This window comes from Campylobacter concisus (assembly GCF_002165775.1).
In the GTDB taxonomy this organism is placed as follows: domain Bacteria; phylum Campylobacterota; class Campylobacteria; order Campylobacterales; family Campylobacteraceae; genus Campylobacter_A; species Campylobacter_A concisus_E.
Genome location: NZ_NDYP01000003.1, coordinates 1 through 57,671 on the forward strand (window position 1 = coordinate 1; position 57,671 = coordinate 57,671).

Below are 57,671 nucleotides of genomic sequence, written 5' to 3' on the forward strand. Positions count from 1 at the left end.
AACTGCTGAGTATCTGATCGAGAAAAGTCGTCAGATCCAAGTAAGAGATGGGGAATTTGTCCATGCTGGCGAGAAACTAACTGATGGACTAATCTCAAGTCACGATATTTTAAGAATTCTTGGCGAAAAAGCGCTTCACTACTATTTGATTAGCGAGATTCAACAAGTTTATCGTCGCCAAGGTGTTGCGATCGCAGATAAACATATCGAGATCATCGTCTCTCAAATGCTTCGCCAAGTCAAAATCGTTGATAGTGGAAATACAAATTTCATAGTTGGCGATATGGTCTCAAGAAATAAATTTAAAGAAGAGAACGAGCGCATTATGAACATGGGTGGTGAGCCAGCTATTGCTGAGCCGATCCTTCTTGGTGTTACAAGAGCGGCTATCGGAAGTGATAGTGTGATCTCTGCTGCATCGTTCCAAGAGACAACTAAAGTCTTAACAGAAGCATCTATCGCTGCTAAATTTGACTATCTTGAAGATCTAAAAGAGAACGTTATCCTAGGACGTATGATTCCGGTTGGAACTGGTTTTTATAAAGATAAAAAAGTAAAAATCAAAGAAAACTAATACTTCAAGCCCCTATTTTTGGGGCTTAACCTCCTTAAAAAATTAAATCAATTAAAAATTTACAAGCTATTAACTATCACCTAATAAAATCCTTATCTTTGAAATCACATCATGGAGAATTTATGAAAAACGTTGATCTTGGACTTTTATTTATACGTTTAGGACTTGGTATCTGCCTTTTTATGCATGGTTTTGGTAAAATTTTACATGGACTTAGTGGGGTAAAAGGTATATTGGTCAATGCTGGTTTGCCTGAATTTTTAGCATATTTTTCTTATCTTGGAGAGGTCTTAGCGCCAATTATGTTAATTATTGGTTTTTATTCAAGGGTAGGTGCTATCCTAGTTTTAGGTACTAGTATTACTATTTTATACTCGTACTATGGATTTGCAAATTTATTTGCATTAAACGAGGTTAATGGATTTAAATCAGAGCTTATTTACCTTTATATTGCTATTTCACTTTGTATTCTTTTGATAGGTAGTGGCAAATATGCTGTCAAACAAGACTAATACAAAATAAAGACAGCAGAGTTTTTATAAAATCAAGAATTAGATGAACAAGTCTAACTTATTAACCGTTATTTAAGTTTATTTTAAATAAAATTAGGTCTTTTTAATAAATTTAGTTGAAAGGAATTATTGTGCCAACCATAAATCAATTGGTCAGAAAAGAACGCAAGAAAGTGACTGTTAAGTCAAAATCTCCAGCGTTAAAAGAGTGCCCTCAAAGAAGAGGAGTTTGCACTAGGGTTTATACTACAACTCCTAAAAAACCAAACTCGGCTTTGAGGAAAGTTGCCAAAGTTAGGCTAACAAGCGGTTTTGAAGTCATCAGCTATATCGGTGGTGAAGGTCACAACCTACAAGAACACAGTATCGTTTTAGTTCGCGGCGGTAGGGTTAAAGACTTACCAGGTGTTAAATATCACATCGTTCGTGGTGCACTTGATACTGCTGGTGTTGCAAAAAGAACAGTTTCTCGTTCTAAATATGGTGCAAAACGCCCTAAAGCTGGCGCTGCAGCTGCAACAAAAAAGTAAAAATTTAGGTTCGCAGACGTTGCTATAATTTGCAAACGTTTGAGTAAAATTTCATAAAAATTTGAAGGAAAGATCAAAATGAGAAGAAGAAAAGCCCCTGTAAGGGAAGTCTTACCTGATCCGATTTACGGAAATAAAATAATCACTAAATTTATTAATTCTCTTATGTATGATGGCAAAAAAAGCGTCGCTACTGAGATAATGTATGGTGCTATTAAAGCCATAGAAAAGAAAAATGCTGAGGTTAAAGGCATCGACGTTTTTAATGATGCTATTGAAAATGTAAAACCTATTTTAGAAGTTAAATCACGCCGTGTTGGTGGTGCTACTTATCAAGTACCAGTTGAGGTTCGCCCAGCTCGCCAACAAGCCCTTGCTATCCGCTGGCTTATAACTTACGCTAGAAAAAGAAGCGAAAGAACTATGATAGATAAACTAGCGAATGAGCTCTTAGATGCGGCAAACTCAAAAGGTGCATCTTTCAAGAAGAAGGAAGATACTTACAAGATGGCAGAGGCTAATAAAGCATTTGCTCACTACCGCTGGTAAGAAAGAATTAGTATGGCAGAGAGAAAAACGCCTTTACATAAGGTAAGAAATATCGGTATTGCGGCTCACATTGATGCTGGAAAGACAACTACTAGTGAGAGAATTTTATTCTTTACTGGCATGAGCCATAAAATAGGTGAGGTTCATGATGGTGCTGCTACCATGGACTGGATGGAACAAGAAAAAGAGCGTGGTATTACTATTACTTCAGCTGCAACTACGGCATTTTGGAAGGGTTATCAAATAAACCTAATCGACACTCCGGGACACGTTGACTTTACTATCGAAGTTGAGCGTTCTATGCGTGTTCTTGACGGTGCTGTTTCAGTATTTTGTTCTGTTGGAGGTGTTCAACCACAATCAGAAACTGTTTGGAGACAAGCAAATAAATATCACGTACCAAGAATTGTTTTTGTTAATAAAATGGACAGAATTGGTGCAAATTTCTTTAGAGTTGAAGAGCAAATCAGGGAAAGACTAAAAGCAAACCCAATTCCTATTCAAATTCCTATAGGTGCCGAGGATAACTTTAGAGGTGTGGTTGACCTTGTAAGAATGAAAGCTTATGTTTGGAATGACGAGAAAAAGCCAACTGACTATGTAGAAGAAGAAATTCCAGCTGAAGTTAAAGATAAAGCTGAAGAATACCGCGCAAAACTAATCGAAGCTGTTTCTGAAACAGACGATAGCTTGATGGAGAAATTCTTTGCAGGCGAAGAACTAACTGAAGAAGAGATCAAAAAAGGTATAAAAGCAGGCTGCTTAAGAATGACTATCACACCTATGCTTTGCGGAACTGCGTTTAAGAACAAAGGTATCCAACCTCTACTTGATGCTGTTGTTGATTATTTACCAGCTCCAGATGAGATCGCAGCGATAAATGGTGTTTATGAAGATGGCACTGAAGTGACTGTTGAAAGTACAGATAATGGCGAATTTGCTGCTCTTGCGTTTAAGATCATGACTGACCCATTTGTTGGACAGCTAACATTTATCCGTGTTTATAGAGGAAGCCTTGAAAGCGGTAGTTATGCTTACAACACAGTTCAAGACTGCAAAGAGAGAATCGGCCGCTTACTAAAAATGCACTCAAATAAACGTGAAGAGATTACAGAACTTTTCGCTGGTGAAATCGGTGCTGTTGTTGGTCTAAAAAATACCCTAACCGGCGATACTCTTGCAAGTGAAAAAGATAAAGTTATCCTTGAGAGAATGGACTTCCCAGAGCCAGTTATTAGTGTTGCGGTTGAGCCAAAAACAAAAGCAGATCAAGAAAAAATGGCGATCGCTCTTCAAAAACTAGCTCAAGAAGATCCAAGCTTTAGAGTTAGCACTGATGAAGAGAGCGGACAAACTATCATTAGTGGTATGGGTGAGCTTCACCTAGAGATCATTGTTGATCGTATGCTTCGTGAATTTAAAGTAGATGCTGAAGTTGGTCAGCCACAAGTTGCATACCGCGAGACTATCCGTAAGTCAGTTGAACAAGAGTATAAGTATGCTAAACAATCAGGTGGTCGTGGTCAATATGGTCACGTATTCTTACGTATCGAGCCACTTCCAGCTGCTAGTGGATTTGAATTTGTTAACGACATCAAAGGTGGTGTTGTTCCAAAAGAGTACATCCCAGCTGTTGAAAAAGGTTGTAAAGAGGCACTTCAAAGCGGTGTTCTTGCTGGATATCCAGTTGAAGATGTTAAAGTTACACTTTTTGATGGTAGTTACCACGAAGTTGACTCATCTGAAATGGCGTTTAAACTTGCTGCTTCAATGGGCTTTAAAGAGGGCGCTAGAAAAGCAGGCGCGGTTATCCTTGAGCCAATGATGAAAGTTGAAGTTGAGACTCCAGAAGAGTATATGGGTGATGTTATCGGTGACCTTAATAAACGCCGTGGGCAAGTAAATTCAATGGATGATAGAAATGGTGTAAAAATCATTGCAGCTTATTGTCCACTTGCTCAAATGTTTGGCTACTCAACAGATCTTCGCTCAATGACTCAAGGTCGTGCGACTTACTCTATGGAATTTGATCACTACGAAGAAGTTCCTAAAAACGTAAGTGAAGAGATCATTAAAAAGAGAAATGGCTAATTAGCCAAAATAGGGCAGAGCGATCTGCCCTTTAAAATTTAACCACTTGAGTAAAAATTTAAACTAACTTGCAAATTTGTCCTCATAGCTCAGCTGGATAGAGCGCAGAATTCCTAATTCTGAGGCCACAGGTTCGAACCCTGTTGGGGACACCATCATACAATCGCCTTTGTAAAATACAAAGTGCTCAAACAAGTGTTTTTTAAATATACTAAAACATATAATAAGATATAGCAATTTATAAAAATGCTCTTATGCTGATCAGTATAATATAGTAAAAGAAAAAATGTAAAGAATGGACTTTATAAAAAAGATTACAAGTGATATGCAAATAAGATCACTAATATCAAAGAGAAATTTTATAAAAACATAATGGTAAATGACTATATTTCCATCAATCTAGTCGGTTTATCTATATATGCATTCGTAGTGGGTTTAGCTTTTTTATCAACACGTTATATTATTAATTTTTATCTAAACTAATAAATTTTATCAACAAAAATTTTTATATATTTAATAATCCGTGCTAACATTTCAAAAATTTATTTAAGGAGAGTAGATGAAAAAAATTTTACTTTTAGGAGCTGTTTGTTGTATGTTGTCAGCTGATGTTAAAACCGTTAATATAAGCCCAGACGAGATCAAAAAATATGATCAGATTATCGATATAAGAACTCCATCTGAGTGGCAAGAGACTGGCGTTATCGCAGGTGCAAAGACTATAACTTTTAATCCAAACGATAAGAGTGCATTTTTAGAGGAGCTTTCAAAAGAAGTTGATGTCAAAAAACCTATTGCTCTTGTTTGCAGAAGCGGCAGAAGAAGCACAGCAGCTGCAGCAGCGATAGATAGCTCAGATCTTAAGATAATAAATTTAGATGGAGGTATGAGTAGCTTGATTGAGCAAGGCTACAAAACTACGCCTTATAAAAAATAGATAAATTTTTATAATTCTACATTTGACTACAAGATAATTTTATTTTGTAGTCAAATTTTATATCAAATAATAAATTTTATTATTTGATTAACTACCGATTAACTCTAGCTATATATAATTTCATTATATTTATAATAAAGAAGGAGACAAAATGTCAAAAGTTATTTTACAATTAAATGTTATTCAGGCTGATGCAAATGCACTTTATATTAAATTTCACGATCTTCACTGGAATGTAAAAGGTATTCAATTTTTTAGCGTTCATGAATACACAGAAAAGGCTTACGAAGATATGAGTGAGATATTTGACGATACAGCTGAGAGAGCTCTTATGCTTGGTGGCAGACCTATTGTCAAGGCTGAGGAGCTAGCAAAAGTTACTCATATCAAACACGAGCCAAAAGAAATTTACACTCCAACTGAGGTTTTAGAGATTGTCTTGGCTGATTATAAACACCTTTTGGGCGAGTTTAAAAAGCTTGACGAACTTGCAGAAGGCGATACAACAACTCAAATGTATGCACAAGATCAAATCGCAAAATTTGAAAAAGCGATCTGGATGCTAAACGCAACACTTAGCAAATAACTACTAGCGGGAGTTTTCCCGCTCTATCTAAATAAATTCTACTTTTTGGCGATATTGATTCTATAAATTCTAAGGAGCCAAAATGAAAATTTCTCAAATTGCAAACTCATACGATAATTTAGGTCTAAAAGGAAATGTAAAATCAGAAATTTCGCTTCATAAAGATGAAAAGAATATCTCTAAAAAAGAGTCTGAAATTACAAATTTAACAGCCAAAGACATTTCAAATAGCTACTTTTTGCAGTATCAAAAAGATATCGTTAAAAGTAGTAGTTCAAATTTACTAGCCCAAAGCGGCTTAAGCTTTAATGCGCCTAAAAATTTATCAGAAATTTTATCAGGACTTGATCTTGCAAATATCGGCTATAACGGTAAATCTTTAAACGAGCTAAGTAGTGACGAGGCAAATGATCTTATCAGCGAGAATGGATTTTTTGGTATCGCAAATACGGTTGATAGGATAGCTAGCTTTGTGCTAAATGGTGCAGGTGATGACGTGGAAAAACTAAAAGCTGGTAGAGAGGGCGCGGCAAAGGGTTTTGAGGATGCGAAGAAAATTTGGGGAGGTGAGCTTCCTGAAATTTCACAAAAGACTATCGAAAAGACCCTTGAGACACTTGATAAAAAGATCGCCGAGCTTGGCGGTAACGTTTTAAATGTTTCAGCTTAACCATCTTAGGCAGGCTCGCCTAAGATAAATTTGTATGATCGTGTATATAAATTTAGATACGAGCCTTTAATTTCCCGCAAAATTTATTTAATCTTAAAAGTTATACTTCGCCGTTTTACACTAAGGAGAAGAGATGAAAGCTAAAATTTTACTTCCACTGGCAACTGCCATCATGTTTTTGGGTTGCTCATTTTTTGAGGATAACCCACCAGTGCGAAAACAGCCAAGACAGGTCATGCAAAATACACCAGTAAAAAGCTCGATCAAAGGTTTTATAAAAGAGGTTACTTATAAAGATTCAAAATACTGCTATGAAATAGTGGCGAGCGATACAAAAAATCACAAACTCAATAAAGCAAATTTTTGTGCAAATAGATACTATTATGATAAAGGCGACTTGGTCTATGCGACCTTTTATGCAGATAAACTTATAGATATGCTTATTATAAAAGAGGGTGGCTCTAGTGGCTTATATAATGGTATAAAAAAGCCACAAAATGAAGTGATTATTAAAAGAAAAAATGTAAAAACAAATATCGAAGTGCCAAAAGAGGAAAAAATTTCTTTTTAATTACCGTTGATTTACTGCTTGCTTATATAATTTCAACAGCAATCAAAACTAGAACTCCTTTTAAGGGGCAAAGCAACAGCCCCTTTTTCTTTTTACTTCTTTAAAATTTTGTCCTTGTTTTATTTAAAATTATCAACTTTTATCTATTTTTGATTAATTACGGTAAACGATCGGTAACTGAAATTAAAAATTTTAAGCTTCATGTTAAATTTTATTGATTATAATCGTCAGCACAAAACCTTAAAAGGAGAAAAAATGAAACTAACGAAAATTAGTTTAGCCGCTTTGGTTGCTTTAGGTGCATTTTCAAGCGTAGCAAGTGCTACTCCACTTGAAGAAGCTATAAAAAATGTAGATCTTTCAGGATTTGCAAGATATAGATATACTCATACTCATGAGTATGACAAAAGACAAGAAAATGTCATAAAAGCCAATGATGCAAAACATAACTTTAAAATGATTACAAATTTTAAAGCTGCCATCGATGATAACTTCTTTGGTGTTATCGGCCTAAGATATAATGCAAACGATGGTTCAGGTGATAATGTAGACGCAGGAACAGACAAGACAGATACAAAGACACCTTTTAATGTTCACCAATTCTATCTTGGTTATAAAGCTGGAAATACTACTATAACAGCTGGCAAACAAGAGATTGGCTCATACTTTACAGATGATGCTATCGGTACTGGTGTAAGAGTAGTAAATGAAGATATTGAAGGTCTTACCCTAACAGCTTTAGCTTTTGATGCACTAGAGGGTGGAGATGAAAGCGATGGCGATCTATATAAAACAAACGTAACCAATAACCTAGATGGTTACGATGTTGGAAATCTATATGCAGCTGGTATCGCTGGTTCATATGATCCTATCAATTTCCAACTATGGTATGCTAGTCTAACAAATCTAGCTGACCTACTTGCAGCTGATGTTTCAGCAAATTTTGCTATTAATGATGATATTAGCTTAGGCGGTAGAATCAACTATGTAAATAGTACAGCTGATAAAGAAGCAAAAAATTATTTATCTTCATTAAATGGTTATAAATACAATGATGGTAACTTCTATGCTGGTGAACTTTCAGCTTCACTATTTGGTCTTGATTTATCTGCTGGCTATATAGGTTGGAAAGTTCAAGATAAGGGCGCAACATCATTTAGTTTTGAAGATCAAGGTTCTTTGATAGATGCTGGTGAAGATGTATTTGATTGGACGCTTACAGAAGGTAAAGGTAACTTCTTCTATGCAACAAGTGCATATGCATTTGATAAATTTACAGTTGGCTTGGATTATGTAAAAGGCAATATAAAAACTGCAGGAGCAAATAATCAAGATGTAAAAGAGAAAATAGAAGAATTTGTTCCAAGATTTGCTTATCAATACAGCAAAAAGTTGAAATTTAGCTCATTCTACTCTTTCCAAACACATAAATTTGCTAATGATGTTAAAGCAAAAGAAGATAAATTTAGATTTGAGGCTAAATACTCATTCTAATCGTAGCTCATTAATCAACTTATGATATAATCCCGGGTCGGAGTAATCTGATCCGGGATTTTTAAATTTAGAGCAAAATTTCAAGGAAAATTATGAAAAGTATTAAAATTTCTTTTTTGGCGTGTTTTTTGGTGGCAAATGCCTTTGCAGCTTCACAAGTCTACTATATAGAAGCTCGTGGTGAGTTTGGTAAAGAACTTGCAGAAATGGCAAAAAAGCAGGCTAATGATAGAAATGAAAAAGTAAATGTCTATGTCGATGAAGATCCAAGACGCTATAAAGATAATAGAATTTTAAAATTGGGCGTTGATAGAAAGGGCAGATATAGTGTTTCTTTGGGTAAGGAGCTTTATGAAAAGCAATGTGCTAGCTGTCATGGCGAGAATGCTGATAAAAGACCATTTGGTTCAACGCCTCTAAAAAATATGGATGCTAAGGATATTGAAGATAGCATCATCTCTTATAGAAGTGACTCAAGTTTTGGTGGAAGCGGTAAAAATGTAATGCAAAATCAAGCTAAAATTCTTTCAAATAATGACCTTGGTGCGATTCTTGCCTATCTAAAGGGCAAAGATGCATTTGCTGAACAAGACGTAAATGAAAACAAACCAGTCTCTACTCAAACAAAGCAAGGCAGTTATTTAAGATAAGTTTTACTTTGATAGCTTTGTCATAATATAAATAAAAGGAAGCAGATGTTAAATCCAAGATCATTATTTTTAAGTATGGGTCCAGCTATCATTTTGATGATAATCTTTGCCATAGCTAGCGGAGCCGCTACGATAATAGAAAGTAAAACCAGCACAGAAGCTGCATGGTACTATGTTTATGGTGCCAGCTGGTTTGCTCTCATTCAACTACTTCTTGGCATAAATTTGGCCTATAATATCTTTAGATATAACTTAATAGATCCTAAAAAGCTCCCTTCGCTTATCTTTCACCTTGGTTTTATCGTTATCTTAATCGGTGCTGGCATAACAAGATACCTTGGCTTTGAGGCTGATATGCATATAAGAGAAAAAACTCAGTCAAATATCGTTACGACAAAAATATCCTATTTAAATTTAACTGCATTAAACGATAATGGAGAAGAGATAAACGCTGCTTTGCCACTAGGAATTTCTGATGCAAAAAAAGGTTTTGATCTAAAGCTAAAAATAGCAGATAATGAAGCTAATTTAAAATTTAAAGAATTTGTGCCAAATGCAAGTTATAAGTTTGTGGATGATAAAAACGGGCAACCAGTAGTGGAATTTGTGGTTTCAAACGAGAGTGAAAGTGAAGAAATCTTCTTGTTAGAAGAAGAGGAAGCAAGAGTTGCAGATATTAGTTTTATCTTTAATGCTAAACCAGATGAGAGTAAAAAATATGTGCTTTTTAAATTAGTGGACGGAAATTTCACAGTTACTTCAAATACTGATCTTTCAAAATTTACAATGAGTGATAGCTCAAAAACTGAGTTAAAAGCTGGTAGTGTAAATGATTTTGGCATGGGCAGTCTTTATACTATTTCAAATATAAATTTTGCTCCAAGATTAGTTTCGACTCATGCTTTAAGAAAGCTAGTTAGCACAAAAGATAGCGAATTTAACGCCTTGATAGCTGAATTAAATTATAAAGGCGAGAGTAAAGAGATGCATATTTTTTATAACCTAACAGAGCCTTCACGCTTAGCTGTGGCTGGACAAAAATTTAACGCTTCATGGGGTGCGCAGCAAGTTAAACTTCCGTTTAGCTTATACTTAAAAGACTTTGAGCTTAAAAGATATCCTGGCTCAAATTCTCCTATGAGCTATTCAAGTGAAGTTATCGTAAAAGATGATACAAACATGTCAGGGCTTGACTATAAAATTTATATGAATCACGTGCTTGACTATGATGGTTATAGATTTTTCCAAAGTTCATACGATACAGATGAAAAAGGAACCATTCTCTCTGTAAATAAAGATCCAGGCAAGATACCAACTTATATCGGCTACTTTTTGCTTGGGCTTGGCTTTGTGTTAAATGTTGTAAATCCTGGTAGCCGCTTTAGAAAGCTAGCTAAGTTAATAGACAATGAATCAACAAAAGGTGGTAAAAAGGTTGTTGCTATCATTGCCATTATGCTTTTAAGTTTAAGTTTTAGCTCATTAAAGGCTGAAGACTTTTTGCCTAATATCAGCAAAGAGCACACACAAAAGCTTTCTAGACTTATTGTGCAAAGCTCAGATGGTAGAATGAAGCCATTTGACACTCTTAGTAAAGAAATTTTAAATAAAATACATAGAAGCGAGAACATAAATAGCCTAAACTCTAATCAAGCTATGCTTTCAATAATGGTAACGCCTGATTTTTGGCGAAATGAAAAAATTATCTCACTTGGACAAAGCAAGGAGCTAAAAAAAGAGCTTGGCATAGATGAAAATGCAAAGTATGCAAGTTTTAATGATTTTTTTAGAGCTACAAAAGATGGCGGAAGTGAATATAAACTCACAAAATTTGCTGAAATTGCTAATCGTAAGCATCCTGGATCACGCAATACATTTGATAAAGATGTGATAAAGATCGACGAGAGATTGAATGTTTTTTATATGATATTTATTGGTGAAATTTTTAAAATTTTTCCAAAGCAAGATGACCCATCAAACTCTTGGTATTCACCTGCTAGTGCAATGATGTATTTTCCGCCTAAGGAGGCCGATCTAGTCATTAATATGATGAGAGAGTATTTTGCAGCAGTTGATGCAGCAACAAAAGATAATGATTGGAGTAAGGCTGATGCCACACTTGATAAAATTTCAGCCTATCAGCAAAAGTACGGCTCTGCTGTAATGCCAAGTGAAGAAAAGATAAATATAGAAATTTTGTTTAATAAAATTCAAATTTTTGAACGATTGACGCCGGTTTATCTTTTGGCTGGCCTTGCACTTTTATTTTTTGTTTTTATCAAAATGCTAGCTCCAAAGGTCCAGATAAATGGTATTGTAAAGATTGTGTATATTATAAATTTACTAGCTTTTTTTGCTCACACTGTCGGACTTGGACTTCGTTGGTACATTGCTGAGCATGCGCCTTGGAGTAACGCTTATGAATCGATGGTCTATATCGCTTGGGCTTTAGGATTTTCTGGTATCGTCTTTGCAAAACGTAGCCCTATCGCCCTTGCTCTTACGTCTATATTGGCTGGCGTTACATTGTTTGTTGCGCACCTTAGCTGGATGGATCCGCAGATCACTACACTTGTGCCTGTACTTCAAAGCTACTGGCTAACAATACATGTCTCTGTCATTACTGCAAGTTATGGATTTTTAGGGCTTTGCGCGTTACTTGGTGGCTTTACACTATTGCTTATCATTTTGCAAAATAAGAAAAAGCCAAATCCAGAAATTTCTCGTAATATTCTTGAAGCTACTCGTATAAATGAGATGGCTATGATACTAGGACTTAGCTTGCTTACTCTTGGAAATTTCCTAGGCGGTGTCTGGGCGAACGAGAGTTGGGGTAGATATTGGGGCTGGGACAGCAAGGAGACTTGGGCATTAGTTTCGATACTTGTTTATGCCGCAGTTCTTCATATAAGATTTATTCCAAAGCTAAATAACCAGTATGCATTTGCAGTGGCTTCATTCTTTGCTTATTGGTCGATTATTATGACTTATTTTGGCGTAAATTTTTATTTAGCTGGTATGCACTCGTATGCAGCTGGCGATCCATTGCCAGTGCCTGATTTTGTCTGGATTAGTATCGTGATAATGGTGCTTATGAGTATTTTGGCATTTACAAAGCGATCACTTTGCTCAAGGCTTTAGATGCTAATAAAAGGTCTAATAGTTTTCTTTATTGTATTGCTATTAATTGCAATTTGTGCGTTAATCTATTTACTTTTAAGAAATAGAGATTATAGCGCCGAAATAAAGGAGCTTGCATTAGAAAAAGAAGAGATAACAATCGAAAAACTTGAAAAGCTTGCTGGTGATAATAGTTTAAGTAAAAACGAGCTTTTCGAACTTATTCAAATCTTTGTAGGAAATTTTAGTATACCAGCTAAAAATAACCAAGTCATGCCAAAAGAGGCAAATAACTATATAAATTTTATAATTTTAATCTGCTCTCATAAAAATTCTGATGCAAAGCTCATCAGTTTTTTAGACAAAGAAGCTAAAAAGAAAAATCCAAGCTATATTGTCGAGATAGAAGAGAGTGAGAAAATCGGCATAGAAAATCGCAAAAATCGTAGATAAATTTATTTAAAAAAGTGTAGTTAAATATCTTAAAATTAAATTTGGTATAAAAATGAGTTCTTATGATTTTGATTCTATGTACGTGATATTTCTTATTTTATTTTTAATCGTATTGCCTATATTTTTGATAATTCCTGCAGGTAGATATAATATAAAGGTTTATACGAGTAAATTTGATCTAATTGGACTTCATCTAATTTTTCCAATCATTATATTGCCTACTTTGGTAGGTACTTTTATTTTAGTTTGTAGCTTTTTAAATATTTCAGATTATACTGGTTTAAGCTTTGTGTTCTATGCTTTTTTGATTCTAATGATATCCTATATAATTTATGGCTTTTATGTTTGCATCAAATATAACTACGGCTTTTTTCATTGTATCGTAGCGCTTTTTTTAAGATTTAATTATGTTACCCCGCTTATTTATCTGCTCTTTTTAGGCGGAAAAAACTACAAAGATGACAAAGAGATAACTTCTAAAAATATTAAGGGCTTAAATCTTTTTGATCAGTTTAGATTTTCTATTTATAATTTAATTGCTATTAGAAACTAAAAGTATTTTAAGAGCATTAAAGGTTTTGCAATTAGAGAAAATGCCAAAAAGCAAGAGAAATTTTTATATTTAGCTTTTGCTTAGTTTTTATATCTTTCTTATCTTTAAAATTTTAGTCCAAAGCAGGCTTTTGTTTTGTCTTATCGTTTTTAAGCTTATCTTTTTTGGCTTCAAACTCAGCTATTATATTTGCATCAGGAAATAAATATCCATCCTCAACCATCAGATCAACTGCCTTTTTAAACATAGGCAAGGCACTTTGAGCGCCGAAGTAGTAGTAAGGTCTTTTAGGATCCCTTGCTAAAACGCCTATTGTGTAGCTATTACCTCTTGTGTCGTTCACAAAGCCAAAAAATGAGCCATTGTAGGTGTTGCTGTATCCACCACTACCTGAAGCAATGTGTGCAGTTCCAGTCTTGCCACCTATCTCAAGTCCTGGCGTAAAGGCTTTTAGTCCAGTACCTTTCTCAACCGTTTTTATTAAAATTCTCTTCATTATCTTTGCGGTCTCTTGTGATATAACTTGAGCTGGCTCGGACTTTGGCAAATCGTATCTTTTTCCATTTCTCTCTAAGTAGGCAACCATGTGAGGAGTAACTTCAATGCCTTTATTATTAAATGTATTATAGGCTTTTAAAAGCTGCATAAATGTAGCTTGCAAGCCGTATCCGTAGCTCACAGTCGCCTTATATGTTGATGAGTTTAGCTTTGTAACTGTTGGCATCATACCTACTTGCTCGTAAGGTAGATCTATGCCTGTTTTTCTTGAAAAACCAAAATTTAAAAGTCCTTGATAAATTTGTGGCCCATTTAAACGCTCAACAAGCTGGATCATACCGATGTTTGAGCTATGTACGATTATATCCTCAGCACTCATAAAAGGCTCCGGATGGGTATCTTTAATTATCCTTTTGCCAAGTTGGTATCGGCCATTATAGGTATTTACAAGCTCGAATGGATTTACTTTCTTCTCTTGAAGTAAGATAGAAAATATAAATGGTTTAAAAACTGAGCCAACTTCATAAGCATATTCGCTAACGGTCGAATTTAGAGCGCTATAATCTTGCTTTCTTATGTTTGAAGGATCATATCTTGAGCTAGAGGCTAGAGCTAAAATTTCTCCATTTTTGCTATTCATTATACAGATGACTAGCTCTTTTGCATCTAGAAATTCACGCTTTTCATCTAAAATTTGCTCTAGTTTGGTTTGAAATTTTAATGGTATAGAAAGCACCGCATTGTAGCCATCTACTCTTGTTGCCAAATTTGAGTCACTTGTTAAAATAATATTATTTCCAATATCGCGAGGCCCTAAAATTTTTGCATTTTGTATAGGGGCTAAATAATCTTCATAATATCTCTCAAGACCTTTTACGCCTTTGCTTTTTGTAAGCGCGTCACTTTCAGTTTTGCTCACGTAGCCAATAGCTGGTGTGAGGGCATCTTTTGACATAAATTTACGATTTTGACCGCTCTCCATTACTCTCATGCCCTGAAATGAAGCAAGGCCTGTTTTTGGGTCAAGGTATGAAACCAAAATGCTCTTGCGATTTAGCTTTCTTGAGAGCTCTTGAAGGTAGGTAGCACCCTTTGCATCAATACTATATGAGAGTGTAACGATGCCTTTTGTGTCATTTATAATCTTTCTTACTTTGTTTGGATCATCGCCGCTGTAAAGCGAATATAGCTTGATAAACATCTCTTTTTTATTAGGATCAATATTTCTAGTATCAAGCATTACTTTGTAGAGCTTTTGGCTTGAAGAGATACTAAAGCCATCTTTTGTGATTATATTGCCACGAATTGCTGTGTTTATATCGCTTGTTTGAAGTCTAGGAAGCTTTCGCTCGATACTTGCTCTATAAAATATGACAAGCACAAATATTGAAATTCCAAAAGTAATTAATAAAAAAAGTATGGTTATTTTTGATTTTCTGGAATTCATTAATGACTTAAATTTGTGTTCTAGAAATTTCTTTATAAGCACTTAGCGCTTTGTTGCGAATTTCTAGCATAAGCTTCATGCTAGTCTCTGCTTTACCTATCGCAATAGCAGCTTGGTGAAGATCTTTTACCTCGCCAGTCGCAAGATCAGCTATGGCTTTATCAGCGTTTATTTGAACCTTGTTTAGCTCTTTTAAAGAGTCGTTTAAAGCATTTTCGAAGCCACCTTGTTCGCCTGCTTTTACTATTTTATTTGAATTTTCATTTTTATTTATTTTGTCTAAATTTATACTATTTATCATTATGCTTGTCCTGAAATAAGTGATATCGCACTTTGTGCTATTGTTTTTGCGTTTTGAAAGGCTGCCACGTTTGCTTGATATGCTCTTGTTGCTTCAAGTAAGTCAGACATCTCAATGACCGGATTTATATTTGGAAATGCGACGTAGCCATTTGCATTTGCGTCTGGATGACTTGGGTCATATTTTAGCTGAAAGTCCTTATCGTTGCGCACCACTTTATCTACGATCACACTAGTTAGGGCAGGGTGAGCGTTTCTTGGTGAGCTTGGGTCGTCGAGCGGATTTTCATACTCGAGTAGACTTTGTGAGCTTTTAAGTTGATCGTTTAAAATTTTATCAAAGTTCATCTCTTTAAAGATGACCTCTTGCCTTCTGTAAGGGCCACCTTCGGCCGTTCTTGTGGTTTGAGCGTTTGCTATGTTTGAGCTGATGACATTCATCCTAAAGCGTTGCGCGCTTAGTCCGTATCCGCTAATATCAAAATCATTTAAGTATGACATCATCTCTCCTAGTTTTTAGCACTTGCGTCTATTACGCTTTTAAAGATATTGCTTTGAGCCTTGTAGGCGTTATCAAGAGCGTTTATCATAACTGTATTTTTGCCCATTTCTGTTGTCTCAACATCAAGATCAACCGTGTTTGCGTCATTTCTAGCCATGTGACCATCACGCAAGAAAATTTGAGCTGTGTCACTTTTTGGAAAATCAACCACAGCCATATGCGCTTCGTTTGTCTTAGCAAGCTGTAGCTTTTTTTGGCTTGAAGTGTTATAAATTTCATTTGCTTTTTCTTTTAAGACATCTTCAAATCTTATATCTCTAGCTTTATAAAATGGTGTATCAACGTTTGCAAGATTGCCAGAGATTAGTTTTTGGCGTAGTTCTCTGCCTGCAAGAGCCGATTCAACAAGTGGGCTAGATTTTGATTTATCTAAAACAAACATTTAAAATCCTTATGAAATTTCACACTTTTATAAGCAAACTATGTTCCAAATATAGAGCAAATTTATTTTGTCTCATAAATTTTTGCCAGATCTTCTTTCATTTTTGTGACTTTTATACCACCAAGATAGTATTTTACCCCGTATTGTCCGCTATCTACGTCTGTTAAAATTTGATATTCGCCATTTTTTATCACTACTTTAAAAGGTAGTGCGATCTCGTGTTTATATTCGATGTCTCTTACGATCTGCTCGGCAAGTCTATCATTTATCTTTTGATCGTTTGTTATGAAATAGTAGGCGTTAAATTTTTGCATAAATTCGTGTAAAACATACTCATTTGTGACATTTTCAAAGTGAGTTAGTCCAACTAGCGTAAATTTATCTTTGTTTTCAAGCTGATATTTTGTAAGTTCAGCTGCCTCTTTTTGGCAAGGCGGGCAAAATGTGCCAAAAATGTCGATCATTAAAACCTTATTTTCATCATTTTTGATAGCAAAGCCGTGATCTTTTCTAACTAAAGTAAGCTCCTTGCCGCTTACGTCTATAAGCTTAACCTCTTCATTTGGGCTAAATTCTTTAAAATTTGTACTGCTGCTCTCGTCCTCATCGCAACCAAAAAAAGTAAATAAAGCGATTATTAAAACAATTAATTTCTTCATCTTATTCCTTAAATATATCTTTTTATGGCAGCTCTTGCCTCTTTGTCTGCCTCGCGTCTTTTTAAAGTCTCGCGCTTGTCGTGTAAATTTTTACCTTTTGCAAGAGCTAGTCTTGCTTTTACGATGTTTTTATCGCTTAGATAAAGTGCCAAAACAACTAGTGCTAGTCCATCTTGCGAGACTTGACCGAAAATTTTATCAATCTGCTTTCTATGCATCAAAAGTTTTCTGGCTGCTCGCTCATTTGGACGAAATATGCTATGTGTAGTCTCGAGATAGCTGATATGGGCGTTTAGTAAGAAAAGCTCGCCCTTTATGACGCGCACAAAGCTATCTTTTAAATTTGCTCTACCAGCCCTTAGAGCCTTGACTTCACTACCTTTTAGAACGATGCCAGCCTCGAAGGTTTCAAGTATGCTAAAGTCATGCAAAGCTTTTTTGTTTTTTGCTAGATCTTTTATCAAAATTTTACCTTTTATTTTACGCTAAATACGCTACTGCCGCTACCACTTAGAAATTTATCTTTAAACTCATTCATCTGTGGATAGAGCTTAAAGCATGGGGCAAAAAGATCGTTTAACTCCCCATTTTTATAAATTTCAAGTAGCTTTTTGCTCTTTAAATTTTGCATCTTTTTTGCAGCATTAACGTCTATGTATTGTAAGAAATTGCTTCTAAATTCTTGATAAACCGCCGGTGTAGAGCAAAAAACATTTGGCGTGAAAATATTTAAACCAGGTACTTCATCATCAAATTCTTCTATGATCTCACCTATGCCGCTTACATTTGCTGCTTTGTAGCCACTTACGAAAAAAGCCACATCTGCACCGATTTTAGACGCTATTTGTATCAAATTTTCACGTTTTATATTTAAATTTAGCTCATCATTTACCATTATCAAAAAGGTGGCAGCGTTTGAACTACCTCCACCAAGGCCCGCACCAATTGGAATATTTTTATCAACAATGATTTTGTGTGAGCTAAAAAACTCATCAAGCTCGTTTGAAAAGCCAGCTTTTTTTAGCTCGTCTATTGCTCTTTTAATAATGTTATCTTTTATTTCGTGGTTGTTGCATTCTATGGCAAATGAATCTGACTTTTCAAAATAAATTTCGTCAAAAAGCTGCTCACAGAGGATAAAGCGCGATAAAATTTCGTGGTAGCTGCCTCTAGTGCCAACTATCTTTAAAAATATATTTATCTTTGCAAAGCTTTTCATTTCTCAATTTTTTTAGCTAGCTCATGAATATCGGCTTCACTTGCAGTTTTTGTGGCATGGATATTTTCGTTTTTGATATCGTTTGCTAGTTCGCTTCTTAGTATCATTGTATTTCGTGGCGCTTCGATACCGAGTTTAACAGTATTTTTTGAAATATTTACTATGACAACTTTTATGTCATTTCCTATTAAAATTTCTTCATTTTCTTTTCTTGCTAGGATTAACATTTTTCAACCTTATTTAGAGTGTAATTTATAGTATCATCCGTGATTTGGATTACGCTCATAAATTTATCATAATTTAGCAAATAAATTCCTTGCTTTTGTGTTTCAAAATCGTTAATTTTTAATTTCTTACCATCAAGAATATCGTTTATATCCCCAAGGTATGTATTTTCCTGAATGTTTAAAAAATCACAAATATTCAAAATTTTTTCATTTTCGTAGTAAAATTTGCCTTCACTTATCCTTTTTAATGAGCTTAAAGTTACATTATAACCAAGCTTTTTTTCAAAAATTTCTGCATACGAACGGATATAACTTCCTTCGCTTACGCTTAGACGGATAGTTAAAAATGGATGTGAGTAGTTTAAAATTTGACTCTCATAAATTTCCATAGTCTCTGGCTTTAGTTCAAATTCTTCGCCGTTTCTAGCTAGCTTGTAGGCTCTTGTGCCATTTACATGCTTGGCGCTAAATTTTGGTGGGATGTAGCTTATCTTACCAGTTAGCTCACCTCTTATGACTTCAAGTTTTTCTAAATTTATCTCTTTTACATTTGAAATTTCAGTGATATTTTCATTATCCATGCTAGGACTGCTAGCTCCAAGCCAGATCGTCGCCTCATAGACCTTTGGGCTTTTGTCTAAAAATCTAAAAAATTTCGTATACGAGCCAAAAGCGACTATCAGACAGCCACTCGCAAATGGATCAAGCGTGCCTGAAAATCCAGCCTTTTTAACGCCATATTTTCTCTTTAGTCGTCCTAAAAAGTGGTTTGAGCTCATGCCAGCAGGCTTGTTTGCCACGAAAATGGCGTTCATACGGCCTTTTCCACGAAGCTTGACATGATCTCTCTTACATTGCCACCAAAATTTATAGTAAGTTTAAACTCTTTTTTGATCTTGCTAACCGCACTCACCCTGCCGATACCAAAAATTTTATGTTTAACAAGGTCGCCTTTTTTAAATTCATTACTCTGTTCGATAACTAGCGAGCCATGCGTGATACCGCTCTCGCTTAAAAATCTACTCTTATTTAGCCTCGTGCGCTGACCTTTGTAAAAGCGCGAATTTGCAAAGCTTAGGCTAAGTGTCCTTTTGGCTCTTGTTATCGCCACGTAAGCTAGCCTGCGCTCCTCTTCGATGTCGCTACCATCGCCGATGAGCGGGAAAAATCCCTCTTCAAGGCCGATCACAAAAAGGTGCTCAAACTCAAGCCCCTTGCTAGCATGCACGCTCATGATGCTAATAGCCTCGTCGCTAATGCCGTCTTGCTCGCTTGTTAGCGTGATCTCGTTTAAAAACTCCTCCAGATCAAAGCTTGGATTTTGCTTGATCTGATCTTTTAAAACAGCGTAAAACTCGTCAATGTTTGCTGCTCTTTCAGCGCCATCTGGCAGGCTCTCGTAGTATTTTTTCACGCCAAATTTAGCTTCAAATTTATCTATGAGGTCAAAAACCGAGCTGCTTTCTTGAAGCTCTTTTAGGTTGTTTGCAAACTCAAGAAGGGCTGATTTTACCTTTTTGCTAAAAGCATCGTCGTTATCAGAGATGTTTGAGATCGCTTCAAAAATGGAAATTTTGTCTTCAAATGCCATTTTTTCGAGCTTGTCAAGACTTACTTTGCCTAGGCCTCGCTTTGGGCGGTTGATGATGCGTCTTATTGAAAAATCATCATTTGGATTATTTATCAGCCTTAGGTAGCTTATGATATCTTTGATCTCGGCTCTTTCGTAAAATTTAACTCCGCCTACCATTTTATAGGCGATCTGCTCTTTGTTTAGCCCATCTTCAAGCGAGCGAGAGAGAGCGTTTATGCGGTATAAGATAGCGATATCTTTTGCCTGAACGCCTTTACTCAAAAGCTCTTTTATATTTTTTGCGATCTTGCCAGCCTCGACGCTCTCATCAAAGCTCTCTATCAAATTTACAGCCTCGCCTTCGCCCTTTGTGCCCACAAGCTTCTTGCCAAGGCGGTTGCGGTTATGATCTATTAGCTCGTTTGCAGCCTTTAGTATCGCCTCGCTCGAGCGGTAGTTTTTCTCAAGTCTAATGATCTTTACATCTTTAAATTGATCTTTAAAATTTAAGATATTGTCTATCTTAGCACCACGCCAGCCGTAGATACTTTGGTCATCGTCGCCAACGACACAGATATTTTCGTGGCACAAGCAGAGCTTCTTTAGGAGTTTGTACTGAAGATCGTTTGTGTCTTGATACTCATCGACCATTATGTATTTGTAGCGATTTGAAATTTCTTTCGCAAGATCTTCGTTTTCATCTAAAATTTTATATGTAAGCCCTAACAGATCGTCAAAATCAACAAGATTATTTGTTTTGAGATAATCTTCATATTTTTCATAAATTTGAGCAGCTTGTTTGTAAAAATTATCCTTGCTCTTATCAAATGAAGAGAAATTTGCGTTTTTATAGACCTCTTCGACGCTTAAAAGTGAGTTTTTGTAGTTTGAAATTTCGTTTGAAAGTATCGCGGTCGCGACTGGACTTTCAAAGCTTTTGATGATGCGTTTTTTATCGTCTGTGTCGATTATGACGAAGTTATTTTTTCTGCCAAGCTTTTCGATGTAGAGCTTTAAAAATAAAAGCCCAAATTTATGAAATGTACAAAGTAGTGGCGAATAGTTTTTACCACTTTGGCTTAGCATCGCCATGGCTCTGCTTCGCATTTCGTTGGCAGCTTTATTTGTAAAAGTAAGAGTTAGTGTATTTGCAGCGTCTATGCCGACTTCGCCGATGAGGTAGGCGAGTCTAGTAGTGATCGTCTTTGTCTTACCGCTTCCAGCTCCTGCAAGTATGAGCATCGGACCATCTATATGAGTGGCTGCTTCGCATTGGGCTTCGTTTAAATTTGATAGTATTTTTTCCATTTTTTGCTTTTTAATTTTTCTTTTGATTTTAGCTAAAAATGCTTAAAATTACTATTTTTTCTTAAATATATCTTTATTTTTAGGATTTTGCAAAAAGACTGAAACCGATTTTTTTGTGTGGTCCGCTTGCTTCTCTTTGGGCTTATGAATGGAAAAATTTACAAGAATCGGGCTATTTTCAACCAAAATTTGAACCACTGCACCAAGTGGGAAAGAGACCACTGAGGCAAAATTTTCACTACCAAAGCCAGCCTCAAAACTAAGCTCATCTTGCGTTAACTTTGCACTCTCAAGCGTATAGCCACCAAGTGAAAACATAATGACTGGCATATTAAAGCTTCTACTTATCTCATCTGGCAAGCTTGGCTCAAAGCTAACTAGCGGTAAATTTGCCATAACTGAGAAATTTGCCCCTTTTTCAAGCAAAAAATCAATGCACTCATAGACGTGCATTTTCATCAAAAGCGCAAATTTCTCATCGTCTAAAATTTCATCTAACATTTTATTCCTTTTGAAATTTCTAAAAACTCATCTACTAACTTTTTAACTTCATTTATACCGATCTGCCAGAAATTTTTATCATCGATATCAAAGCCAAATTTGCCTACAAGCTCCCTTGGGCTAAGGCTGCCACCAAGACTTAAAAACTCGGTGTAAATTTCTACAAAATTTTCGCATTTGCCACTTTTGTAAAGCCCAAAAAGTGCAAGTACTAGAAGCTGTGCATAAGAGTAGGCATAGCAGTAAAATGGTGTGTGGATGAAGTGTGGGATGTAGCTCCACCAAATTTTGTAGTAGTCATTTAGCGTGACACTTTTACCAAACATCTTTTTGCTCTCTTGAAGCCAAATTTTATTTAGCTCATCTAAACTAATCTCGCCCTCATGTGCGTGCACAGCTCGCTCAAAAGTGGTGAAATTTATCTGGCGGTAAAGTGTGGCAAATATGTCTTCTATCTTGCCAGCAAGCAGTGAAATTTTCTCTTTTTTGCTAAGGTCATCTTTTATGTGATCAAAAACCAACATCTCGCAAAAGACCGAAGCCGTCTCAGCCGTCGTTAGTGGCGTGTCCGAGTTTAGGTAGCTTACATTATATGAAAGCTTTTGATGCACGGCGTGGCCAAGCTCGTGAGCTAGCGTAAAAAGGTCTCTTCGTTGATTTGTGTGATTTAGCAAAACATAAGGATGTGTGTCGCTTGATCCTGAGTGAGAAAACGCCCCACCTCGCTTGTTTGGTGCTGGATAAACGTCGATCCAACCGTCACTAAAGGCACTTTTAGCGATTTCGCCAAACTTGCTTGAGAAATTTGAAAATGCTTTTAAAACTATCTTTTTGCACTCATCAAATTTATACTCGCCCTCACTGCTAAGGGGCGCATATCTATCATAATCATAAAGTCTTTTAAGGCCTAAAATTTCTCTTTTGCGCTCGTAAAATTTAGAGACTAGATCAAAATTTTTCTCAGTTACGGCGATGAGTGAGTCAACGCTTTTTTTGGTAATTTGATTTTCAAGGTGTCTTGGCTCTTCTGGAAGATTGAAATTTCGCAGCTCGCAGCTCGTTTTTAGATCAGTTTTTATCATATTATATATATAGCCAAGAAGGTGCTGGTGTTTACTAAGCTCATTTGAAAGGCTTTTGGCGGCTAGTTTTCGTACGCTTTGGTCGCTCTCATGAAGCTTGGCTAAAATCTCTTCTTCATTTAAAAGTTCGCCTTTAAATTTAAACCTCATCTTGCTCATGCTCTCATCAAAAAGCCTTGAAAATCCATCAGCTCCGGTGCTTGCAGTGCGAAGCAAGACTCTCTCTTCTGCAACGCTTAGCTGGTGCGGTTTAGCTTTGGCTAGGTTGCTTAAATAGTAGCTGTATTTTTTAGAGCTTTTTATGATCTCTTCTTGTTTTTTAGGACTAAGCTCATTAAATTTGATCTCAAAAAATATCAAATTTTCATTTGCTTTTGTTGCTATCTCATCGATCTTTGCGTAAAATGCACCCTTGCTTGTATCTTTAGCAAAATTTAAAAAAGCGTAAGTCATTACTTTTGAAATTTTAGCGATCAAGTTTTCATATTCAGAAAATGCCTTTAAAAACTCATCTGTTTTTAAATTTTCATAACTTTCAAGGTATTTATCTTTAAATTTCTCGCACTCTTTTTGTAAATTTAGTGCGTTTTGCTCGCACTCTTTTTCGTTTGCAAAAAGTGCTTTTAGATCCCAAATTTGCATATTTATCCTTTAAATTTTTGGGACATTTTACAAAAAAATGGATAAAAGTAAAATTTCAGCCAAAATTTAGCTGAAATTTTATGAAGGTTAGTTTGAAGTCTCTGAGGCTACGGCTGTAAAAAGCACATCTGATGAGCTATTTAACGCAGTTTCAACTGAGTCTTGGATGACGCCTATTGTAAAGCCAACTGTGACAAACTGCATGGCGATGTCGTTGCCGATACCAAAAAGACCGCACGCTAATGGCACTAAAAGAAGTGAGCCCCCAGCCACGCCAGATGCACCACAAGCGCCAAGAGCTGAGATAAAGCAAAGAAGTAGCGCATCGCCAAATGTAACTGTGATAGATGGGATAGAATTTACCGCAGTAAGTGCTAGGATGCTGATGGTAACTGCTGCACCGCCCATGTTTATGGTGGCACCTAGTGGGATCGAGATCGAGTAAAGCTCCTCTTTTAGACCAAGCTTTTTGCAAAGCGCCATATTTACAGGGATATTTGCAGCTGAGCTTCTTGTAAAAAATGCCGAAATAGCACTCTCTTTTAGGCAGATCATGACAAGCGGATAAGGATTTTTCCTGGTTAATACAAAAACCATCGCTGGATAGATGATAAATGCGACAACAAGCATTGCCCCAACAAGAACTAAGATCAGTTTTAGATATCCTGCAAGTACTTCAAATCCAGTTTCATGAATGCTGATAGTAACCATACCAAAGATACCAAATGGAGCTAGTCTAATGATAAATTTAACGATATGAGTCACACCATCGCTTATGTCTTTAAATACTTTTTTGGTCTCGGCTGTGGAGTTTCTAAGTGCGATACCACTACCAACTGCCCAAGTGATAATACCTATATAGTTACCATTGGCTAAAGCATTTATTGGGTTTTCAACCATTTTATAAATGAGATCTTTTAAAACATTGGTAATCCCTTGAGGCGCTGACATATCAGCACTTGCAAGACCTTTTAAAGAAAGCTCCACTGGAAATAAGAAACTAGCAACAACTGCAACAACGGCTGCTAAAAATGTACCAATTAGATAGAGTGTGATGATCTTTTGCATACCTTTTGTATGACCAAAATCTCTTAAAATGATGGATGTTGCCACTAAAACAAAGACAAGAATTGGTGCGATAGCTTTTAAAGCGCCTTTGAATAAATCGCCTAAAACTGAAGCTGAAGCTGCGATAGAATCGGCTGAACTAGCTTTTTCTTTGGCTTCGTTTAGCTGCTTGGCTTCATCTTGACTAAGGTGAGTTTTTATAACTTCATCTACGCTCAAACCACTTTCGTTTTGAATAGTTTGAATTTTAGCTGAGATCTTGTTATAAGGAGTAGCTTCGTAGTGTGTGTAAAAGCCAACTAGGGCACCTAGAATGATACCAACTAAAATTTGAACTATCAAATTTCCATCGGCGTATCTTCTTGCTATGTTTTTAAGCATATTCATTTGACACCTTAATAAATTAGTTTTTTGTTGATTTTAGCTAAACAATTTTTAAATATAAAGAATTTGATAAAGATTAATTAGCTTTTTAAATAGATTTGTTACAATTGCACAAAATTTTAGTTAATAAAAGGATAAAAATGTATCTATTTACTTCTGAAGTTGTAAGTCCAGGTCACCCAGATAAATGCGCTGATATTATCGCTGATAGCATTGTTGATACCATCTTAACGCAAGATCCAAATGGACGCGTCGCAAGCGAAGTTTTTGTAGCTGGAAAAAATATAGTAATAGGCGGAGAGATAAACTCAAAGGTGAAACTCTCTTATAAAGACTACGAAAAGATTGTAAAAGACGCTCTTGCGCATATTGGATATGATGGAAAGAGCAATTTCACAAAAGAGCAGTGCTTGCACCCAGATGATATTGAGGTTAAAGTTTGCATAAATCAACAAAGTCCAGATATAAATCAAGGTGTTGATCAAAGTGATGGCGAGATCGGAGCAGGTGATCAAGGCATCATGTTTGGCTTTGCAAGCTGCGAAGCAAAAGAATTTATGCCAGCAGCTATAACTTACGCAAGAATGCTTTGCGATAAAGTATATAAATTTGCCAAGGCAAATCCTGATAAGCTTGGTGTTGATATAAAAACACAAGTTACGATTGATTACGGTAGCAAAGATAACTTCGAAAACTGCAAACCTCAAAGCATCCACACTATCGTCGTCTCTGCACCTTGCACGGAGAGCATGAAGATAGAAGAGCTTCGCGCATTAATTCAAAATTTAATAGATGAAACTGGCCTTCCAAAAGAGCTATATAATAAAGAAAAAACGATCATCTATATAAACCCAACAGGCAGATATGTAAATCACAGCTCACTTCACGATAGTGGCCTAACAGGCAGAAAACTAATCGTTGATAGCTTTGGCGGATATAGCCCGATAGGTGGCGGTGCTCAGTCAAGCAAGGACTACACAAAAGTTGATCGTAGCGGTCTTTATGCAGCTCGCTGGATAGCTAAAAATATCGTAGCAGCTGGCCTTGCTAAAAAATGTATCGTTCAGATAAGCTACGCTATCGGCGTTGCAAAGCCAACTTCAGTTAGTGTTGATACTATGGGAACTCATGCAAACGGCGTAAATGATGATATGCTTTCAAATTTTGTAAGCGAGCATTTCTCTCTAACACCTCGCTGGATAACAAATAAATTTGGTCTTGATAAGCCAAGCAAAGATACATTTTTATACGCAAAAGTAGCTGCAAAAGGCCAAGTGGGAAATGCAAAATACCCTTGGGAAAAGCTCGATGCGGTCGATACTTTTAAGGCTTTACTAAAAAAATAATCAAAAAAGTGGCTTTATTTTAAAGCCACTTTAAATTTATAAATTTAAAACTCATCCCAAAACGCTTTTTTGGCTTTATGATCTCACTTTTTGAGCCATTTACGCTGTGATAGACCACTTTATTATATTTTGTAGCGAGATGTTTTATGAGCACTCTTTGAAGCAGTGGCTCGCTACTTGGCACAAACCAGCCGTTATTTGTAATAGCCACAACCACATCAAATTCGCCCTTGTAAAGCTCCTCTCTTGTAGCTTCGTAGCAGATGGCGTTTCTGATTTTAACTCCGTCTATCTCATAGTCACTAAAATTTTCAGCCTTTTTAAAGTCGCTAGCTCCGTCGAAAAATAGCTTATTTACCGCATCTTGCATAAATTTTGGCAAAGGAATTTCTTCTCCAAAAGGGACTAAAAATTTCTTATCCATTCGCCTAAGATTACCATCTTGAAACAAAAATGCAGAGTTATAAATTTGCTTATTTTCATAGGCAAGCGCGCCAGCTACGATGGTTATCCTTTTTGAAAGCTCTTTTAGCTCATCAACAAGTAGTGGCTCGTTTGTCATAAACAGTGGAAATGCACTCTCTGGAAGCACGATGAGACGTTTTTGCTCAGCAATGGCGCTATTGATGAGGTCTAAATTTTCATTTGTAAATTTCATACGCAAGCTTTTATTCCAGCGCACTCTTTGAGCGACATTGGTATTTACTAGCTCCACGTCAAATGGCAAAGTTTTTGCCTCGCTACTTTTAAACTGCAAAGCGGCGATGAGGCAGATAAAAGCTAGGCTAAATTTTAAAAATTTATTATTTAGACTTAAAGAGATGGCTGCTAAAAATATAAATATAAGCCCCCTAGTGCTTGGCTCAAAAGCTCCTAAAACAAGGGTGGCTTCAAGGTTAAACCAGTTAAAGCCAAATGGGTGAACGTAGCTTATTAAAAATAGCAAAATGGCTCTTAGTGCCACAAAGCTTGGGAAAGAGGCCATCCAAAACATAAGCCCATAAACAAGGGCTACAAAGAGGATAACAAATGGGATAAGCCAGACAAGCTCGTAGTAGATGAAGCTAAAGCCGATCCAGTAAAACCACAAAATTCCAGTGAAAAATCCAGCTGCGAAAAAGCCAGCCCTGTTTAAATTTATAATGATGTAAATTCCAGCTAGCGTGAGAAAAGGAGAGATGAAATTTAAAATTTGATTTTCAGCCATAGCTAAAAAAATGAAATTAGAGAGCAAAAAAGCACCGACAAAGGCTTTTATTATAATTTTAGTGCTAAAATGTCCGTTTAAAAATCTTACAAATAAGGAAATCCATGCAAAACGCAGAATTTTTAACATCACTACTACCCCTTGTTGTGCTTTTCGCCATATTTTACTTTTTGGTTATCAGACCTCAACAAAAACAACAAAAAGCCCATGCAGCAATGCTTGCAGCTCTTGATAAAGGCGATAAGATAGTAACTAATGGCGGACTTATATGCGAAGTGATTAAAGCCGAAAATGATTTTATCAAAGTTAAACTTAACGATGATGTAATTGTTCGTGTAGCACGTGAGTTTGTAGCTAAAAAGATCGAAGATAAATAATGCGTAACGCAAGAGTTACATATAGGCTGATTATATTAATATTAGCCTTGATTTTTAGTTTTGGCTTTTCGGTGCCATCTTTTTTTCAGACTCAAAGCGGAGCTAAAATTTCGCTGGGACTTGATCTTCAAGGTGGCCTTCATATGCTTCTTGGTGTTGAGACTAACGAAGCCATCCACTCTAAGATCAAATCAATCGCTGGAAGTATAAATTATTATGCTAAAAAAGAAGATGTACTTATTGATAAATTTAAGATAAAAGAAGATAGTGTTGATTTTGCACTACTTGATAGTGACGAGGCTTCAAAGGTTGATAAGGCACTTGCTGAGATAAAAGGGCTTGATATCAAAAAAGATGGACTAAACTATCACATTACTCTAACAGAGCAAGAGAGACTTGATACGATCGAGTATGCGATCTCGCAAGCTGTTGAGACTATTAGAAACAGACTCGATCAGTTTGGTCTAGCTGAGCCAACTGTTGCCAGACAGGGCAAAGATAATATCCTAGTTGAGCTTCCTGGCATAAAGACTGAAGAGGATGAACAAAGAGCAAGAGATCTCATCGCAAAGGCTGCTCACTTGCAGCTTATGGCAGTTGATGATAAAAGACAAGATCAGTCTAATACAATGAGCGAGGCTGAAGCTGAGAGCTACGGCGATGTGATCTTTAAAGATGCTAAAAATGACCGTGTAAAATATGTCGTTAAAAATATCCCAGTGCTTGATGGCTCGATGCTAACTGACGCAAAGGTTGCATTTTCTCAGCAAAATAACCTACCGATCATAAATTTCACTCTAAATTCAGAGGGTGCTAGAATTTTTGGCGATTTTACTGGTGCAAATGTTGGCAAAAGGCTTGCTATTGTGCTTGATGGCAAGGTTTATTCAGCTCCTGTTATAAATGAAAGAATAGGTGGCGGCAGCGGCCAGATTAGTGGTGGCTTTACTCTTGATGAAGCTCACGACGTAGCGATCGCGCTTAGAAGCGGTGCACTTTTAGCCCCTGTTAAGATGCTGGAAAAAAGAAGCGTTGGCCCATCTTTGGGACAAGAGAGTATCAACCAAAGCATGGTAGCTCTTGCTGCCGGATCTATCTTGGTCGTGCTATTTATGCTAGCTTATTATGGAATTTCTGGAATTTTTGCAAATATTGCACTAGTTGCAGACGTCGTTATATTAGTAGCTGTCATGGCGCTTTTTGGAGCGACACTTACTCTTCCTGGTATGGCTGGTATCGTGTTAACGATTGGTATGGCTGTTGATGCAAACGTCATCATAAATGAGCGTATACGTGAGCTTTTACGCGAGGGAGTGGCGATAAGGACAGCTGTGCAAAAGGGCTATGAGCATGCAATGAGCGCGATCATCGACTCAAACTTAACTACTATCATCACAGTTGCAGTACTCTATGCTTATGGTACTGGACCAGTTAAAGGCTTTGCAGTAACAATGGCAATAGGTATAATGGCTTCGATGCTAACAGCTATACTTGGTACTCATGGCATGTTTGATGCTGCTATGGACAAGATAGAAAAAAGCGGAAATACCAGACTTTGGTTTGGTTATAAAAGGAGCTAGGGATGCAAATTTTTACTAAAGCAAAAGTTTATGATTTTATGCGGTTTAGATTTGCTTCATTGGCACTTTCTATATTTTTATTTGTTGGTTCGATCTTTTTGCTTGCAACAAAGGGTTTAAACTATGGCATCGATTTTTCTGGTGGTACGCTTATACAGCTAAAATACGATACCAAAGCGCCACTTGATAAAATTCGCGATGCTTTTGGCACAAATGAAGTTCTTAAAAACGCCTCTGTTACTGAGTTTGGAAGCGAAGATGAAGCTGTTATTAGATTTTCAGGATCAAGCTCAAATTTAACTGGTGACATCGGCACTGAGATAAAACAAATTTTAAAAGATACTGGAAATTTTGAAGTAAGACGTGTTGATATCGTTGGTCCAAAGGTTGGTGACGAGCTTAGGCAAAAGGGTTTGATGGCTCTTGGAATTTCACTAATTGGCGTGCTTCTTTATATCACATTTAGATTTGAATGGCGATTTGCGCTAGCTGCGATCGCAACTGAAATTCACGATATAGTCATAACCGTCGGTGCTATTTCACTATTTGATATCGATGTAAATTTGGACACACTAGCGGCTGTTTTAACAGTTCTTGGCTACTCTCTAAATGATACGATCATCATTTTTGACAGAATCAGAGAGGGTATTAAAGAGAGTAAGAGAACTGACATAGAGGGCGTTATCAACGAGTCGGTCTCAGCCACGCTTTCAAGAACTATTCTAACTTCTGCAACTACTATGATGACGGTTCTTGTGCTATTTTTATTTGGTGGAGATATGATACATGGATTTTCATTTATTCTTATCGTTGGTATCATTATAGGAACGATCAGCTCGATCTACATCTCTTCGCCGTTTCTTATCTGGTTTAAATTTAGCATTGAGCATTTTAGAGCTAGAGAGACTGAGAAGCAAAGGATCAGAAAAGAGCGCGAAAAAGAGCGCGCTATGTTTGAAAAAGGCGTTGTATAAGGAGGGGTAATGAACTGGGGAAAGGTTATCTACATATTTTTTGCGCTGATGAGTCTTACGACTACGGCGGAGTTTTTATATGATAAAAATGAGATTGCCCTTTTTGTGGCAGCTAGTATAAATTTGGTTTCGACGTTGCTTAAGATCGGTGTTAAAAATTTACTTTCAGCTGAGCTTTTTGCAAGCTCGCTGGTTGCTGATTTACACCTTATACCAGCTTTTGTTATTTTGCAAGTCTCTGAAAATATAACACTTAGCTATTCGTTGGCTATTGGCGCAGTCATTGCAAATATATTTTCACTAGCCTTGGTTTTAATAGAATCAAGTAAAGCTCAAGAAGAATTTTAGGAGAAAAAATGGCTGAAAAGAGAAAATATGAGCCTTTAAAGATAGAAAAAAAATGGCAAGAGATTTGGGATAAAAATGAGGAATTTGAACCAAAATACGATCTAAGCTTGCCAAAAAAATATATCCTAAGCATGTTTCCTTATCCAAGCGGACGCATACATATGGGGCATGTAAGAAACTACTCTATCGGCGATGCACTTGCTAGATCATATAGAAAAAGCGGATATAACGTGCTTCATCCTATTGGCTTTGATAGCTTTGGTATGCCAGCTGAAAACGCAGCCATAAAACATAAAATTCACCCTAAAATTTGGACTTACGAAAACATCGACTATATGAAAAAAGAGCTTGCAAGCCTTGGTTTTTCATTTTCTAAAAAGAGAATTTTAGCCACGTCTGACCCACTTTATACAAAGTGGGAGCAAAGCTTTTTTATAAAGATGTTTGAAAAAGGGCTTGTTTATAGAAAAAATGCAATTATAAATTGGTGCGAATACGATCAAACCGTGCTTGCAAATGAGCAGGTGGAGGATGGCAAATGCTGGAGATGTGGTAATGATGTTGTACAAAAAGAGCTTCCAGGATATTACTTTAACATCACAAAATACGCTAGTGAGCTACTTGATGATCTGAAACTTCTTGAAGGCAAATGGCCAAATCAAGTAATTACAATGCAAGAAAACTGGATCGGCAGAAGCTACGGCTTGGAGTTTAAATTTTATCTTGATGAGACTTCAAAAGAGGCTTTAGGTTGTAAATTTGATGGCTTTGAGGTGTTTACTACAAGAGCTGATACGATTTACGGCGTTAGCTACACAGCCCTTGCACCTGAGCATCCTATTGTAAAAGCGTTGCTTGAGAGTAATAAAATTGATGAAAACAAAAAGACAAAGATAAAAGCAATCCTAAATCAAAGCCCAAGAGAGCGTCAAGCGAGCGAAAAAGATGGAGAATTTTTAGGAATTTATGTCGTTCATCCACTTACCAATGAAAAAATCCCAGTTTGGGTTGCAAATTTTATCTTAGCTGACTACGGCAGTGGTGCTATCATGGCTGTTCCTGCGCACGATCAAAGAGACTTCGAGTTTGCAACCAAATTTAATCTACCTATAAAACCAGTCGTAAAGTCACTTGATGGAGAGAGCGACGGCTCTAAGGCATATTCAGAGTATGGAATTTCCATAAATTCTGAGCTGATAAACGGTCTTGCTTCAGAGGAAGCTAAAAGCTTTATAATAGAGAAATTTGAAAAAGATGGTTTAGGCAAAAGGATCACAAACTATAAGCTAAGAGACTGGGGAATTTCTCGCCAAAGATACTGGGGTGCGCCAATACCTGTCGTGCATTGCAAATGCTGCGGCGTAGTGCCAGAAAAAGATGAAAATTTGCCTATTGCGCTGCCTGAAGATGTTGAGATCACAGGCGAGGGCAACCCCCTCGATAAACACCCAACTTGGAAATTTGCAAAGTGTCCAAAATGTGGCAAAGACGCGATCAGAGAGACTGATACGATGGATACATTTGTGGAGAGTAGCTGGTATTTTGCTAGATTTGCAAGCGATGAGAAGACTTGGGAGCAAAAAGCGCTTGATAAAAAGAGCGTGAATTACTGGATGAATGTAGATCAGTATATCGGTGGTATCGAGCATGCGATATTGCACCTTTTATACGCTAGATTTTTCCAAAAGGTCTTAAGAGATCTGGGCTATCTAAGAGATGATGAGCCATTTGAAAATTTGCTAACTCAAGGCATGGTCTTAAAAGATGGTAAAAAGATGAGTAAAAGTAAGGGCAATGTCGTAGATCCTGACGATATCATCAATAAATACGGTGCCGATACGGCAAGGCTTTTTATACTTTTTGCTGCTCCTCCTCAAAAAGAGCTTGAGTGGAACGACAGTGCAGTTGAGGGTGCATTTAGGTTTTTAAATAGACTTTGGGAAAAGGCACAAACTATCAAAAAGATAGACGAACTGCCTCAGATAGACCATGAAAGTCTAAACAAAGATGAGAAATTTGCAAGGCTAAAAATTTATGAAGCACTTAAAAAATCAACCGAGGTTTTTGGCGACACATTTGCTTTTAATACATTGATCGCTGCTTGCATGGAGGCACTAAATGCTATAAATGCTCAGGATAACGAAGATGTAAATGCTGAGGGCTTTTTCATCATCTTAAATTTACTAGAACCTATCGTGCCGCACATTGCAAACGAGCTTAGCGAAGAGCTTTTTGGTAGAAAAAATTTCACAGAGATAGCTGTAAAAGAAGAGGTCTTTGTAAAAGATAGCATCGCTCTTGCAGTTACAGTCAATGGCAAGAAAAGGGCTGAGTTTGAAGTGGCAACAAGCGAGAGCGAGGGTGAAATTTTAAAGCTAGCTAAGCAAAATGTGGCTAAATGGCTTGAAGGAAAAGAAATTTTAAAAGAGATTTATATAAAAGGCAAATTAGTAAATTTTGTCATTAAAGGATAAATTTTGAGATATTTTTTAGCGTTTTTTATTGCGATATTTATCTGCGGGTGTGGTTATAAGCCGGTTTCAAAGATCACACATGATCTAGTAGGTGATAAAATTTACGTTGATGTGATCATCAGTAAAGAAGAGCCAAAAAATAGTGTTTGGATAAAGGATGCTGTAAAAGAGGGCATGGTCGCAAGGCTAAATAAAAATTTATCAAGCAAAGAGAGTGCTGATACTTCGATAATTATTTCGGTAAAAGATTTAAATTACGAAGCAATTATTTATGACGAATTTGGCTACATTACGTCATACAAAGCACATTTAAACTTAAATTATAAGACTAAATTTAAAGATGGTAGCGTGGTTGATATTCCAGCCACTGGCGAGTATGACTTTAGTGTCGCAAGACGTCAAAAAGATGTAAGATTTGCTGATAGCGTTCTTAGTGATACTCAAAAATACGAAGCTATCAAAGAGGCATCAAAAGAGGCCTTTGATGAGTATATCGCAAGTTTAGCGGTAAAAGGATATAGAAATGGCAGCAGTAACCGTTAGTCAAATAGTCAAGGAAGCCTTAAATGAGATCAAAGATCGTCATTTGATGCTAACGCCAGAGAATTACACTGAAGTCTATAATGAAATTTCTAAAAAATATGGCTTTACAACAGAAGAGAGTAAAAAGATAGAAAAATATATCTCAAGGCTTGGTGATGAATATAAAAATCAAGCCCTAAGCCTTCATATAAAGACGGTCGATGAGTTTGTCGCTTTTATGACTGCTAGGCTCTCTAGAGGTGCTCAACAAGGAGCAGGACTTGCGGCTGACGATAAAAAATTACAATCACTAAACGCATTTGCTAGAAGAATTCTACAAGCTATCTCAATGCTTCACAATAAAGATGCAAAAAGCTTAGCAGAGCAAAGTATGCAGCTACTTGCTAGAAGATATGATGAGAAAAATCTTGAAGAAATGTGCCTTAGATGGTTTGACTTTGTTAGCTCTTACGACACTGAATTTTTAGAATTTTTAAAATATTATGGCGTGAGGGACTTTGATGATTTAAAGACAATGAGTTCTGAACTTGAGAAATTTCTTACACAAAAAGATGAAGATGGCGAAGAAGATGTTTTGATTCAGCTTTTAAGCCTTACTCTTGAACCTTCTATTACAAAGGATCTTGATGAAGAGCTTAGCGCGATAAGAAGTACTTTGAAACAAAATCCTAAAACCTTAAATAGCAAAGAATTTCAAGAAAAGGTAAAGGCATTTGTTGATCGCAGAATAGAAGAAGATAGAACGGAGATCATAGAAAAAGTTGGTTCGTTAAATAATGTCTTACAAAATATAAGCGAGAGAATTTCTGATATCGCGGTTAGTTCGCAAAGTAGTTCCGATAAAGTAAAAAGCATTAAAAATGATCTTAAAAATGTAAATTTAAATACAAATAGCATTGATCAAGTAAGAAGCATGCTTATTGAGATCGCTGGTGCTTTGGAGATCGAGAGTAAAGAGCTAGGTATCGAGATGCACAATAGGCAAGCTACTATCTTAGAGCTTCAAAATAGAGTGAACAGCCTTGAAAAAGAGCTTGAAGAAGCTAAGTTGGAGAGTAAAGAGGACTTTTTGACAAAAGTATCTACTAAGCGTGCTTTGATGAATGAGATTCAACGCATTGAAGAGGCATATAAACGCTATGGGACTGATTACTCTATATGCTTTGTTGATATTGATCATTTCAAAAGCATAAACGATACTTATGGGCATGAGGCTGGAGATGTTATTCTTTCAGCAGTGGCTCAAGTGCTTAAGAAAAATGCTAGAAAGGTTGATTTTGTTGGTAGATATGGCGGTGAAGAATTTGTAATCTTACTTCCAAGCACTGGCTTAAAAGATAGTGTTAAATTTGGAGATAAGCTAAGAAGTATGATAGAAAATTTCAAATTTATCTATAAAAATGAGCGTATTAAGGTTACTATCAGCTCTGGTATAGCGACAAGAAGTGCAAATTTAAGCGAGACGATGACGCTTGAAGCTGCTGATAAGATGCTTTATCTCTCAAAAGAAAATGGTAGAAATCAAGTAATGCCAAAGATAATCGAGGAAAAATGAGCCTAGCTAAATTTCTTGATGGCAAACCACTTTATTACAAAGAGATTGATTATGGCAGGATCATTAGAGCGTATGCGACTATAAAAGAGCATATAAAGCCATTTAAGATTATTCACATAATAGGCACAAATGGCAAAGGCAGCACCGGCCGCTTTTTAGCGCAAATTTTAAGCCAAAATGGTGCAAAAGTAGGGCACTACACGAGCCCACATATATTTAAATTTAATGAGCGATTTTGGCTAAATGGTGAGGTTGCTAGCGATGAAATTTTAGAGGCAGCTCATGAGCGTTTGCAAGCTCTTTTAAGCGACGAGTACAAGATAAAAACGAGCTATTTTGAGTATATGACGCTGCTTTCTGCGGTACTTTTTGAGGGTTGCGACTATTTTATCTGCGAGGCTGGCATGGGCGGTGTGCTTGATGCGACAAATGTCTTTGAAAAAGAGTTAAGTATTTTTACGCCCATCGGACTTGATCATACGGCAGTTCTTGGAGATAGTTTGGAAGAAATCTCACGCACGAAATTTGAGGCTATGGGCAAAAGAGCTATTTTAAATGATGAGATGAACGAGATAAGCGTTGCTATCGCAAAAGAGATCGCAAGCAAGAGGAGCTCAATTTTGAGCTTCCCAAGAGAAATTTTAACTGCTGAAAATTTAGACGAGATAGCAGGATATGCTGACAAATATAACTTGCCAGAATTTTTACGCTCAAATTTAACTCTAGCCTACGCTGCTGCTAAAATTTTAGATAACAGCATAGATATCAAAAAGCTTGGTGCCTTATCGCTTCGAGGTAGATGCGAAAAGATCGTTTCAAATTTATACGTTGATGTCGGTCACAACGAGCTTGGCGCAAAGGCTGTGGCTAAGAAATTTAGCTCTAAAGAGTTTAGTAACAAGAAGCTAACTCTAGTTTATAACTCATTTTTAGATAAAGATTTTAAGACGGTTTTGGCAGCTTTAAAGCCAGTCGTTGAGGATGTGCTGCTTTATCACTACCACTGCGAGGGCAGGGAGCTTGGCGGAGAGCTTATAAACAAGGCACTAAACGAGCTTGAAATTTCACATAGAGAGTTTGAGCCAAGCGATATGAACGATATAAAAGAGGCAAAAAACGGCAAAATTTACCTAGCATTTGGCTCGTTTCACCTAGCTGAAGCCTTTTTAAAAGAGTACTATGCAAGCAAAGGTCTATGAGTATCTTTTAACACACGCCCCACAAATTCTCATCTGCGAAGATGACAAAGAGGCGGCACTCTGCGCTGATGCGGCCAGTTTTACTGGCTTTAGCGCATTTAAACTACCTGATTTTAGAGCTAAAAAGGGTGATGATCTAAGAAGCTTTAACGAAGAGCTTTTTGAAATTTCATCCGTTCTTAGCAAATACTATAAATTTGATGGCAAAAAGATCATCATAAGCCCATTTAGCACGCTTTTAAACCCACTTCCAACGCAAAAAAACCTAGAAAGCTCAACAATCAAGCTAAAAGATAATATAAATTTAAACGAATTTGCCGACTTGCTCATACGCTTTGGTTACGAGTGCGTCGATATCGTTGAGAGCGTTGGCGAGTTTAGTATCCGTGGCGAAGTCATTGACATTTACGGCGTAAATATGGACGATCCAGTTAGAATTTTACTCTTTGGCGATGAGGTGGAGAGCATTAGAAACTATAACACCGCCACACAAATTAGCAACAAAGCTGAGTTAAGCGAAGCCGAGATCGTACCATTTATCGCAAATTTGAGCAAAGATGAGTTTGAAAAAGTTAGCCAAAAGATCGAGGATATGCAAAGCGATGCCTTGGTGAGTGATCTAAATTCGCTTGGATTTTGGGCGATAGATAGCTTTAGTGACTATTTAAAAGAATTTGACTCAAAACTTGTTAAAAAAATCGATTTTGAAATTTATGATGTGCCCAAGGAGAAATTTAAGGGCATTGAAATTTTGCCTGAGCCAAAGGTCTATAAAGACCTAGAAGTTACTTTAAATTTTGACTTTTTTGAGCTAAATAAGAGTAAAAGCATAACCGTTCTTTCAAGAAATGAGGGGCTTTTTAAGGGCTATGAGCTTGATGGATTTGCAAATGTCAAACTTGAAATTTCGCCCCTTGTAGTAAATTTAACCTCAAGCGACAAGATCGTAGTATCACTTAATAAATTTGAGAAAAAAAGGCGAGTTAAGCGCTCAAGCCTTGTGGTGGATGAGCTAAAAGTAAATGACTACGTCGTGCATGAAGATTATGGTATAGGCAGATTTTTGGGGCTTGAAAAGATCAAGGTTTTAGGCGCGACGAAGGAATTTGTGGTTATCGCCTACCAAAATGACGATAAGCTTCTTTTGCCAGTTGAACATCTAAATCTGATAGACCGCTACATCGCGCAAAATGGCTCTATGGCGGTGCTTGATCGCTTAGGCAAGGCAAATTTTGCCAAGATAAAAGAGAAGGTTAGAGAAAAACTCTTTGCGATCGCTTCAAAGATAGTCGCGATGGCAGCAAAAAGAGAGCTAATCGCAGGCAAAATTTTACAAAAAGAGGATATCTCTTATCTAAATTTCGTCCAAGATGCTGGTTTTTCATACACGAGCGATCAGCAAAAAGCAGTAAATGATATAAGAGATGAGCTAAAAAGCGGCAAGGTGATGGATAGGCTGCTTAGCGGAGATGTTGGCTTTGGTAAGACCGAAGTCGCGATGAATGCCATATTTACCTGCATAAAATCAGGCTTTAGCGCGTTTTTCTTCGTGCCAACGACACTTCTTAGCTCGCAGCACTACAAGACACTAAGCCAGAGGTTTAGCAAATTTGGCATAAAGGTCTTTAGGCTGGATCGCTTCTCAAGTACAAAAGAAAAGGCGAGCCTGCAAAAAGCGCTAAAAGAAAATGAGCCCATAGTTTGCGTGGGTACGCATGCGCTTCTTGGCGTAAAGGCTGAAAATTTAGGGCTTATAGTGGTTGATGAGGAGCATAAATTTGGCGTTAAGCAAAAAGAGCAGCTAAAAGAAATTTCTCAGCACTCACACATCTTAAGCATGAGCGCCACGCCGATACCAAGAAGCCTAAATATGGCGCTTAGTAAGATAAAAACATATAGCATTTTAGCCACTCCGCCAAGCTCGAGGCTGGATGTGAGAACAAGTGTGAGAGAGTGGGACGAAAAGGTCGTCAAAGAGGCGATCATGCGTGAGTTAAGACGCGGCGGGCAGACTTTTTACATTCACAACCATATCGCAGACATAGAGCAAACGGCAAATGATCTAAGGAAAATTTTGCCAAAGCTTAGGATTTTGATCCTGCATTCAAAGGTAAATGCGAAAGTTACTGAAGATGAGATGATGAAATTTGAGCAGGGTGAGTACGACTTGCTGCTTTGCACCAGTATCGTTGAAAGTGGCATTCATTTGCCAAATGCAAACACCATAATTGTAGAAAATGCCAATAAATTTGGCATGGCTGACCTGCACCAGCTGCGTGGACGAGTTGGCAGAAGCGACAAGCAGGCCTACTGCTACTTTTTGGTGGAAGATAAAAACGCCATTAGCAAAGACGCTCTAAAACGCCTTGTCGCACTTGAAGGCAACTCATTTTTGGGCGCTGGCTCAGTGTTAGCCTATCACGACCTTGAGATAAGAGGTGGTGGTAACATCATCGGCGAGGCACAAAGCGGCCACATTGAGGCTATCGGCTACTCGCTATATCTAAAAATGCTAGAAGATGAGATAAATAAGCTTCTAAATCAAGACTCTGCAAAGCTTGACAAGATCGATCTAAAACTTAGCGTAAGTGCCTTTTTAAATCAAGAATTTATAAGAGAAGATAGGCTAAGGCTTGAAATTTACAGGCGTCTTAGCAAGTGCAAAGAAGTGGGTGAGGTCTATGAGATACAAAGCGAGCTTGAGGATAGATTTGGCAAGATAGATATGTTTACAAAGCAGTTTTTAGACGTTATTATCATCAAAATTTTAGCTCTAAAAGCTGGCATAAAAACGATCTCAAATAGTGAGCAAAACATACTAATAACAAAAAATGACGATGAAAAGATCAGGCTAAAGTCACGTAGCAAGGATGATGACGATGTATTGGCTGAAATTTTGGTCTATCTAAGAAAGGATAAGAAGTGATAGATTGGGGCGTGAAGTATGCAGCGATTTACAGAAGTACAAAAGGTATGTTAAAACCAGTTGATGATATTGATTTTGTAGATATTGACTCACTTTATGGGCTGGAAAAACAAAAAGAAATTTTACTAAAAAATACTCTAAATTTTATAGAAGGCAAGGATGCGAACCACGTGCTTCTTTGGGGCGAGAGAGGATGTGGCAAGTCAAGCCTTGTAAGGGCTGTTTTTACTAAATTTTATAAAGAGGGACTTCGCATCATTGAGATCGGCTGCGAGGATCTAAAATACCTTGGCGATATCATCGATGAGATCAGAAAAAGCGAGTTTAAATTTATCATTTTTTGTGATGATCTAAGCTTTGAAAATGGCAGCAATGAGTATAAATTTCTAAAGCCTATAATGGACGGCTCTATCCAAAAGCCGCCAAAAAACGTACTTTTATACGCTACGTCAAACCGCAGACATCTAATAAGCGAGTTTAAAAGCGAGAATGAAAACTCAGAGCTAATAGACGGCGAAATCCACTACAGCGACGCAGCTCAGGAGAAAATTTCTCTCTCAGATCGCTTTGGTCTTTGGATCAGCTTTTATCAAGGCAACTACGACGAGTACCTAAAAATGGTTGATTTTTACTTTAAAGACTATAAAGGCAATAAAGACGAGCTTCATACGCTTGCTAAAAATTTTGCTACGCTAAGAGCTAGTAGAAGTGGCAGGACAGCAAAGCAGTTTTATCTTACTTTTAAAGAAAATTTAAAATGACTTCAACCGATCTATTTTTAATCTTGTTTAATCACAAAGACAAAAATTTTGATGAGCTAAAATGGCCAGGTGAGGGTACTTTTGAGGTTATTTTGGGTGCTATCCTAGTGCAAAATACCAACTGGAAAAACGTAGAAAAAGCATTAAATAATCTAAAAAATGCTGGCAAAGATAGTTTAGAAGGCATCTGTTCTCTTGAAAACAGCGAGCTTGCCACGCTTATAAAGCCAAGTGGCTTTTATAACACAAAAGCTAAACGGCTAAAGACGCTTTGCCAAGCCATAAGAAATGAATTTGAGGATTTTGAAAATTTCAAAGAAAATGTAAGTCGTGAGTGGCTCATAAGCGTAAAAGGCGTTGGAGCCGAGACTTGTGATGCGATACTGGCATATGCTTGTGGCAAGCCATATATGGTCGTTGATGCTTACGCACTTAGGATAATGGCATATTTTGACTATACTTTTGAGAGCTACGACGAGGCTGCTGAGTGGTTTAGCTCGCTTGATTATGATGAAATTTATAAAATTCTTGATAGCGAGGAATTTGATGAGGTTGAAATTTTAAAACTCTATCACGCTCTTATTTTGGAGTTTTGTAAAGAGAATTTCAAAGGTAAAATTTTAAGCCAAAATGGCCAAAAAATATTAAGCAGCATTAAAAATTAAACTACTAATATGTAACAAATCTTTATAAATTTGCCAAAGATTGGGGCTTTTTATAATCTATTTTAAAATTCTGTGCTAAATTTACACAAAATTTATCTTATTTAATTTAGGAGGAGTGATGATTTACGATAACATCGTTAAAACGATTGGTAATACACCTATTGTAAAGATAAAAACAGGTGCTGATGAAGCCGAAATTTACGTAAAATTAGAGTTTTTTAATCCAGGTGGCTCTGTAAAAGATAGGATCGCGTTTAATATGATAACCAAAATGCTAGCTGACGGTACGCTAAAACATGGCGATACGATCGTTGAGCCAACGAGCGGAAATACTGGCATTGGTGTAGCGATGTGCGGTGCTGCACTTGGTTTTAAAGTGATACTTTGCATGCCAGAGAGCATGAGTATCGAAAGACGCAAGATCGTTGCTGCTTATGGCGCACAGCTTGAGCTTACTCCTGCGTCTGGTGGCATGAAAGCAGCGATCGCAAGAGCTACAGAGCTAGCAACTCAGCCAAATCACGTAATGCTAAGCCAGTTTGAAAACAAGTATAACCCACAAGCTCACGAACTAACAACAGCAGCTGAAATTGTGGCTGATTTTAGTAAGCTTGATGCATTTGTAGCTGGCGTTGGCACAGGTGGCACAATAAGTGGCGTAGCAAAAATTTTAAAAGAAAAAGGATATGATACTAAGATCATCGCAGTAGAGCCTGAAGCATCGCCGGTTTTAAGTGGTGGCAACCCAGGACCACATAAAATTCAAGGCATTGGAGCAGGATTTTTACCAAATACTATGAATATGAGCTTAGTTAGCGAGGTAGAAAAAGTAAGCAACGATGACGCACTAAACGCAGCTAGAGCAATTGCAAAAAGTGATGGACTCATGATAGGTATAAGTGGTGGTGCTGCTTACGTGGCTGCAAAAAGAGTAGCTAAAAGACTTGGCGCTGGCAAAAAAGTACTTTTCATAGCTCCAGATAATGGCGAAAGATACTTAAGCACAGAGCTTTACGGAGCATAAAAATATGTGGGAGAGTCTAAAGGAGCTAGTTCAAACTGTTCGTGAAAAAGACCCATCGGTACATAAGTGTTGCTTTTTGGCAATACTTATAAACACTCCTGGTATTCATGCGGTTTTATTTCATAAAATATCTCATTTTTTATATAAAAAAGAGCATTTTTTTCTAGCTAGGCTCATCTCGCAAATTGCAAGATTTTTAACGGGCATCGAGATCCACCCAAGCGCAAAGATCGGTAGGAGATTTTTCATAGATCATGGTATGGGTGTGGTTATCGGTGAGACAGCTGAGATAGGCGATGATGTAATGATGTATCATCAAGTAACACTTGGAGGCACTGGAAAAGAGTGTGGCAAAAGACATCCGACTGTAAAAAATGGTGTGACTATCGCAGCTGGCTCAAAGATACTAGGTGCCATAACGATCGGTGAAAATGCTAAGATCGGTGCAAACTCAGTCGTGTTAAAAAATGTCCCAGCAAACGCAACAGTCGTTGGTATACCAGCAAGAATAGTTCGGGTAAATGGGACAAAATTTGAACCAGAGTTTATTATCTAATCTCAAAGATTAGATAAATTTATTCTTACTTTTTATGCTTTAAAATTTGAGCATAAATTTCGTCTTTTAGTTTTAACTTCTCTTTCTTTAAATTATCAATTTCAGATGGTTTTGCTAGGTTGTCGTCTATTTTTTTATTTAGCTCATCATGTTTTTTGCAAAGAGTAGCAAAACGAGCATCGGTTTTCTTTAGCTCATTTATAAGGTCTGTATATTCATGTAACATATTGGCTCCTATAAAAATTTGAGAAATTTTATCAAGACTTTGTAAATGCTTGGATATAAAAAAGGTGCCAAGACATTACTTAAATTTTTAAAAAGAGTAAGTAGAAAAATTTATTTTATACGTATTTGAATTCTTCAGGTTTGTGTTTGCTTTTTACAACACGCTTGGTTAGACGTATTCCATCAACGGTGCCGATGACTAAAAGCTTTGATCCTGTTCCTACTAATGTGTCACCATTTGGCATTGGTACAAAATTATTATTTATATCTCTAATGCCCACTATATCTGCATTTGTTATGTTTCGTAGATGAGTCTCTTTTAATCTTTTGAATCTTATCCAAGAGTAATCAGGCACAAGAATTTCTTCTATATCGATAGGTGAATTTTTTGTATACAAAAACTGTTCTAATAAATTTTCCATGTCCGGCCTTACGCTCATGGCACTTAACCGCTGCGCGACTAAGCGAGATGGACTTACCACATTGTCAGCGCCTAATTTTTTTAATCTTTGCGTATCGTCTTCTGTCTCTGCATTTGTGATGATATGATAAGGCTTTCTGCGGCCTATCTCTTTTTCATAAAGTCTTACAGATGCTATAAGGGCGATGTTATCAGCAATATTTGAGCTAAGAGTTATAAGACCTTTTGCGCTTGATAGATGTGTTTTTAAAAAGGCAATTTGCGTGTGTGGCTGAGCTTTTATGAAATATGGGTATTTATAAATTTGAGCTAGCTCTGCGATATCTTCTCTATCATCAACCACTACAAAAGGTATATGATTTTCGCGAAATTGAGCACTAAGTTCGATTGTGTATAGATTGTGATAACAAATAACGAAGTGATTTTTTAGTCTTGCGATCCTATAAAGCATGCGTCGTTCCTTTAAAATGCTAATTAATGTGCCTCTTTTTAAAACCTCAACCACAATACCGATCGATAGTGTAAATATGATAAAACCAATAAGTATAAACGTGATAGTAAAAATTCTGCCCTTTGGAGTTATTGGAGCAACTTCGGTAAAACCAACTGTTGTAAAAGTCATGCCAGCTTGGTAAAAGGCATCTATTAGCGAGAAATTATCTATTAAGACATAACCTAATGTTCCAAAAAGTAACAGTAATACGACTGAAATTAGTGGAAATCTAAAAGGTTTTAATTGTTCGTAAAGCTCAGTATCTAGGCTTATTTCTGGTTTTGTAGAGTTTGACCAGTTGAGGAATTTTAAAAGTCTTGAGAGAAAAGACATAAATTCCTCTTCATTTTATATTCTTAGTTTGATTGTTTTTTCATCGTTCTTAGAGTAGAAGCAGCAACTTTTATCTTTCTTGTAGTACCATCTTCTAGTGTAACGCGAATCGTTCTAAGATTTGGCAAGAATCTTCTTTTAGTTTTGTTGTTAGCGTGGCTCACATTGTTGCCTATCATCGGTCCTTTGCCTGTTATCGCACATCTTTTTGACATTTTTTTTCCTTATAAACAAAAATTTCTGCTGATTTTATCTAAAACAAACAAAAGTAATGCTTAAATAGATTCTTTTTTAAAAGAATTGATTTTTATTAATAATCTAGATAAAATAACACCTTTGCCTATAATTATAAATAGCAAAAATATTTAGAAATCTTGAGTGATACAAAATGCTTAGTAAAGAGTTGATCGAAAAAAATGTTGATTTTGTTTTACAGATGCCAACTCTTTTTGAAAAGATCGAGCACTTTTTGTTAGCTGGTAATGTAACTGAGGCAGTTGCTACTTTACAAAATATAGCATCTTTTAAAACTTATTTTAGCTCCATTTTTAAGCGTGCAAAATTTGATATTCCTTATGATGGCGACGATTTGGTAGTAATAGCAAATATGCTTGGCATTGATACCTTTAGGGCGATAGTGCTTTCTTATTTTATATTTTTAAAATCCCCAAAAATTTATAAGGTATTTAATTTTAAAATCGTCGATTTGATCGAGCTTAATGCTAAAATTTTATCAGATTGGCTAAAGATATTAAATTCTTTTAAAGAAAAACACTATAACTATTTATCGCTTGCTCCGTATTCTATTGCCTGTATTATAGTGTGTGAGAATTTATTTTCGAAATTTCCATCTTATATGTCAGATGTTATTTCGTATTCTGACGTAAGCTATAATAAAATTTTGCAAAAAAAATATGGCTTTAGTCTTTGGGATATTTTTTTAAAAGCAATGAATATGAGTAAGCAATCATTAAGCAAGATTGATAAAGAGATGCTTTGTTTTTTTGAAATTTTACTCTCTTATGAGTCCAGCAGGCCTGAATTTTATGATTTTGGAGTTGATAAAATTTTAGATATCAATGTTTATCCAGAGATGCAAACCATTATATTTATTAAAAAAGCTCTACAAAAATGAAATTAACTTTTAATGGTTCAATGGCTATTATAAGGCCCTTTGGTTTTTTGGAAGCAGAGAATGTTCCATTAAAATTAAGTGAAAAATATATAAACCAAATTTCATCGCGCGATATCAGCGCTATACTGCTCTCACTAAAAAATGTTACATTTTTTAGTCCTATTTGGCTTGGTAGAATAATTGAAAATTTAAGCGAAGAAGCACAAAAGCTTGGCGTGGTATTTGCGATTTGCGATTACAATGAAATTTTTTATGAATTGATGATGAAAACAGTTAAGAATATTTTAAATATTTCAATGTTTGAAAGTGAAAATATCGCAAGCTTGTTTTTAAATAAATTTCTAAACAATGCAAATGACAAAGTTTTCATTTATAACTCAACTGAGCAGTATAAGCACTATTTGGCTAATTATCTCAAAAATCGCTCATTTGATGTGGTTGAGGCTAGAGATGCGACCGAATTTAATAAAAAAAAGAATTTATATGGTTATGCAGTGTCACAGCTAAATCATGTGAGATTAAGACAAAATCAGATAGATACTTTTATAAAAGATGGTGTCGTTGTTTATGCCATAAAAAGTTTTATGGACTCAGATTTTATCGAAGATTTTGATATGTCAGCTCATGACATTATGCTAAAAATCGGATATAAATTTTTTATTTTATGGGTAAATATTTCTGGTGCTTTAAATATAAGGGGTGCAAAATTTCTAATCAAACTTGCTAGCATTAGCAAAAGATCAGGTGCATTTATTTCGCTTTGTGGCATAAACGAATCAAATTTATCTATCGAATTAGTAACATACCTTAAAGATGCAAATATATTTATCTATAAAAATTTAAATGACTTTTACAAAGACGACACTATTTTTTATCTTAAAAAAAGAGAGTTTGATGCAGAGCCAGTAGATATTAATAAGAGCGTTGCTCAAATTTCATCTTATGTGACGCAAATTGCGAGCAAAATTATCTCACAATTAGCAGAAGAAGAAATTTTGTGTGTTGATACCAAAGTTAGTGCGCTTGACATAGAGGATGAGTGCGATTATTTGCGTATTTGTGTTCAGTGTTATGGTGATATTTACGCAAGAGTGCTATTTGGAGTAAAAAAAGATAAATTAGACAAAATTTGCTCTATTTTTATGCCTGAAGGCGATGATTCAAATGATTATTTAAGTGGATATTCTCAAATTTTTAGTATCATTACAGATAAATTTTTGACTCATCTTTGGCAAAAAGGCATAAAAGCAAAAGTTAGCTTGCCTAAAATTTTATCTGATGATGTTTTTTTTGATCACAATAGTGTAGGCATCATGAATAGACTAGATGTAAAAGATGATGAAATAGGCTTTGTATTTGTAACCAAGTAAGGAGAAGAAATGTATGTTGCACCTAGTATTTTATCGGCTGATTTTGGAAATTTGGCAGCTGAGATAAGAGCCATTTGCGAGGCTGGGTGCGATCTGGTGCATGTTGATGTTATGGATGGGCATTTTGTGCCAAATTTAACCATCGGACCAGTCGTTGTAAATGCCGTTGCAAAAGCAGCCACAAGGCCACTTGATATACATTTGATGGTTGAGAATAACTCATTTTTTGCTGGTCTTTTTTTGCCGCTAAAACCAAAATTTCTAACCTTTCACATTGAAGAAGAGAAGCACCCATTAAGGCTCATCGATCACATCAGGAAAAATGACGTTAGCCCTGGCATCGTGCTAAATCCACACACGCCAGTTAGCGTGATCGAGCATATCATAGATGAAGTCGATATGGTGCTTTTGATGAGTGTAAATCCTGGCTTTGGCGGTCAAAAATTTATGCCAGTCGTGCTTGAGAAAACAAGGGCGCTAAGAGAGCTGATAGAACGAAAAAACGCTAAGTGTCTTATTGAAGTAGATGGCGGCGTAAACGGACTAAATGCACCTGATCTTGAAGAGGCCGGAGCTGACATCTTGGTAGCTGGCAACTACATCTTCTCATCAAATTCTTACGAACAAGCCATTCGCGCCATAAAGCTTGAGTTTTGAAACCAAAAAAACAGCGTTTAGAAAATAGCATAGAAATTTTAGCTAGGCAAAATTTAGGCTATCATGAGTTTATTTTAAGATTTAGCGATATTGAAGAAATTGCATCACTTATTGACGTGCGCGACCTTGATATGTGGCGAACTCTTGGGCTTGACATCACTAGAAATGAAGAGAATGAGATTGAGCTTGGTACGAGATTTAGAGATATTGGTGATCAGGAATTTTGCGTGGTTGATATCGAAACGACTGGTGGTACGACGAGCGGACAGATCATTGAAATCGGCTCAATCAAAATGAAAAATGGCGTTGAGATAGGGCGTTTTGAAAGCTTTGTGGCAGCTAATGTAGTGCCTGAAAATATCACCGAGCTAACCGGCATAAAGGCGAGCGATCTAGTTGGTGCGCCAAATTTACTAAATGTGCTTGAGCGGTTTAAAATTTTTCTAGGAACTAGCGTCTTTATCGCGCACAACGTAAATTTTGACTATGGCTTTATCTCTCACAGCTTAAATGAGATCGGCCTTGGCATGTTGCTAAACAGAAAGCTTTGTACCATCGATCTTAGTCGCCGCACTATCGCTTCGCAAAAATATGGCCTTGGTTCACTAAAAGAGCTTCTTGGTATAAACAATACCCACCACAGAGCGCTAAACGACGCAATAGCTGCAGCTGAAATTTTTAAAGTTTGTCTCACGCGCCTACCTTTTAGTATCCAAACCACAGAGGATCTCATAAGCTTTAGCAAAACAGCTCCAAGCGTGAAGCTAAAACCTGAACCAGTTTTGTGTGCAAATTAGCGATAAAAAATTATCCACAATCCTACATTAATTTTTATGCGATCTTTTTTTTAAAGGATTGTGGGGAGTTTGCTAAATTTTACAAAAAATGAGGCAAATGAGCCAGAAAAATCCTATTTCAAATTTTATCTCAGCTGACGATGAGATGCTTACTTTTTTGTTAAATTTTAGCAATAAGTGGTGCGTGAGTAACGATGGAGCGGAGTTTATAGAACAAAATTTGACCTTTATTGGCTCAAAGCCAGTTTTACAAAATTTAAAAGATTACAAAATGGCTGAATATAAAAATTTTGCAGACATTAAAAAATTCCTCAGCTCAAATCCAAGCATCAAAAGTAAAATTTTAAGTGGCGATATAAACTACATCGGCGACAACTTAACAAATATAGAGATTAAATTTGAGCCTGAGGATTTTTACGATTTTTTAAAATTTATAGTTGAAAATATCCCAGAGCATCACTATTTTTGTAGTCCCAAGGAGGGCTGGATATTGTTTATTGCGATGGAGGGATGTGTGGAATTTGGTGTTTTGCACTAATGAATTTATTAAATTTGTTTTTAAGCAGTTGTCTAAATTTGTCCACAAAGGCAAAACGCAAAAGCAAATTCTTTCCGTAAAGATTCTTAAAATTAACAAAAAGTTAGGATCGCATGTCAACACCTCTTATTGCTAGCAAAATTTAATCAATTTTTTTATATAATCCCTATTTTTCACAAAGGCAAAAAGATGAATAGAAAATCTTGGAGTTCAAGGCTCACATACATTTTAGCTGTTGCAGGAGCTACGGTCGGCTTTGGTGCGACGTGGCGTTTTCCGTATCTAGTCGGGCAAAACGGCGGCGGCGCCTATGTTTTAATATTTTGCATAGCAATGATTGTTATAGGGATTCCTATGATTTTAGTTGAAAACGCGATCGGTAGACGTCTAAAATGCAACGCTGTGGATGCTTTTGGTGGATCAATAAATGGCAAAAAGATTAGCAAAAAGTGGCAGATCGTTGGCTGGATGGGGCTTGTTGGCGCATTTGGCATTATGGCTTACTACATGGTTATTGGCGGCTGGGTGCTAAACTATATCGCGCAAATTTCATTTGGTTTGCTTGATCTCTCGCATGTGGTTAGTTTTGAGGAGACAAGTGCATTTTATGAGCAAAATATCGTAAGCAATCCACTTGCTATAAGCTTTGCGACGCTTGTTTTTGTGCTGGTTAATTACGCTATTTTGGTGCAGGGTGCGGTCGGCGGTATCGAGCGATCAGCGAAATTTTTAATGCCACTACTTTTTATTTTAATGCTTATTATGATTGCTAAAAATATCACGCTAGATGGTGCAATAGAGGGCGTAAAATTTTACTTAACACCTAACTTTTCAAAGATAAACTTAAAGCTTTTCGTTGATGTTTTGGGGCAGGTCTTTTTTGCTCTTTCGCTTGGATTTGGTGTGATGATCACTCTTTCTAGCTTTGTGAAAAAGGACGAAGGGCTGGTTAAAATTTCTATCATTACAGGCATTTTAAATACGGTAATCGCTGTGCTTGCAGGCTTTATGATATTCCCTTCTCTTTTTAGCTATGGTGTATCGCCAGATAGTGGCCCAAGTTTGGTATTTAAATCACTACCAATTGTTTTTTCTCACATGCCATTTGGTGGTTTTTTTGCGGTTGCGTTTTTTACACTATTAATGATCGCTGCACTTACGACATCACTACCAATATATGAAGTAATAATCACAACACTTCAAGAAAAATTTAAGATAAAACGCAAGAAAGCAATATTTTTAGTTCTTGGAGGCATATTTATTTTAGGAAATTTACCTTCGCTGATGGCCACAAATATACTAAGCCATGTAAGCATTTTTGGTAAGAATATTTTTGATGCATATGATTCAATAAGTGCAACGATATTTTTTGTATTTACCTCATTTGGTTGTGCTATATTTGTAGGTTGGGTGCTAAAAGATGATGCAAAAAAAGAGATTTTGCAAGGTAGTGAAAAACATGCAAAATTAATAAATGTCTGGTTTTGGTATATAAAATTTGTCGTGCCGTTTATCATTTTGGTGCTTTTTATCAGCTCGTTTTACGATAATTTTTTAAAATAGGGCGTAAAAATATGTTTTATTTTTTACTCGGTATTTACTTTTTTTACGTCGCCGCAAAGGCTATTTTGGCGATTTTGCAGATAAATTTTATACGCGCGGAGGCTAAAAAGCCGGCCGTCGTGCTAGAGCAGGGCCAATACGAATCAGCCGCCGTAGCCGCGATAAGCAATCAAAAATTTGAGCTAATTAGCCTTCTCTATCACGCTGCGATATTTATGATGTGGGCGTGCTGGGGACTTGGCGCGATATCGGGGCATGCTTATAAAACGGGAGATATAGGCGATAACGTCTTTATGGTTATGGTATTTTTGCTCGTTTCGTCGCTGCTGGAGCTGCCGTTAAATATCTATGAAACCTTCGTCAAAGATAAAAAGCTCGGCTTTTCAAACGTAACGCCCAAAATTTTCGTACTCGATCTACTTAAAACGCTCGCGCTCACGCTGGTGTTTGGCACTCTGTTTGTGTGGCTGGTGCTTCTTTGCATTAGATTTTTGGGCGATTTTTGGTGGTTTTGGGCGTTTTTGATGAGCTTCGCGGTCGCGCTCGTTATAAATCTCATTTACCCGACGCTTATCGCGCCTATCTTTAACAAAATGCAGCCGCTAGAGGACGGTGAGCTAAAAAGCCGTATAGAATGGCTTTTGGCGCAGTGCGGCTTTAAAAGTAGTGGCGTTTTTACGATAGACGCCAGCAAGCGCGACAACCGTCTAAACGCCTATTTTGGCGGCCTTGGCGCGACTAAACGCGTGGTGCTTTTCGACACGCTCGTTAAGAAACTAAGTTTAGAGGAGATAATCGCCGTTTTGGGGCATGAGCTTGGGCACTTTAAGCACAAAGATATCCTAAAAATGATCGCCCTAAGCGCGGTTATGCTTTTTGCGATGTTTTTTATATTCGGTAACATCCCTGACGAGGCGTATCAGGCGCTGGGGCTTCATAGCGGAGGCGGCGGAGTGATCGTGTTTTTGCTACTTTTTTCGCCGATTTTCGGATTTTTATTTTCGCCTATTAGCTCGTATTTTAGCCGCGCGAACGAATTTGGCGCCGATAAATTCGCTGGCGAAATCTCAAACAAGGCCGACATGATAAGCGCGCTAAAAAAGCTAGGCTCCGAGAACAAGGCCTTCCCGAAGGCTCATCCGCTCTACGCGTTTGTATATCACTCGCACCCAAGCCTTTTTGAGCGTATAAACGAGCTGGAAAATGAAAATTGAAGAAGCTCTTAAAGAGGCTAGTTTAAGGCTAAGCTCGCTTTGCCAAAATCCAAGCAGAGTGGCTAAAATCTTGATTATGAACTATCTTGATGTGAGCATTGAATGGATATTTTTAAATCAAAAAAATGAATTTGACGAGAGCGGCTATTTTGCTCTAGTTAAAAGGTATGAAAACTACGAGCCTCTTGAATATATAACTGGTAAAGCTAGCTTTTATGGGCTTGATTTTTACGTGGAAAGTGGAGTACTTATCCCAAGACCTGAAACAGAAATTTTAGTGGATAAAGTAATAGAAATTTCACGCGAATATAATGAACCAAAGATCGCAGAAATAGGCACAGGAAGTGGAATTATTAGTATCATGCTAGCTCTAAAAACAAAGGCAAATATTGTAGCGACAGACATCAACGAAAAAGCTTTGATGCTTGCTAAAAAAAATGCAGATAAATTTGATGTAGGTGGGAGGATCAAATTTTTAAACTGCTCTTATGTGGATGAAATTTTAGAAGATATTGATATTTTGGTTTCAAATCCGCCATATATTGCAAGAGGCTATAAACTTAGTGAATTTGTACTAAATGAGCCAGAAAGTGCGCTCTTTGGAGGTGAAGTAGGAGATGAAATCTTAAAAGATATTATTCTCATAGCCAAAGATCGTAATATCAAAAATGTTGCTTGTGAGATGGGGTACGATCAAAAAGCAAGTATGCAAAAATTCTTAGAGGCCAATGGTTTTGAGTATAGTTTTTACAAAGATTTAGCTGGCTTTGATAGAGGCTTTTGCGCGAAGTTAAAAATATAAAGGAGAGAGTTTGAGAGGAATTTATTTTTTGCTTTTGGCAGTACTTATAGGAGCTGAGCTAACGCTTGGTATTTTAGTGGCACCAGTCATATTTTTCCCGCAAAGCATCATAGGAGATGGCATACTTACGCATTTTATGAGCGGTCAAATGATGACAAAGATATTTTTGAAATTTAATTATATTTTGCTTTTTGTAAGCATATTTGTAATGATTGGTGAGCTATTTGATCTTAGAAAAAAGCTTATTTTTTCACTAAAATTTAGCATGTTAATGCTTGCTTTTTTAAATTTAGCCTTAGCTTTGAGCTTTGTATTTTTCTTTACGCCTTTTATAGTTTACGCTCAAAATTTGGGGGTCGATGCGACACAGACGGCTGAATTTGCCAAAATGCATAGTGCGAGTGAATATGTGATGAAAATCATGCTTGTTTTGCAAATCATTTTATTTTTTGTGAAATTTAAGATTAGTCAAAATGAACGCAAAGCCTGATATTCAAGTCTTAACAAATTTTCTAGCCGAATACACGAGTGCGATGGTGAGCGCGGGCACCTACACTGCGCGCGTAGAAAAGTGCGTAGACCGCATAGCTAAACACTACGGCTACGACATTAGCGTGACGATTTTTGTGAAGTATTTTACGATTAGCGTCATGGACTCGGCCGACAACTCCCTGCGCCGAACTTACGTGAAAAAGATCCCGTTTGGTCATGTGAGTTTTAACCGCATTTCCGAGCTTTCGTCGCTTAGTTGGCGGATCTTGGATGAAAATTTGAGCTTAGAGGAGGCCAAAGAGCAGTTTGAGGGCGTCATGCGCATTGGTGCGCATAAATTTATAAGCTCGCTTATTTTAATAAGTCTTGCAAATGCGGCGTTTTGCAGGCTTTTTGGCGGCGATATTGGCTCGGTAGCTTGCGTATTTTTTGCGACGCTCGTGGGATATAGCCTTAGATTTGCGCTTGCTAAAATGGGCATAAATTTAAAAATCCAGTACGTCCTAGTCTCGTTTGTCGTCTCTTTTATCGCCTATCTTGGTGTGTTTTACGGCTTTACGCACACTAGCGACGTCGCGATCGGCTCGTCGATACTCTTTTTGATGCCGGGCGTTTTTCTCATAAACTCGGTCTTTGATATCCTAAACGACAACACGCTTGTAGGCATCAGCAGGGCCGTGAGCACGGGCATCTTGATACTTTGCATAGCAGTGGGCGTCTATATCACGCTCTCGCTTAGCAATGCGGAGATTTTACATGTTTGAGCTTTTGACCGCGACTCTTATAGACGGCTCTTTTGCGGCGGTGGCGGGGCTTGGCTTTGCCTACGCTAGCTCTCCGCCAAAAAGGACTCTCGCCTTTTGCGCGCTGCTTGCGGCGTTTGCGCACGCTAGCCGCTTTTGGATCATGCAGATGGGATTTTTTAACATTAGCGTCGCCACCCTCATCGTCTCTTTTTTAAGCGGAATTTTAGGTATGCTCTTTGCCAAACGGCTCAAAGTGCCGGCTGAAATCATCGCGTTTCCCGCGCTTTTGCCTATGGTGCCGGGAGTCTACGCGTACAAGGGCATTTTGGCGCTATTTTCGTTTCTAAACGAGCCTGATATCGCTAAGAAAAACGAATATCTAATTATATTTTTCGATAACGCGATCACAACCACGACGGTCTCGCTAGCTCTAGGCGTCGGCGTTTCGGTGGTGCTTATTTTATTTTACGATCAGTCCTTGATGATTACCCGCGGCGCCAAGTGCGATCTGGCGACGAGAAAGATGCGCGAGTGAATTTGCCTTTTGCTATAGAAATAGAAATTTTGTATGGCTTTTTGATAGTTTTTATTATTTTTACTAGATATTTTTTCAATTTTGCCGATCTAGCTTAAAACAAAATTTCAAAAGGATTTATGATGTTAAGCGGTATCGGTGGATTTTCGAGTGTCGCTAAAAATTTTCAACTAAATGAAAAACATAGCATAAAGAGTCAAATCATATATAAAAATGAAATCTCGCAGCCGGATACGGTCGAGCACAAATTTAACGAAGTTTTAGGTTATAAAGTAGGTGCGGACGGATATTTTACGTCCGAATTTAACGAAGCCGCAGGTATCCCAAAGGACTACAAAATCCACTCAGATACCTTAAAATCGCTCGTAAACGTAAATACTAATTCAGGAATTTTAAAAGCCGATTTTAAAAACATAGATATAGCCAAAACAGTCGGCAATGCATATAAAATTTTATCCCAAGTAGTAGGCGAGGACGTTTTAAATTCCAAAGAAAGTTTTAACAAAGAAGACCTCGCCAAATTTCCTCAAGGATACGAATACGACAATAAAACGCTCAAGGTATTAAAGCTTCATAGCAAAATATCAGACTATATGGGAGCCGATAGTAGCTTTCAAAGAAATGAACGGACTAGCATAACGACTACTTTTTATAATAGCTCCACGATCGGTTACTACTCAGAGCATAAGAGCTTAAAACCATCTACCGATATATTAAACAGCAACAGCGGCGGCAAAGAAGATATAAACAGCGGGATGTATTTTGATACTACAAAAGACAAATATACGGGTAAAGACGGCAATATAACCAAAGGCGGGCTTTTGATCGGTATTTTAAATAAAAATAGTCACGCCATAGAAGGTGAAACCACCTATCACGGCAAGATTAACGGGCTGGATAAAAACATATCCTCACAAGAGTACCAAGCAAAAATTAGAGCCTTTACCGACTTGCATGGACATAAATACGATAAATACTCGCAATCTTTAGTGGATTCATTGCCTCAAGATTTAAAAGATTTCGTAGATTTTGCAAGGAGTTTAAAATTTGTCGGCGAGATAAATATCAGCGACGACGGCAAAGAATCAAAAAGCCTCTTTGAAATAATGCAAGAGGATATGAAAGAGGCGCAAAAACGCCTAGAAAAGCTAATCGAGCAAGAAAAGCGAACACAAAAGATGCTGGATAAAAACAGAAAATACGACAAAGAGCTAGAGCAAAATACTAGAAAAAATTTAGAAGAACTTGAGGCGATGATGAAATTTAACGCTAAGAGCGTGGATATAAAGGCTTGAAAGGATTAATATGATAAACGGCGTAAACGGATTTGGCGCAAACGTAAATTATGATTTTAGCGGCACTCGCGGGCAAAATTTAAAGACGCATGAGGAAAAAGAGACGGATATAATGGGTCTTTTAAGAAAAATCGGTAAAATGGGGCTTGATCTAAAAGCATAAGGAGCTACCGTGAAAATACGAATCTACTACGAAGATACCGATGCTGGCGGCATAGTCTATCACGCAAACTACATAAAATTTTGCGAGCGAGCTAGAAGTGAAGCATTTTTTCAGGCTGGGCTAAATTTTACAAAAGAGGGCGGATATTTTGTAGTTTCGTCGCTGGAGGCTAAATTTATAGCTTCTGCTGTGCTTGGCGATGAAGTATTTGTTAGAACCAAAATCTTAGAGCTTAAAAAAGCTAGTCTTGTTTTGGAGCAAGAAATTTATAAATTTGATGACAAAAATGCCGAAAAGCTACTTTTTAGAGCAACAATTACGTTAGCCTTTATGAAAGAAGAGAAGCTTGCTAAGATAAATGACGAGATAAAGAAATTTTTGGAGAATTCTAAATTTTAAATCGTGACTAAGTTTAGAAATTTAACTTTAGCCACTTTGTGCTTTTACATTGAGCTGTTTTGATCGAGCAAAATTTCTTGATTTGCTTCGTCAAAGTGGTCGCCTTTTGCGTTATAAATTTTAACTCCATATAAAACTTGAGAGTTTTCAACTCTTTCGGTAAAAATTCTATCAGCACTTTTATCTATAAAATTTGTATATATATACTCGGCACCAAAAGCACTTGAATAGCCGATTTGCGAATATCTAAAATCTACATCAAAAAGATCACCAAGCCCCAAAAATAAGTCGTTAACAGGATTTAGTGAGTTTGCGATGAAAAGGTTTTGTCTATCTCTTTGTGCGATGGCATTAAAGATATTTGGTAAAAAATTTATCTGTGTGCTTAAAAGTGCGTATGGTTTTATCTCAAAGCCTCTCATCTGCGTTGCTACAAGAGAAGCTTTGACGATTGGGATGTTTAAAAATATACTTGCATTATCAAACTTGGATTTTTTACTTAAAGTGTCGTTTAAATTTATATCTTTGCCTACGATAGAGGCTTCATGATAATCGCTACTTTGCATGCGGACATATTCATTTAGCTTTTGCCCTAATGAACTACCATCATCAAATGCAACTATTTTTTCGTTCGAGTAAGCTAACAAAGCTGAAATTTGCTCTTTATAATCAATGCCACCAAAGATCAAATTTGGCTTTGGATTTATGATAAAAGAGCTATGAACACTTGGAATGTAGATAAGCTCATTTGATAGAACTAGTGAATTTATAATGTTTGCACCATTTGATGTAAGGGCTGCGATAAAATAATTAAAGCCTTGGGCTCTAGCCGTTTGCATAGCATTTGTAAGACTTTGTGGGCTTTCATCGTTGCTATTTATAAATTTGATTTCAATATCTGCGTCTTGCTTTAAGACATAGCTCAAGACCGCATTTGATACAACATTTGCATAAGATTTTATAATCTTTTGTGGAATGATTACAGCGATTTTGCCGCTTTTATTAACTTTTAAAATAGCTTCACCACCAAGAGAGATATAAAGCTCTAAAAGAGCGTTATCGTCTATTTTTGTTGGCTCAAATCTCGCCATAAAACTAGCCAGTAAATCAGCCTTGATAAGCTCATTTAAGCAGGCATTATCACAGAATTCTGGTTCTAAATTTATATAAGTAATCTTTGCTGGAGGTATACTTGATAGACTTTGGTTTTTTGTAACATTACTCTCAAAATTTATCTCATCTTGTGATGCAAAAATAGTCGAAAAAATGGCTAAAAAAAGTAAAATTTTTCTCATATCACTCCTTTGATCTTTCTTAAATCATCTATAAAAATATTTTCAAAACTAGGATTTTTGCTGATCCACTCTGGCGAAAACGTTGGTAAAATAAGGCTATTTTCATTTTTTAAAATACTACCTCTTATGCTTGCAAATCCGCCTTTTAACAATAAATTTGGGTATAAATGCATAAAAGCTTTTTCCCCTAAAGTCACGATTATCTTTGGCTTTATCAGCCTAATCTCTTCAAACAAATAAGGACGACAAAGTTCAATAGAACGGCTTAAAATCGGACTTTTATCATCATTTTGTGAAATTTCACACCGAAGTAGAGAACTTATATAAATTTCTTTTATATCTAAATTTAAACTATTTTTTATAGCATTTTCTAAAAATTTTTTACTGTTATTTTCATAAGAATCATTTTTTTTAGAAAATAATATAAACATGATTTTGCTATTTTCATTGCCGATGCCGGCTGTTACGCCTTTTGAACTATTTCGCAAAGAACAAAGAGAACATTTTTTTACTTCGCGATT

At 36.7% G+C, this 57,671-nt stretch carries 60 protein-coding genes, 1 tRNA gene and 1 pseudogene (1 of these 62 running past the window's edge); 43 read left to right on the top strand and 19 right to left on the bottom strand.

Annotated features, from left to right (window positions below):
- The 15 genes and pseudogenes from B9N66_RS03285 to B9N66_RS03355 all read left to right on the top strand — a co-directional run.
- Positions 1–574: pseudogene (locus B9N66_RS03285) on the top strand (DNA-directed RNA polymerase subunit beta'); the annotation flags it as partial.
- 122 nt (positions 575–696) lie between these two features.
- Positions 697–1,086 (top strand): DoxX family protein, encoded by a 390-nt coding sequence (locus tag B9N66_RS03290; RefSeq protein WP_087579881.1) that lies wholly within the window; start codon positions 697–699, stop codon positions 1,084–1,086.
- A gap of 131 nt (positions 1,087–1,217) precedes the next feature.
- Complete coding sequence (gene rpsL, locus B9N66_RS03295) at positions 1,218–1,616, top strand: 30S ribosomal protein S12 (protein ID WP_021090705.1); 399 nt, start codon at positions 1,218–1,220, stop codon at positions 1,614–1,616.
- 78 nt (positions 1,617–1,694) lie between these two features.
- The gene (gene rpsG, locus B9N66_RS03300; protein ID WP_021090980.1) at positions 1,695–2,165 is read left to right on the top strand and encodes a 30S ribosomal protein S7; all 471 of its coding nucleotides are present in this window, start codon (positions 1,695–1,697) and stop codon (positions 2,163–2,165) included.
- 12 nt (positions 2,166–2,177) lie between these two features.
- Positions 2,178–4,256, top strand: coding sequence for an elongation factor G (gene fusA, locus B9N66_RS03305; protein WP_087579882.1), 2,079 nt, complete (start codon positions 2,178–2,180; stop codon positions 4,254–4,256).
- A 78-nt stretch (positions 4,257–4,334) separates the two neighbouring features.
- Positions 4,335–4,411 (top strand) — tRNA-Arg (locus B9N66_RS03310).
- Between the two features lie 404 nt (positions 4,412–4,815).
- Entirely contained in the window at positions 4,816–5,193 is a 378-nt protein-coding gene (locus B9N66_RS03315) for a rhodanese-like domain-containing protein (RefSeq protein WP_087576842.1), read from the top strand.
- Positions 5,194–5,344: 151 nt separating this feature from the next.
- Positions 5,345–5,779, top strand: a complete 435-nt coding sequence (locus B9N66_RS03320; RefSeq protein WP_054196411.1) for a Dps family protein — start codon at positions 5,345–5,347, stop codon at positions 5,777–5,779.
- 82 nt (positions 5,780–5,861) lie between these two features.
- A complete protein-coding gene (locus B9N66_RS03325; RefSeq protein WP_087579883.1) occupies positions 5,862–6,449 on the top strand; it encodes a hydrogenase-4 component G in 588 nt (195 codons plus the stop codon).
- Positions 6,450–6,582: 133 nt separating this feature from the next.
- Positions 6,583–7,020: a hypothetical protein gene (locus B9N66_RS03330; protein ID WP_087579884.1), complete on the top strand. Its 438-nt coding sequence runs from the start codon at positions 6,583–6,585 to the stop codon at positions 7,018–7,020.
- Positions 7,021–7,275: 255 nt separating this feature from the next.
- Positions 7,276–8,514 (top strand): major outer membrane protein, encoded by a 1,239-nt coding sequence (locus B9N66_RS03335; protein WP_087579885.1) that lies wholly within the window; start codon positions 7,276–7,278, stop codon positions 8,512–8,514.
- A gap of 92 nt (positions 8,515–8,606) precedes the next feature.
- Entirely contained in the window at positions 8,607–9,164 is a 558-nt protein-coding gene (locus tag B9N66_RS03340) for a c-type cytochrome (protein WP_087579886.1), read from the top strand.
- Positions 9,165–9,209: 45 nt separating this feature from the next.
- Positions 9,210–12,305: a cytochrome c biogenesis protein CcsA gene (gene ccsA / locus B9N66_RS03345; RefSeq protein WP_087579887.1), complete on the top strand. Its 3,096-nt coding sequence runs from the start codon at positions 9,210–9,212 to the stop codon at positions 12,303–12,305.
- On the top strand, positions 12,306–12,737 hold the full coding sequence (locus B9N66_RS03350; RefSeq protein ID WP_084108329.1) for a fatty-acid--CoA ligase: 432 nt from the start codon (positions 12,306–12,308) through the stop codon (positions 12,735–12,737).
- Between the two features lie 52 nt (positions 12,738–12,789).
- On the top strand, positions 12,790–13,290 hold the full coding sequence (locus B9N66_RS03355) for a hypothetical protein (protein WP_257639763.1): 501 nt from the start codon (positions 12,790–12,792) through the stop codon (positions 13,288–13,290).
- Between the two features lie 112 nt (positions 13,291–13,402).
- Here the strand turns inward: B9N66_RS03355 and B9N66_RS03360 are convergent, their stop codons facing one another.
- From B9N66_RS03360 to sstT, 13 genes are all read right to left on the bottom strand, one after another.
- Positions 13,403–15,235: a peptidoglycan D,D-transpeptidase FtsI family protein gene (locus B9N66_RS03360; RefSeq protein ID WP_087580182.1), complete on the bottom strand. Its 1,833-nt coding sequence runs from the start codon at positions 15,233–15,235 to the stop codon at positions 13,403–13,405.
- A gap of 7 nt (positions 15,236–15,242) precedes the next feature.
- Positions 15,243–15,536 (bottom strand): flagellar hook-basal body complex protein FliE, encoded by a 294-nt coding sequence (fliE, locus tag B9N66_RS03365; protein WP_087579888.1) that lies wholly within the window; start codon positions 15,534–15,536, stop codon positions 15,243–15,245.
- Positions 15,536–16,036, bottom strand: coding sequence for a flagellar basal body rod protein FlgC (gene flgC, locus B9N66_RS03370; RefSeq protein ID WP_087579889.1), 501 nt, complete (start codon positions 16,034–16,036; stop codon positions 15,536–15,538). Before flgC ends, fliE begins: the two co-directional genes overlap by 1 nt.
- Positions 16,037–16,044: 8 nt before the next feature.
- Complete coding sequence (gene flgB, locus B9N66_RS03375; RefSeq protein ID WP_087579890.1) at positions 16,045–16,479, bottom strand: flagellar basal body rod protein FlgB; 435 nt, start codon at positions 16,477–16,479, stop codon at positions 16,045–16,047.
- Between the two features lie 62 nt (positions 16,480–16,541).
- Entirely contained in the window at positions 16,542–17,138 is a 597-nt protein-coding gene (locus B9N66_RS03380; RefSeq protein WP_087579891.1) for a thioredoxin, read from the bottom strand.
- Positions 17,139–17,146: 8 nt separating this feature from the next.
- Positions 17,147–17,599, bottom strand: coding sequence for an SsrA-binding protein SmpB (gene smpB, locus B9N66_RS03385; RefSeq protein WP_087580183.1), 453 nt, complete (start codon positions 17,597–17,599; stop codon positions 17,147–17,149).
- A gap of 14 nt (positions 17,600–17,613) precedes the next feature.
- Positions 17,614–18,357 (bottom strand): 4-(cytidine 5'-diphospho)-2-C-methyl-D-erythritol kinase, encoded by a 744-nt coding sequence (locus B9N66_RS03390; RefSeq protein WP_087579892.1) that lies wholly within the window; start codon positions 18,355–18,357, stop codon positions 17,614–17,616.
- Entirely contained in the window at positions 18,354–18,584 is a 231-nt protein-coding gene (gene csrA, locus B9N66_RS03395; RefSeq protein WP_021090864.1) for a carbon storage regulator CsrA, read from the bottom strand. The genes B9N66_RS03390 and csrA overlap by 4 nt, the downstream gene beginning before the upstream one ends.
- Entirely contained in the window at positions 18,578–19,399 is an 822-nt protein-coding gene (gene truB / locus B9N66_RS03400) for a tRNA pseudouridine(55) synthase TruB (RefSeq protein ID WP_087579893.1), read from the bottom strand. Before truB ends, csrA begins: the two co-directional genes overlap by 7 nt.
- Positions 19,396–21,465 carry an ATP-dependent helicase gene (locus B9N66_RS03405; protein ID WP_087579894.1) on the bottom strand — a complete coding sequence of 690 codons (2,070 nt, stop codon included), beginning with the start codon at positions 21,463–21,465 and terminating at the stop codon, positions 19,396–19,398. The genes truB and B9N66_RS03405 overlap by 4 nt, the downstream gene beginning before the upstream one ends.
- Before the next feature lie 51 nt (positions 21,466–21,516).
- Entirely contained in the window at positions 21,517–21,966 is a 450-nt protein-coding gene (locus tag B9N66_RS09655; RefSeq protein WP_087579895.1) for a hypothetical protein, read from the bottom strand.
- Positions 21,960–23,690 carry a M3 family oligoendopeptidase gene (locus B9N66_RS03415; RefSeq protein ID WP_087579896.1) on the bottom strand — a complete coding sequence of 577 codons (1,731 nt, stop codon included), beginning with the start codon at positions 23,688–23,690 and terminating at the stop codon, positions 21,960–21,962. The genes B9N66_RS09655 and B9N66_RS03415 overlap by 7 nt, the downstream gene beginning before the upstream one ends.
- Positions 23,691–23,777: 87 nt before the next feature.
- Complete coding sequence (gene sstT / locus B9N66_RS03420) at positions 23,778–25,145, bottom strand: serine/threonine transporter SstT (RefSeq protein WP_374057418.1); 1,368 nt, start codon at positions 25,143–25,145, stop codon at positions 23,778–23,780.
- 137 nt (positions 25,146–25,282) lie between these two features.
- Here sstT and metK point away from each other — a divergent pair, with 137 nt between their 5' ends.
- On the top strand, positions 25,283–26,488 hold the full coding sequence (metK, locus tag B9N66_RS03425; protein WP_087579897.1) for a methionine adenosyltransferase: 1,206 nt from the start codon (positions 25,283–25,285) through the stop codon (positions 26,486–26,488).
- A 19-nt stretch (positions 26,489–26,507) separates the two neighbouring features.
- On the opposite strand, the gene B9N66_RS03430 is transcribed toward metK, so the two are convergent.
- The gene (locus tag B9N66_RS03430; RefSeq protein WP_087579898.1) at positions 26,508–27,824 is read right to left on the bottom strand and encodes an apolipoprotein N-acyltransferase; all 1,317 of its coding nucleotides are present in this window, start codon (positions 27,822–27,824) and stop codon (positions 26,508–26,510) included.
- Here B9N66_RS03430 and yajC point away from each other — a divergent pair.
- The 13 genes from yajC to epsC all read left to right on the top strand — a co-directional run bounded on the left by yajC (position 27,800) and on the right by epsC (position 42,677).
- Complete coding sequence (gene yajC, locus B9N66_RS03435) at positions 27,800–28,072, top strand: preprotein translocase subunit YajC (protein WP_087579899.1); 273 nt, start codon at positions 27,800–27,802, stop codon at positions 28,070–28,072. The two genes, B9N66_RS03430 and yajC, sit on opposite strands and share 25 nt — an antisense overlap.
- Positions 28,072–29,652: a protein translocase subunit SecD gene (secD, locus tag B9N66_RS03440; RefSeq protein ID WP_087579900.1), complete on the top strand. Its 1,581-nt coding sequence runs from the start codon at positions 28,072–28,074 to the stop codon at positions 29,650–29,652. The genes yajC and secD overlap by 1 nt, the downstream gene beginning before the upstream one ends.
- Positions 29,653–29,654: 2 nt before the next feature.
- A complete protein-coding gene (gene secF, locus B9N66_RS03445; protein WP_087579901.1) occupies positions 29,655–30,626 on the top strand; it encodes a protein translocase subunit SecF in 972 nt (323 codons plus the stop codon).
- A 9-nt stretch (positions 30,627–30,635) separates the two neighbouring features.
- Positions 30,636–30,974 carry a DUF6394 family protein gene (locus tag B9N66_RS03450; protein WP_021090699.1) on the top strand — a complete coding sequence of 113 codons (339 nt, stop codon included), beginning with the start codon at positions 30,636–30,638 and terminating at the stop codon, positions 30,972–30,974.
- Positions 30,975–30,982: 8 nt separating this feature from the next.
- Entirely contained in the window at positions 30,983–33,448 is a 2,466-nt protein-coding gene (gene leuS, locus B9N66_RS03455; RefSeq protein WP_087579902.1) for a leucine--tRNA ligase, read from the top strand.
- Positions 33,449–33,451: 3 nt separating this feature from the next.
- Positions 33,452–33,991 carry an LPS assembly lipoprotein LptE gene (gene lptE / locus B9N66_RS03460; protein WP_087579903.1) on the top strand — a complete coding sequence of 180 codons (540 nt, stop codon included), beginning with the start codon at positions 33,452–33,454 and terminating at the stop codon, positions 33,989–33,991.
- Positions 33,972–35,546: a GGDEF domain-containing protein gene (locus B9N66_RS03465; RefSeq protein WP_087579904.1), complete on the top strand. Its 1,575-nt coding sequence runs from the start codon at positions 33,972–33,974 to the stop codon at positions 35,544–35,546. Before lptE ends, B9N66_RS03465 begins: the two co-directional genes overlap by 20 nt.
- Positions 35,543–36,745 (top strand): Mur ligase family protein, encoded by a 1,203-nt coding sequence (locus tag B9N66_RS03470; RefSeq protein ID WP_087579905.1) that lies wholly within the window; start codon positions 35,543–35,545, stop codon positions 36,743–36,745. Before B9N66_RS03465 ends, B9N66_RS03470 begins: the two co-directional genes overlap by 4 nt.
- Positions 36,726–39,671, top strand: coding sequence for a transcription-repair coupling factor (mfd, locus tag B9N66_RS03475; protein WP_087579906.1), 2,946 nt, complete (start codon positions 36,726–36,728; stop codon positions 39,669–39,671). The genes B9N66_RS03470 and mfd overlap by 20 nt, the downstream gene beginning before the upstream one ends.
- A complete protein-coding gene (locus B9N66_RS03480) occupies positions 39,668–40,432 on the top strand; it encodes an ATP-binding protein (protein ID WP_087579907.1) in 765 nt (254 codons plus the stop codon). The genes mfd and B9N66_RS03480 overlap by 4 nt, the downstream gene beginning before the upstream one ends.
- Complete coding sequence (locus B9N66_RS03485) at positions 40,429–41,097, top strand: endonuclease III domain-containing protein (protein WP_087579908.1); 669 nt, start codon at positions 40,429–40,431, stop codon at positions 41,095–41,097. Before B9N66_RS03480 ends, B9N66_RS03485 begins: the two co-directional genes overlap by 4 nt.
- A 118-nt stretch (positions 41,098–41,215) precedes the next feature.
- Complete coding sequence (cysK, locus tag B9N66_RS03490; RefSeq protein WP_087579909.1) at positions 41,216–42,121, top strand: cysteine synthase A; 906 nt, start codon at positions 41,216–41,218, stop codon at positions 42,119–42,121.
- 4 nt (positions 42,122–42,125) lie between these two features.
- On the top strand, positions 42,126–42,677 hold the full coding sequence (gene epsC, locus B9N66_RS03495) for a serine O-acetyltransferase EpsC (RefSeq protein ID WP_087579910.1): 552 nt from the start codon (positions 42,126–42,128) through the stop codon (positions 42,675–42,677).
- A gap of 25 nt (positions 42,678–42,702) precedes the next feature.
- Here the strand turns inward: epsC and B9N66_RS03500 are convergent, their stop codons facing one another.
- The 3 genes from B9N66_RS03500 to rpmB form a co-directional block, all read right to left on the bottom strand.
- Positions 42,703–42,903, bottom strand: a complete 201-nt coding sequence (locus B9N66_RS03500; protein ID WP_084108294.1) for a YdcH family protein — start codon at positions 42,901–42,903, stop codon at positions 42,703–42,705.
- A gap of 115 nt (positions 42,904–43,018) precedes the next feature.
- Positions 43,019–44,149, bottom strand: a complete 1,131-nt coding sequence (locus B9N66_RS03505; protein ID WP_021090478.1) for a potassium channel family protein — start codon at positions 44,147–44,149, stop codon at positions 43,019–43,021.
- A gap of 23 nt (positions 44,150–44,172) precedes the next feature.
- On the bottom strand, positions 44,173–44,364 hold the full coding sequence (gene rpmB, locus B9N66_RS03510) for a 50S ribosomal protein L28 (protein ID WP_021090707.1): 192 nt from the start codon (positions 44,362–44,364) through the stop codon (positions 44,173–44,175).
- A 173-nt stretch (positions 44,365–44,537) separates the two neighbouring features.
- Here rpmB and B9N66_RS03515 point away from each other — a divergent pair, with 173 nt between their 5' ends.
- From B9N66_RS03515 to B9N66_RS03575, 14 genes are all read left to right on the top strand, one after another.
- Entirely contained in the window at positions 44,538–45,284 is a 747-nt protein-coding gene (locus tag B9N66_RS03515; RefSeq protein ID WP_087579911.1) for a hypothetical protein, read from the top strand.
- Entirely contained in the window at positions 45,281–46,654 is a 1,374-nt protein-coding gene (locus tag B9N66_RS03520) for an anti-sigma factor antagonist (RefSeq protein ID WP_087579912.1), read from the top strand. The genes B9N66_RS03515 and B9N66_RS03520 overlap by 4 nt, the downstream gene beginning before the upstream one ends.
- 9 nt (positions 46,655–46,663) lie before the next feature.
- Positions 46,664–47,311, top strand: a complete 648-nt coding sequence (gene rpe / locus B9N66_RS03525; RefSeq protein WP_087579913.1) for a ribulose-phosphate 3-epimerase — start codon at positions 46,664–46,666, stop codon at positions 47,309–47,311.
- Positions 47,308–48,108: a 3'-5' exonuclease gene (locus B9N66_RS03530; protein WP_087579914.1), complete on the top strand. Its 801-nt coding sequence runs from the start codon at positions 47,308–47,310 to the stop codon at positions 48,106–48,108. The genes rpe and B9N66_RS03530 overlap by 4 nt, the downstream gene beginning before the upstream one ends.
- 97 nt (positions 48,109–48,205) lie before the next feature.
- Complete coding sequence (locus B9N66_RS03535) at positions 48,206–48,646, top strand: hypothetical protein (RefSeq protein WP_087580185.1); 441 nt, start codon at positions 48,206–48,208, stop codon at positions 48,644–48,646.
- 189 nt (positions 48,647–48,835) lie between these two features.
- A complete protein-coding gene (locus B9N66_RS03540) occupies positions 48,836–50,209 on the top strand; it encodes a sodium-dependent transporter (RefSeq protein WP_087579915.1) in 1,374 nt (457 codons plus the stop codon).
- Between the two features lie 11 nt (positions 50,210–50,220).
- Positions 50,221–51,423, top strand: coding sequence for a M48 family metallopeptidase (locus B9N66_RS03545; RefSeq protein ID WP_087579916.1), 1,203 nt, complete (start codon positions 50,221–50,223; stop codon positions 51,421–51,423).
- Positions 51,413–52,225 (top strand): peptide chain release factor N(5)-glutamine methyltransferase, encoded by an 813-nt coding sequence (gene prmC / locus B9N66_RS03550; RefSeq protein WP_087579917.1) that lies wholly within the window; start codon positions 51,413–51,415, stop codon positions 52,223–52,225. The genes B9N66_RS03545 and prmC overlap by 11 nt, the downstream gene beginning before the upstream one ends.
- Positions 52,226–52,235: 10 nt before the next feature.
- Positions 52,236–52,715 carry a DUF4149 domain-containing protein gene (locus tag B9N66_RS03555; RefSeq protein WP_087579918.1) on the top strand — a complete coding sequence of 160 codons (480 nt, stop codon included), beginning with the start codon at positions 52,236–52,238 and terminating at the stop codon, positions 52,713–52,715.
- The gene (locus tag B9N66_RS03560; protein ID WP_087579919.1) at positions 52,699–53,481 is read left to right on the top strand and encodes a threonine/serine exporter family protein; all 783 of its coding nucleotides are present in this window, start codon (positions 52,699–52,701) and stop codon (positions 53,479–53,481) included. Before B9N66_RS03555 ends, B9N66_RS03560 begins: the two co-directional genes overlap by 17 nt.
- Entirely contained in the window at positions 53,474–53,998 is a 525-nt protein-coding gene (locus B9N66_RS03565) for a threonine/serine exporter family protein (protein WP_087579920.1), read from the top strand. Before B9N66_RS03560 ends, B9N66_RS03565 begins: the two co-directional genes overlap by 8 nt.
- A 122-nt stretch (positions 53,999–54,120) precedes the next feature.
- Positions 54,121–55,293: a Cj0814 family flagellar-dependent secreted protein gene (locus B9N66_RS03570; RefSeq protein WP_087579921.1), complete on the top strand. Its 1,173-nt coding sequence runs from the start codon at positions 54,121–54,123 to the stop codon at positions 55,291–55,293.
- A 10-nt stretch (positions 55,294–55,303) separates the two neighbouring features.
- Positions 55,304–55,456 (top strand): hypothetical protein, encoded by a 153-nt coding sequence (locus tag B9N66_RS09660; protein WP_180382061.1) that lies wholly within the window; start codon positions 55,304–55,306, stop codon positions 55,454–55,456.
- Positions 55,457–55,465: 9 nt separating this feature from the next.
- Complete coding sequence (locus B9N66_RS03575; RefSeq protein WP_087579922.1) at positions 55,466–55,855, top strand: YbgC/FadM family acyl-CoA thioesterase; 390 nt, start codon at positions 55,466–55,468, stop codon at positions 55,853–55,855.
- Between the two features lie 44 nt (positions 55,856–55,899).
- Here the strand turns inward: B9N66_RS03575 and B9N66_RS03580 are convergent, their stop codons facing one another.
- Both B9N66_RS03580 and B9N66_RS03585 read right to left on the bottom strand, forming a co-directional pair.
- Complete coding sequence (locus B9N66_RS03580) at positions 55,900–57,150, bottom strand: hypothetical protein (protein WP_087579923.1); 1,251 nt, start codon at positions 57,148–57,150, stop codon at positions 55,900–55,902.
- Positions 57,147–57,671, bottom strand: the 3' portion of a protein-coding gene (locus B9N66_RS03585; protein WP_087579924.1) for a uracil-DNA glycosylase family protein. It continues 129 nt past the right edge of the window; only the last 525 of its 654 coding nucleotides appear in the window; the start codon falls outside the window, past its right edge; it ends in the stop codon at positions 57,147–57,149. Before B9N66_RS03585 ends, B9N66_RS03580 begins: the two co-directional genes overlap by 4 nt.

Bases quoted from the DNA above. Each gene is read 5' to 3' on its own strand.
- B9N66_RS03330 (WP_087579884.1), top strand. From the start codon at position 6,583: ATGAAAGCTAAAATTTTACTTCCACTGGCAACTGCCATCATGTTTTTG.
- metK (WP_087579897.1), top strand. From the start codon at position 25,283: ATGTATCTATTTACTTCTGAAGTTGTAAGTCCAGGTCACCCAGATAAA.
- B9N66_RS03430 (WP_087579898.1), bottom strand. From the start codon at position 27,824: ATGTTAAAAATTCTGCGTTTTGCATGGATTTCCTTATTTGTAAGATTT.
- epsC (WP_087579910.1), top strand. From the start codon at position 42,126: ATGTGGGAGAGTCTAAAGGAGCTAGTTCAAACTGTTCGTGAAAAAGAC.
- B9N66_RS03340 (WP_087579886.1), top strand. From the start codon at position 8,607: ATGAAAAGTATTAAAATTTCTTTTTTGGCGTGTTTTTTGGTGGCAAAT.
- B9N66_RS03390 (WP_087579892.1), bottom strand. From the start codon at position 18,357: ATGAAAAGCTTTGCAAAGATAAATATATTTTTAAAGATAGTTGGCACT.
- B9N66_RS03355 (WP_257639763.1), top strand. From the start codon at position 12,790: ATGAGTTCTTATGATTTTGATTCTATGTACGTGATATTTCTTATTTTA.
- B9N66_RS03470 (WP_087579905.1), top strand. From the start codon at position 35,543: ATGAGCCTAGCTAAATTTCTTGATGGCAAACCACTTTATTACAAAGAG.
- fusA (WP_087579882.1), top strand. From the start codon at position 2,178: ATGGCAGAGAGAAAAACGCCTTTACATAAGGTAAGAAATATCGGTATT.
- B9N66_RS03500 (WP_084108294.1), bottom strand. From the start codon at position 42,903: ATGTTACATGAATATACAGACCTTATAAATGAGCTAAAGAAAACCGAT.
- B9N66_RS03290 (WP_087579881.1), top strand. From the start codon at position 697: ATGAAAAACGTTGATCTTGGACTTTTATTTATACGTTTAGGACTTGGT.
- B9N66_RS09655 (WP_087579895.1), bottom strand. From the start codon at position 21,966: ATGTTAGATGAAATTTTAGACGATGAGAAATTTGCGCTTTTGATGAAA.
- B9N66_RS03450 (WP_021090699.1), top strand. From the start codon at position 30,636: ATGAACTGGGGAAAGGTTATCTACATATTTTTTGCGCTGATGAGTCTT.
- B9N66_RS03515 (WP_087579911.1), top strand. From the start codon at position 44,538: ATGCTTAGTAAAGAGTTGATCGAAAAAAATGTTGATTTTGTTTTACAG.
- truB (WP_087579893.1), bottom strand. From the start codon at position 19,399: ATGAACGCCATTTTCGTGGCAAACAAGCCTGCTGGCATGAGCTCAAAC.
- B9N66_RS03485 (WP_087579908.1), top strand. From the start codon at position 40,429: ATGACTTCAACCGATCTATTTTTAATCTTGTTTAATCACAAAGACAAA.
- B9N66_RS03320 (WP_054196411.1), top strand. From the start codon at position 5,345: ATGTCAAAAGTTATTTTACAATTAAATGTTATTCAGGCTGATGCAAAT.
- B9N66_RS03570 (WP_087579921.1), top strand. From the start codon at position 54,121: ATGTTAAGCGGTATCGGTGGATTTTCGAGTGTCGCTAAAAATTTTCAA.
- csrA (WP_021090864.1), bottom strand. From the start codon at position 18,584: ATGTTAATCCTAGCAAGAAAAGAAAATGAAGAAATTTTAATAGGAAAT.
- B9N66_RS03505 (WP_021090478.1), bottom strand. From the start codon at position 44,149: ATGTCTTTTCTCTCAAGACTTTTAAAATTCCTCAACTGGTCAAACTCT.
- B9N66_RS03380 (WP_087579891.1), bottom strand. From the start codon at position 17,138: ATGAAGAAATTAATTGTTTTAATAATCGCTTTATTTACTTTTTTTGGT.
- yajC (WP_087579899.1), top strand. From the start codon at position 27,800: ATGCAAAACGCAGAATTTTTAACATCACTACTACCCCTTGTTGTGCTT.
- flgB (WP_087579890.1), bottom strand. From the start codon at position 16,479: ATGTTTGTTTTAGATAAATCAAAATCTAGCCCACTTGTTGAATCGGCT.
- rpe (WP_087579913.1), top strand. From the start codon at position 46,664: ATGTATGTTGCACCTAGTATTTTATCGGCTGATTTTGGAAATTTGGCA.
- B9N66_RS03350 (WP_084108329.1), top strand. From the start codon at position 12,306: ATGCTAATAAAAGGTCTAATAGTTTTCTTTATTGTATTGCTATTAATT.
- B9N66_RS03535 (WP_087580185.1), top strand. From the start codon at position 48,206: ATGAGCCAGAAAAATCCTATTTCAAATTTTATCTCAGCTGACGATGAG.
- B9N66_RS03540 (WP_087579915.1), top strand. From the start codon at position 48,836: ATGAATAGAAAATCTTGGAGTTCAAGGCTCACATACATTTTAGCTGTT.
- rpmB (WP_021090707.1), bottom strand. From the start codon at position 44,364: ATGTCAAAAAGATGTGCGATAACAGGCAAAGGACCGATGATAGGCAAC.
- flgC (WP_087579889.1), bottom strand. From the start codon at position 16,036: ATGTCATACTTAAATGATTTTGATATTAGCGGATACGGACTAAGCGCG.
- B9N66_RS09660 (WP_180382061.1), top strand. From the start codon at position 55,304: ATGATAAACGGCGTAAACGGATTTGGCGCAAACGTAAATTATGATTTT.
- ccsA (WP_087579887.1), top strand. From the start codon at position 9,210: ATGTTAAATCCAAGATCATTATTTTTAAGTATGGGTCCAGCTATCATT.
- B9N66_RS03565 (WP_087579920.1), top strand. From the start codon at position 53,474: ATGTTTGAGCTTTTGACCGCGACTCTTATAGACGGCTCTTTTGCGGCG.
- prmC (WP_087579917.1), top strand. From the start codon at position 51,413: ATGAAAATTGAAGAAGCTCTTAAAGAGGCTAGTTTAAGGCTAAGCTCG.
- secF (WP_087579901.1), top strand. From the start codon at position 29,655: ATGCAAATTTTTACTAAAGCAAAAGTTTATGATTTTATGCGGTTTAGA.
- B9N66_RS03465 (WP_087579904.1), top strand. From the start codon at position 33,972: ATGGCAGCAGTAACCGTTAGTCAAATAGTCAAGGAAGCCTTAAATGAG.
- B9N66_RS03335 (WP_087579885.1), top strand. From the start codon at position 7,276: ATGAAACTAACGAAAATTAGTTTAGCCGCTTTGGTTGCTTTAGGTGCA.
- sstT (WP_374057418.1), bottom strand. From the start codon at position 25,145: ATGAATATGCTTAAAAACATAGCAAGAAGATACGCCGATGGAAATTTG.
- B9N66_RS03580 (WP_087579923.1), bottom strand. From the start codon at position 57,150: ATGAGAAAAATTTTACTTTTTTTAGCCATTTTTTCGACTATTTTTGCA.
- leuS (WP_087579902.1), top strand. From the start codon at position 30,983: ATGGCTGAAAAGAGAAAATATGAGCCTTTAAAGATAGAAAAAAAATGG.
- cysK (WP_087579909.1), top strand. From the start codon at position 41,216: ATGATTTACGATAACATCGTTAAAACGATTGGTAATACACCTATTGTA.
- B9N66_RS03520 (WP_087579912.1), top strand. From the start codon at position 45,281: ATGAAATTAACTTTTAATGGTTCAATGGCTATTATAAGGCCCTTTGGT.
- B9N66_RS03560 (WP_087579919.1), top strand. From the start codon at position 52,699: ATGAACGCAAAGCCTGATATTCAAGTCTTAACAAATTTTCTAGCCGAA.
- mfd (WP_087579906.1), top strand. From the start codon at position 36,726: ATGCAAGCAAAGGTCTATGAGTATCTTTTAACACACGCCCCACAAATT.
- B9N66_RS03360 (WP_087580182.1), bottom strand. From the start codon at position 15,235: ATGAATTCCAGAAAATCAAAAATAACCATACTTTTTTTATTAATTACT.
- B9N66_RS03315 (WP_087576842.1), top strand. From the start codon at position 4,816: ATGAAAAAAATTTTACTTTTAGGAGCTGTTTGTTGTATGTTGTCAGCT.
- B9N66_RS03415 (WP_087579896.1), bottom strand. From the start codon at position 23,690: ATGCAAATTTGGGATCTAAAAGCACTTTTTGCAAACGAAAAAGAGTGC.
- rpsG (WP_021090980.1), top strand. From the start codon at position 1,695: ATGAGAAGAAGAAAAGCCCCTGTAAGGGAAGTCTTACCTGATCCGATT.
- fliE (WP_087579888.1), bottom strand. From the start codon at position 15,536: ATGATAAATAGTATAAATTTAGACAAAATAAATAAAAATGAAAATTCA.
- B9N66_RS03545 (WP_087579916.1), top strand. From the start codon at position 50,221: ATGTTTTATTTTTTACTCGGTATTTACTTTTTTTACGTCGCCGCAAAG.
- secD (WP_087579900.1), top strand. From the start codon at position 28,072: ATGCGTAACGCAAGAGTTACATATAGGCTGATTATATTAATATTAGCC.
- B9N66_RS03405 (WP_087579894.1), bottom strand. From the start codon at position 21,465: ATGGAAAAAATACTATCAAATTTAAACGAAGCCCAATGCGAAGCAGCC.
- B9N66_RS03325 (WP_087579883.1), top strand. From the start codon at position 5,862: ATGAAAATTTCTCAAATTGCAAACTCATACGATAATTTAGGTCTAAAA.